Genomic DNA, 57,671 nt, shown 5'->3' with positions numbered 1-57,671 from the left:
GGGGTGTTGATGAGAATAGAAATGCGCCACTTCAAAGTCGGCTTCTACCACATCATAAAGCTCAACCTCGTACAGTGTTAATGGCGGTTGCTCGGGCTCGTGCAATACCACCGTCACTACATCGCCATTGCGCGTGATTTGATAGGTATCGTGCCCGATATTGCAGGTGCCCTGGTTGATATTGAGTAACCCGCGTGGGGTTTTATTGCCAAAACCAACGTCCACTAGATAGGTCTCGCCATCGAGCTCAAGCACATTCATACGGTGAGTGCGGGGATTGGTAGGGTTACCATTAAGCATCACCCGCGCCAGCACACTGCGCACCTTAAACCCCAAATGTTTCAGGGCAAGATAGGCAATTTTATTGTGCTCAAAACAATAGCCGCCTTGTTGGTTCACCACCAACCGTTCAAACAAAGCATCCGTCTGTAAAGAAAGCGACTGCCCCGCCAAGGCATTGAGGCTAGAGAATGCATACCGCGCCAAGTGCTTTTCAGTAAGCTCAGTGACCAGTGCCACGCCCTTCGCCTCACTCAACGCGAGGTGATGTAAATACTCTTCAATCATGGGTGCTGATGTCATTGTCGACTCCTTATGTGAATGGCACCAGATTAATCCCTCAAGACACGAGGCTAGATCACACGAACGCTGAATTATTAAAATATCTTACTAACTTCACTTCCTCTTTTAATAAAAAGAAAAAACGGGCCAGTCCACTAAGCAATGTAATCGGATACTGCCCCGTTGGCAAAAACATTAAAAATTTAGTCTTTTGCCACTTCTTTTATTCTATCAATATACTTTTCTACTTTATCTTCATCGAAAGTCGTGGTTCCATCGTTTTTCAAAACAAATGGAGCTCTAAACTTATACACTACTTTCGACCCATTTCTATACGGGAAAACGGTTATTTTTACTGGAAAGCTATCCCCATCATCACCCAACTCAAAAAGCTTACCTTTTTGTATGTCATACTTTTTAACTTTCTCATCGTTATACTGATACTCGCCTAGTATGCGCGTAAAATTCGCATATACAGACTCATCGTTATACTTAACGTTAAAGTCACCCGAGAATTCTTTAAACCCATCAAATTCAGGATGAATCCTAGAGTTTATTCTTTCAATGTCATCTTTCGCTTCTTGCGTTGTAACCAGTGGGCTTATTGGTAATAAAATTGCGGAGTTCCCTGGCTTTACCTCAATAAAACGTGGAGTTAAAACGGAAACGGTTTTTAGGCCCCCCTGCTCTTCTATTTGGAGTTCATAACTAGCAAAGGTAGACGTGGTGTTAGAGCTGTCTGTGTCAGAAAAATACTCACCGTTTACATATGAGACGAAAAGTCTATTATCATTTGATTTTACCTCTAATCCTTTTAAATCATAAAGACCACTAACCCCAGTATAGTATCGACTTATTCCTTTAAATTTAGAACTCTCTCGTATTTCTCTCTTAAGCTCTTCCCTTATCATATCATCAGTTAAAGGGTCACCTGTGGGTAGTTCCTTCATAAACACGAACTCTTTAACATCAGATTCTAAACTGACTTTTTCCGGTTGTGTATCAACGGCCGAACAAGCAGAGAGAAGTGTTATAGAAAAAAACAAAAAAAACTTATAAAACTTTTGCACTTTTAGCATCCTTTTGCATTAAGTTGAATGAAAACGCTATCAATCCCCTACTCTCCATCATGAGGAAAAACAGCTCAGGGTGAGAGGTTGTATTCTATCAATATGACACACAATTGAGAATAGGGTTCTCCTAGTAGATCAGCGTATAAGTACCCAACCAGTTTCAGTATCCCTTCGGCTAAATTTTTCTCTACGAAACGAGAGCTCATTAGGCAGTAAACACTTCTATTAGACCAATAAGCTGAACTTGATCAGCTCAGAAAAACCATGTCGAGCCGAAACTCACGCCGTAATGAGAGCAGGTAGAGCGACTTTCTTCACCGGCGGACAGTAATTTTGAGCTTATATAATAGCTTTTTAAAGTGTAAAGATATCATGACAAACCTTTTCACTTATAATCAACTTGAATAAGCAGTCGGTCACAAGCATATAGCACTGACGTGACTCGATATACTGTGATAATGCTCAAAAAAGATATCTTCATTGAAGGTTCAACATCGTTCATAGAATGCCGTGATGATAGCGGTCTCTAGCCTATCTTGATTTAAACCAGCTGAGTTAATGCCTAGACGCTATCGATGCTTTTATCGGTAATAAGGTGCCCTGCCGCATCCCAGACCAAAAACTGCTGATTACGAATCAAATAGCGGTGTGAAGCGGTGATCAACGACACCACAAGGTTATTGACGAAAACCGCATCGGAGTGTTGATGAGAATAGAAATGCGCCACTTCAAAGTCGGCTTCTACCACATCATAAAGCTCAACCTCGTACAGTGTTAATGGCGGTTGCTCGGGCTCGTGTAATACCACCATCACTACATCGCCATTGCGCGTGATTTGATAGGTATCGTGCCCGATGGTGCAGGTGCGCTGATTGATATTGAGTAACCCGCGCGGGATTTTATTGCCAAAACCAACGTCCACTAGATAGGTCTCACCATCGAGTTCAAGCACATTCATACGGTGAGTGCGGGGATTGGTGGGTTTACCATTAAGCATCACCCGCGCCAGCACACTGCGCACTTCAAACCCCAAATATTTCAGGGCAAGGTAGGCAATTTTATTGTGCTCAAAGCAATAGCCGCCTTGTTGGTTCACCACCAACCGTTCAAACAATGCATCCGTCTGTAAAGAAAGCGGCTGCCCCGCCAAGGCATTGAGGCTAGAGAATGCATACCGCGCCAAGTGCTTTTCAATGAGTTCAGTGACCAGTGCCACGCCCTTCGCCTCACTCAACGCGAGGCGGTGTAAATACTGTTCAATCATGGGTGCTGATGTCATCGTCGACTCCTTATGTGAATGGCACCAGATTAATCCCTCCAGTTGGGTTGAGGTAAAGCGTTAATCGGATGATAAGAGCGACTTTTCCATACGTAGCAATACCCATGACTCATCGCGAAATGAACGCATACCGCTTTCTCGAGCAGTGACCACAAACCCCAATGACTCATAGCACCGTTTAGCCGCGGTGTTGTGCTCAAACACTGCGAGCGATAACGCGTCAGCACGATATTCTGACGTGGCCAATTGGATAAGCTGGCAGAGCATTTGATTGGCGATGCCTTGACCGCGAAACGGCTTAGCGATAAAAACACGACAAATGCGAAAGTGATCCTCACTGGTTTTGACCAACTCTGCGTATCCCGCGCTCTCCCCCGAGACAGAAAACATAAAAGGCCACACGTCGGGTTGTGCACAATGCTGGCTGATCTGGTGCGCGTTTAACGGAAAATCGAAGGTTGGGCCACCCCATTGGTAGTTTAATTCGTCTGAGTCGATCCAGTTTATCAATCGCTCATAGTCAGATTGAGTGAAGGCTCTGAGTGTCATTTATTGAGGTTCCGATACTCATGATTACGTCAGTAATAGCGCGACAATTTTCTTTATCAAAGGGCTGAGTCCCGCGCACCTAGCAATAACACGTTACTCTAGCGCCTTGTGTGTCACGACTCACGCAGGATCGCGGCTAAAGGCGGAACGTAGCAACCCTAATCCTGCCAGCGCGAAGATCCCAGATACGACGCGCTCAACCCAATGCGCCACCTTTTGGTAGACGTTCATCACGCCGTTGATTGAAAACAACAGGGAGTACATCCCATTCACCAAAAAGCCAATCAGCATACAAGTCAGCACCGCAGCGACAAGAAATAGCCCATCGCTGCTTGAACCCATCCCAACCGACAAAGCCGCCATCCAAGCCACCACGGTTTTAGGATTAGAGGAATTTAAAACCACGCCACGAACAAACCATTTTCGGTATCCCACTTCTTGGCTATCGTTTGTGGAGACCGTCGCGGCGGCATTAAAGGATGATTTAAAAGAAAGGTAAGCCAGCCATAGAAGATAAACGCCACCCACGATTTTTAGCAGCATGAGTAAATATACCGACCCTTGTAGCACCACACCCAAGCCACTGGCGGCGACAATGCCCCAAAACAGCAGCCCAATGGATAACCCTGCGCCGTAAACAAGGCTGACTTTTCGGCCCTTACTCATGGCGATGGTTGCGTTGGAGATGTTCGCCGGCCCCGGGGAGACCGCGACAACAAAAAATGCGAACCCTATTGAAACGAGTGATAAAACATCAGTCATCCTTGCTCCTTACTATCGATGTTGTGTTTACAGTGGTTTTTCTTGTTTTAGATTTTAGAGAAGCTGCCGTACTCATCTTCCTGAGTCTTCGACGGCTAGCTGCTAATACACCACGAGTGGCAGGTGCTACTTATTACCGATCCCAAGATTGCGTTTTTCCATATATGCCGACAAGGCGATATCGTTTAGATGCGTGCTGTCACTGAGTGCGGCGAACACGCCCGTTTGATCGTCCGATTTTCGATGTTGACCTAACTTTTCCTTTGCATGAATGTCGTCAACAACAATTTTAAAGCCCACGACTGACTGGCGCAGTTTCGCTTGATAATCGCTTGGCATCGTTTCCGGTGCATCAAGCAGACTAGGTTCATACTTCGCCACAAGCTGCTTCATTGCCCATTCGTTTTCTTTGTCACTCAAAAGCTTCAAGACACCGTAACAATGCACAGCCGCATAATTCCATGTCGGCACCGCGGGCTTTGTCTTATACCAGGATGGTGATATATACGAATGCGGTCAATTGAAAATAACCACAACACGCTGATTTTCAGTTACTTTCCAATGCGCATTCGCCTTGCCAAAGTGCCCATAAAGACAACCTAACGCCCTTTCCTCTGCTTCATAGACTAAGGGCAAGTGTGTTGCATTCAAATCGTTAGAAACGAGAACGCCAAAGCCATAATCGGAAATGAACGCCTTAATGGCGTCCTCGCCAGTCATTTCTATATTCTTGGGTATGTGCATGCATCCTCTCTGGTTGAGCATAATWAAAGCCTAACGTAAGTTGTGAGACGTCCAACTCACCAAATATTGAACACCCTCARTAAAAATCAAAAATCGCTAATCTGATAACTTTAATATATTTCTATCAATAATCATGTTGTATTTTTCATTTGGAACCACAAACCTCACACCATCAATTTCTATAACTGAAGTCGTCCCTAAACCACTAAATATTACCTTACTTGGGTATAACCCACTCTCTCTTTTGTCAACATTAGACTCGACAAAATGAGCATAACCATCAACAAACTTAACTATAGCATGATCATTTCTTATTCCAATAAGCCGCATAGTTTGCTCTAGAATACCACCTTTAAACTCACCAACAATTAACGGAGAAAAGTATAAAGTTAAAAGCAATAACACTTTTATCACTTTTATATTTCCAGAGATCCTTGAGCGATTTTCTAGCGAGTCTAGATTTTCATACATCAAACTTATGTGCGCGATAAAAAAAACAGAAAAAACAAACCATAAAATAGATCTAAATCAATGAATGCAGTCCTAGTCATTATTAACAAGCCTAGAGTTCCAAGCACCGCCATGCTTATACGGTCACCTTTCAACTCCCTAAATTTATTAATAGTTACTTCATCTGGATTATTAGCGAATCTCCTTCTGGCCTTTTCTAATGCGATAAATATTTTTGATAAGAAGCGCCATAGTGGAGTAAGTGCTATACTCGTACAGTAAAGCATAAACACTACCATTGAGTAAGTAAAACCAAAGCTCAATGCTACAGCAACAAAAATCAATCCATCACCTACGGTAAGTCCTGTAGGATAATACCCGATTCTCCCGCAATAGAATAGAACAACTAACACTCCAGCACTAACAAAGAACTGAAAAATAAGCCTTATAATCTTTGATGTTAGATCAATTTTATTATTTTCACACTCGTAATTCACAACCTATCCTGCATTACTAAAACTCCATATTATTTCCTATAAATATTAACACAGTTAGGTGCGACCTTTAATATTGGAGGAAACCATGTCGACTAAATTTTTTTGTAGTGTTGATCGACATTGTTGCACCGTCAAACGGACTATTAAGACTACGCTGTCTGACTGGACGATGGCGTAAGGACCAATACACCAACCGGATAAATCGTTCCCACGCTCTTGCGTGGGAATGTATATGGATTTGAATCATAGGCAGAGTTCGCCACAAGATCACCGAACTGCACTGCCCCCTTTTCTAACACTAGCGGACAGCGTCACTTTTGGGGAACAAGCCAGTTCAATGCCCTAGGCAGCATAATGTTACACTGTTCATGGTGCGGTTTGTGTTTGAATAATAGCAAGAGCTAGATATGCATTCCCACGCAGGAGCGTGGGAACGAGAAAAATCACTGAGAAGAGGTGATGTCAGCTGTGGCCCGCTTGAATGCTCGACCGAGGAAATGTCTTGGCTTTAGGCAGCCTCGCGTTATGTTTAACAAGTTATGCCAGGCTGCAGACGAGAGTGTTGCACTTCGCGGTTGAATCCGCGCCTCCTCAGGTCGTCGATACGTGTCCAGTAAAACGGATCAAGTCCAGAGCGAACTTAATTGCATTGTTAAGCGACTTTTCCACTTGGCTTGAGCCTGAAACCGTCATCATCAAAGTCAGCAACTCGGATTTCAATAGATTCAATCAAATCACTCAGTTTAGTCGTAAGCTCTATGATTGTTTCTTTATTTATATCGAGTGGATTACCCGCTTTGTCATACCCACCTCGATGAGCGCAATGATGTCGATTACTTACCGCACGATAAAACCAAGATATGTCCCCAAAACCAAACCCAAAAACACTAGCATACATTTTTGTCGTAGATTTAAGGTTATGAAAGATTACCGAATTAAGATGCTTAGCTATAGTCTCTTTAAGTGTTTCTTGGCGAACAAAAATTTCCGAAAGATCAAACCTCATTTTAGCAACCTCAGGGTCACTTTCAACGAGACGCCTTAGTAACGTATCAGACTTAGTCACATAGTGATTAAATGTAGAGAACAGATACCCCTCAGCTGAAGCTATTAAATGACTATAAAGCATTACATGATGTGCATATTGTGCCTCTGGATCCACTTCAGAGTTTACCAACAACATTACATATTTTAACTGTTTTCGAAATAACTTGATTCGCTTGCTTTCTTCTGGGATGAGCAGTTGCAACTCATGTTCTTCATGCTGTGGCTCTGTTATTTCAACCCGTACTTCACCATGATTCACAACACACTCGGTGTCATACGCATTATTCTTTATGAGCACCACGGAAAACGCATGAACATCCGCGTCATGAAAGGCTTCCCAGCACGGTCGCCAGGTACTCCTGGTCCATCGCACACATCATTCGCTTGCGTTGAATCCCGGCTTTGAAACTCTTCTCTTGCTTTAATAAATTCAAAACCATTTGCCTTATTCGTGCAAAAACTTCAGCTCGGTCATCTACCCTAATTCGGCAGGCGTCTTCTTTTAATCCAACATCGAGTTGCCAGTGCATTGATTCAATTAACCAGTGCGAGCGAGTGGCATCATGAAGCTCTTTCGCTGTCAGTGCTTTTGAACTTATATAATAGCGCACAGAAATATCTGATTCGTCGGCGTGTTTGCCTTCTTGTCGAACACTCACCATGATGCCCATCGTTTTTAGTTCAGGCCAATCATAAGCCAAATCACCTAATACACTTAAATCGGTATTGATGAGTGCGCATCGTGTTTCTAAACGTCCATGCGATTTCTCTTGTGATGAGTAGCTATCACCATCAAAGTTTTGAAGCATTGAAGGCCGGTAATAATTATCAAACGCTTTGTCTAACTTACCTTGGTTTCCTTTAACAGCGAGCAAGTAATCGGCATTTTTATTAATGATTTTTTGTGCGATTTTTCGCTGACAACCCATGGCATCAATGGTAATCAAACAACCTGAAATATCGAGCAATTCTAGTAGCTTAGGGATGGCAGTGATCTCGTTCGTCTTACTGTCTACTTTTGACTGTCCAAGGCATACACCATTTGCGGTTGCGAATGCATTAACCATATGAATAGCAGCTTGGTCTGTTGATCTGTTATACGATCCTTTCAGTGTTTTTCCATCAATGGCAATGACTTCACCATCTGTTAGTTAATGACATGATTTCATCCATTCAATAAAAGCGTTTTGTAANGCTTTTGTACTCATGGTTCCCATCACTCTTGCGATCGTATCTGCCGAGGGTGATGTTTTACCTGAGAAGCCAAAGCGTAATAAAAAATCACGTTGCTTACGTCCATAATCACTAATGCCTTTCCAGGTATCATGACCAGACAACACCGCACAAATCGTTATCAAAATAATATCTGATAACGTATGTTCAACTTTACCTTCTTGGCGAATGTCTTTAATGGAAACGAAATGCATAAATGGACTTTTATCTTCTGTCATTTAAAACCTCCTAAACGTTAGGAGACCATTAAATCGCACTGAAAATGATCAACAAATTGAACCCTTATTTTCACTTATTTTAATTAATAAACATGGCATGACACACGGTTTTTAACCTTAAGTAACAACTTAGTCATTAATTCGCTACCCCAGGCATGCCGCGGATCTTCATGCGTTTTCCCTGTTATGAGCACGTGATATGGTCTACCACAACTATCACATTCAACTTCAGATTCAGTTTCTTGAAACTGCTCTCGTTCCTTTTCTGTATCTGCGATATGTACTGGGTAGAAAGCCCCCTCTCGAACAACACTGCCACATTCGCAGTCGAAAGTAATATTAGTGTACATGTTTCCTCTTTATTTATTTTTGCTGCTTAACGAATAACATGGATTCCCCCTCTTGAAGATCTGCCACACTTAGGTGCGGTCTTTAATACCGGAGGTAACTATGTCTACTCAATTCTTTTGTGGCGTTGATCTCGTCAACTACCACTTTTCTCTTCACGCAGTGGATGACCACGGAAAAGTCATTCTTCATAACTCGTTCCCACGCTCCTGCGTGGGAACGAAACATAATGTCTAATGGTCCTCTCACAGGATTGGCAGGCAGCAGCGGTGAGACCGCAGTAAGAGACCTTCTATATGTGTTTGCCGTAAGCAATGACTTAATGGCGGAAATGACAGAGCGAAGTAGACGACTTTGTTGTTCGAGAGCATTGGCTGCTGGCGCAGCCAAAAAATGCTATTGCCTATTGACCGGAGAAGGGCTCGTATGTGTTAACTGACAGTACTCTCAGTTTCACGATTACTTATAGGTGTCAGCAAATGCTCTTCAACAAGTCGAGTAACGACACGACATGCAAGTGAAAGTTGATCTAATGGGATCGATTTAGTCTCATGGATAGTTAAATGAGCCACACCTTTATTTCCATTTAGAACAGATAATTTTAGGGCTTCGATTTCTTTGGTAGAGAGATAATCAGATGCTTTCGTATGCAAAGGCAAACGTGTCAGATGAAAACTACTCATTACGATATCCCCATCTTTGGGGTCATAAGCATAAAAGTTACCATTTTTATCAACGCTAATACCTAGCAATTGAACCATAACTCGTATCATCGCAATCCCACTGTCTAGTATTGGATCCGTCAATTCACGAGAATGCTCACCGGCATACAGTTCCTTGCCACTCAATTTTAAGCTCGCATTCGAAAAGCTCTTAACACCATCTCCGCAGTACTCATCAAACATGAGTTGACTTACTTTCTCGCAAAGCTTGATCTCACGCAAGCGAGGCTTGATACGTTCGTCGATGACTTGAACTTGCTGTGCCGGAGAGAGAACTGCAACTACACCACTCATAAACTTTACCTCCGAACTAAAATTGTTATTGTCAGTTAACGCCCGCATAAGAGGCCGCAAAACGTAGCGGCGACTAGTTTAAACTTTGCGAAGCACCAAAACTAAATCGCCGCGTAGTTTTGGTGTCCAAGCCCCCACTTTTCAGGGGGCGACTTGATGTGTTTGTTAAATGGCATTTACTCCGCTCTAAGCCATGCAACTAGCTCTTGAATACCATCGAAGTCTGGGCAAACTTGCTGCAAGCTAATTTCATCAGCTTCGTTTTTAAAAGCTGCCCAAGATTGCTCATCTTTGCTATCAATTCCAAGGTGAGGTTCAATTGCGCCTTTTTCCAAAGCCAAATGTTTTCAAGTTTCATCTTATTATGCAAAGAGTCAATTAAAGGTTGGGTATCCTGCTCGTTTGCTAAGATTTCGAAAGCTTCTGAAGCTTTTACAATTCCATTTTTTGGCAGATTATTTCCATTTAGCGTGACTTTTCCTTCATGCGATAATCGGATGAAGATATCTTTAATCCCCGAAACGTCGTCATCTTCCCTATCAATGAATCCATGGGATATTGCACCATTTAAGCCGTAGTCGAGGTCTGCTATTGCCTTTGCAGGTAAGTCCATTTCATCAAGGATTTGAAGCGACTTTTTCGTATCATTAACGCCGCTCTGGGCAACCAGAGCGTGTTTCTCTTGGCCCATAGTTTTATCTGATACTTTTTTAAATATATACGGTAATAATCGTAACTCGGTCTTTCCTTCAGTTAGTACCACGTTTTCTGCAAACAGCACCTGTGTAGAATGTGACAGGGCGAATAATTGTTCCATCKGGTGCCTTGAATTTGGAACCACACTCTGAATAGCATCAGATAAACGCTCTCTAGTATAAGTGCCAGTGTCAGGATGCTTTCTGATTAGAAGGGTGTTTTTTGCATGCTCAGCAGTAACCATTTGAGCTGAATGTGTAGATATTAAAACTTGGTAGCCATTCTCAGAAAGCTTTAAAAGCGCTTCTCGAACTTGCTCAATTGCAAATGGGTGAAGATAAAGTTCAGGCTCATCAATTAATAGAAGAGTATTTGTTATCTGGTCATTAGTTGAACGCTTTATTTCTGCTAGATATTGGACTAGAGCCATCTGAATTGAGCGCTGAGCGCCATGCCCATAAGATGAGAAGTCTCGACCGCATTGCTCATCTTCATACACTTTGATGGTTCCACCTTTGATAAGGTCTTCAAATGAAGGGGTTTCAAAGTGAAGCTTAATACTCATACCAGGGAAAAGGTTATCCACTTTCTCATTCACCCTAGCGTCAATTGAATCAAGCTCATCAAAACGCATATCACCGTCAGATGATATACGGCTTTTCACCTCAGATAGATGCTGATTTAGCTCTTGTTCATGAGCTACCTTTACAGGTTCAATAAATTGAGAAAGTAGCTTACCGATAGTTGTAGATGTTTTAGCCTTTGACGCATCTTCTGCGGCATTTTCCATAGCTCCGATTCTAATTGGTTCAGGTAACAAGACGCTAACAGCATTATCAATGCCTGTTGGGTTTATAATCCAATCTTGTTGAGCGTCATCCCACACGGAAAGCTTAATTTCAGATGCTTTTGCATTTGGCAAAAACTGCGTTCGTTTAATTTTTATCGTTTCATTATTCACATAAGGAGAAATCGACCTTTGCTGCCTATCAGGCATTTGCTCGATGATTTCTTGGGAGACTCCTTTGATCACTGCACTAACTTCAACAGACTCAGATTTATCATAGAAGTCTCCATCTGAAAGGCTACTTTTCCGTAAAAGCCACTGGATTGCCGAAAGGCAGTTTGATTTTCCAGCATTGTTATAGCCAACAAACGGAGTGTAACTACTAAGTTTAAGCTCCGTTTCTTTGCATGATTTATAGTTTTTTATCTCGACTTCAGAAATTATGTGGCTCACAATAGCTCCTTGTTTCACACGATGATGATTGATGCCATTTAACGCCTTGCTCACCGGAAAATTGGGAGCGCAGCGAGTAATTTTTCCGTGTGCAGCAACTTGTTAGCTTTTTATTGAAATCTGTCTTGGCAAAACCAATCACTTTCATGCAAACAAGTATAAAAAGCCGACTGCCAAGAATTTATACTCACCTGCTTTCTACTACTTGCCATATCTCCTAAATACGCCTTTAGTTCAGTACTGCCGGAGTCTTCGAAGATTTTTCTAGCTAWAAACTCTATATTTGCAAGCTCTTCAGCTGCATGCGAAGAATAAAGGGCGGCTAAATCAAACGTCACAAAATGGTGCTTTAGCCTTTCAATTAATACATCATCACATTCAGAAGGAGGTTCTACATAAAATTCCACAACAACAGGGATTGATTCTGTTAATTTTGCTTTAACCCATGAAAACCCTTCCACATCATCGTAGTAAGGGTGTAGTGTTTCTTGTTCTGAATTTAACGGTATATCTTCACTTTTAATTTTATTGCAATCTTGACAAGCAGGAACAAGGTTTAATGGGGATACAGCTAAAGACGGATAATGAGCTTTGGGCAAATGATGATCTAAAGTAGAAACAACTCGTTGAGAACATAGGGGACATCTTCCATGCTCTGGCAATGACATTAATTTATCATAGTAAACTCTACCAGGAGCTAATTTTTTAGCCATTCGCCCTGTATAGACCTTTTTCATCTCATCAACTGAAACCACATCCGCTACAATTTCTTTGGCTTCAATGGTATGTAATTCTGCCAAAGCAGCTTTCTCGTCAAATTCAGCTGATGCTTCACCAATTTCTAATGAGCAAGAATGTAATCGGCGCTTGAGATCAGCATTACGAACACGATCTATACATGCCTCAWAGACAACTACTGCGTCATCATCTGGTCGGGTTAATTTTCTCATGCCTTGGCTCTCTTCACACCATATAAAGCACGCAATATACCTTTTGCTTCTAAACCCAACTGGCTGTTAAAGCTATTTATTGCAGCCTCATAGCTGTCAAGTTTATCAACAGCATCGTTTAGTAAATTGTGGAACCCAGAATCCGTATGCTCTAATCCAAAAACCTCTCTAGTCAATATTCCTACATTTTCTCCAAATGATTCAGTCTCAAGCCTTTCAACTTTTGACAAATGACCGCTTCTCCAAAGCTTCCACGTACAACTTCTAGGCACCTCCTGAAGAACCACTGGTGAATGCGTTGCTATTATTGAAACTGCATTCCTATTTATTAAAAGGTCTGAAAGAGAACGAATAAAAGCAGATAAAAGGGGTGGGTGGAGATGAGCCTCCGGCTCATCTAGGAAAACTAAACTCCTTTCTTCGATTGTTTCTACAAGCCTTGTTATTGTAAGAAGTACAATTTTGTGACCAGAGCTCAAGTTTTTGAATATCCTTCCTGCAATACCCTTGAAATCATCTTCATCCTCATTATTCAGAATAGATGCTACGTTAATATCGCCAAATACTGGATCAGTCTCTAGCTTTTCTATTGCTCTTTTCCAACGCTCTATCTTGTTTCCTGCCTTGCAGGCCAAAATACTTTTCACAAATTCATTTTTAAGAATTACAGGACTTTTTGGGGGAAGGTTTTTCTCATTTCCTTTTTTTACCCTTTTTAGGCCAACATAAGAAAATTGAATTCCTGATGATTTATCCTTTTTCTCAGCTAATGGCTCAGTTTCATCAAATGCACTAAACGTAACTGATACAACATTAGAAAATAGTTCTCCTTCAAACTCATCCGAAGATGAAAACTCACCCACTTTAGAGGCCGGTGATTCATCATCAATAAGAGAGCTGATCATATTATTAATTAAATACGTTTTTCCGACACCATTTCGACCAATAAGGACATGTATATTTGTTGGAGGATTGCTCTCCGGAGTCACTTCAAAAGCCAAGTTGAGTCTTGTACCTTCAGTGCCTCTCATTTTCGGAGATTTATATGAGAAAGAGTATTCAGATAATCGAACAACCCCTTTGGCAAGCCTTCTATATTGTCCTTTGATTGAAGTATGACTTACTGATCTTAGTAATGATGTACCTGTAACCCGCTCTTTAATTGCTTTCTCATAGAGGCTTTCGTCTAAAGCAATGTCATTAAGGGCGGAAAGTATTTGAGACCTTATTTCTTCGCCTAGCTTATTTAATTCGTCGTAAAAACTATCATCTTGACCGACCGAGAAAAAATCATTGCTTAATTCATTGAAGCTATCAGGTATTTTTGGCCTTCTCTGTTCTTTCTCCATATTAAATTGGCCGATTTTAGTCGAACCAATTCTATTTCTATTTAGATCGCCATCAACATAAATCAAAGTATACATCGTTGAAAATTCAAACCAATCATCCCAATCATCCGTCACTAAATAAGCACGATTGGGCTTGTCAATTGGACAGCTTTTTCCAGCAGCTAGAACTTTAAACTTCATGACTATTCCATTCGATTAATACATCTTTGCTCACACAAGAGGCTAACATTGTATTAGCGCGCACGCTCACTTCCCCAAAACCGTTATACGCGCCTTTTCTTTATTAACTTACTGTTATTAATAGTATCTATCGCTTTTACGATCTGTATCTTCCCCGTGAAAGTGTGCATGCCGCCTATCACGGCTGGTGCATTCACACTATCCCCGAACCTAGTAATGTAACTCATTGATGAATATATTCTTTTATTTTACTGAACTGAGAAAGCGTGAATGCATGATGAGAAAGCGTGCATCCTATTTGGCTTTCTATCCGGTAAGCTGGTTAACTATCCAGCCTTTCCCACGCTACCGCCCGCCGGTTTTGGGCATCCGATAGGCCATTTCCCTTTTTGTAGTAAGGATTAGCCTAACAGAGGCGTGATAACGTTTTCATTCCCTAATGTCCAAAATGTTAGCTAGCGCTAATTCTGTGAGATTGCTTCGAGGATTTGGCTGAGATCTTGCGGGTGCGTTGGTTGGGTCTAAAAAGCCAGCCGAGGGTGTCATTTTTTGTGGATGCTTCCAAAAAACATGCAACTGGTCTTTTTTTACGCAAAATTAATGATTATTTCACTAAATTTGTACAACAAAGTGTGATTAAGGTTGGTATAATTTTCACCACATTAACCCCCCTGCACGCTCTGTCGGACATTTGTGCTGTGAATATAGACGTCAATAACCTCCTGCTCCAAAACGATATTTTACTCCTTTTTGTGGTTCTCGCCCTCGGCCTCGCAGTCGGAAAGATCAAAATTGGTAGTGTGCAACTCGGCGGATCCATCGGCGTGTTGTTCACCGCGATCATTTTTGGCAACGCGGGGTTCACCTTCTCGCCTGATACCCTCAGCATCGGCTTTATGCTGTTTATCTACTGCGTAGGAATTGAGGCGGGGCCCAACTTTTTTGGCGTCTTTTTCCGCGACGGAAAATCATACCTATTGCTTGCCTTAGCGGTGTTACTCAGCGCCATTGGCTTAACCCTGTTCTTCCAAAACCATTTGGGGTTGGATATCAGCATTGCCACCGGCATGATGGCCGGCGCGCTTACCGCCACGCCGGTATTGGTGGGCGCGAAAGATGCGCTTAACTCCGGCTTAACCGGCGCGGAAGGCGAACAGCTGGGGATGATGATTGATAACCTCAGTGTCGGCTATGCCATGGCTTACCTCACCGGCCTAGTGAGCTTGATTGTACTGGCGAAATTGATGCCGAAGTTGCAGCGCCATAACCTTGAGCACTCCGCCCAACAGATTGCGATTGAGCGCGGCTTGGGCAGCGAATCACAGCGTAAGGTCTATTTACCCATTATTCGTGCGTATCGGGTCGGGCCTGAATTGATCGATTGGATTGATGGCCGCAACCTGCGTGAGTTGGGTATTTATCGCCAAACCGGCTGTTATATCGAGCGTATTCGCCGTAAYGGTATTTTGGCTAACCCTGATGGGGACGCCATTTTGCAGCAAGGCGACGAGATTGCCTTAGTGGGCTATCCCGACAGCCATGCGCGGCTGGACCCCAGCTTTCGTAACGGTAAAGAAGTGTTTGACCGCGATCTGCTCGACTTGCGCATTGTCGAGGAAGAAATCGTGGTGAAAAATGACAGCGTGGCGCAGAAAAAGCTGTCGGATTTAAACTTGTCGGAATATGGCTGCTTTTTAAACCGAGTGGTGCGCGCTCAGGTTGAGATGCCGATGGATCAAGGAATTATCCTCAACAAAGGCGATGTGCTGCAAATCAGTGGAGAGAAAAGCCGCGTAAAAGGCTTGGCCGACCGCATCGGCTTTATTTCGATTCATAGCCAGATGTCGGATTTGCTCGCCTTTTGCTGCTTCTTCATCTTGGGACTGGGCTTGGGGATGATCACCCTTACCTTCGGTCAAGTGACCTTTGGCCTGGGTAATGCCGCTGGCTTGCTGTTGGCGGGGATCAGCCTCGGCTTTTTACGTGCCAACCATCCCACATTTGGCTATGTGCCCCAAGGGGCGCTGAATATGGTCAAAGATCTCGGCCTGATGACCTTTATGGCTGGCATTGGACTGAGTGCCGGTAGCCGGCTGTTTGATTACATCGCGGACATGGGCTTTTCGGTGATCTTGGCCAGCATTGTGATCAGTGTTATTCCAGTGATTGTCGCCTATTTGATTGGCGCGTATGTGCTGAAGATGAACCGCGCGCTCTTGTTTGGCGCGATCATCGGGGCAAGAACCTGTGCGCCGGCGATGGATATGATCAATGAGCATGCCCGCAGTACTATTCCTGCTTTGGGCTACGCGGGCACTTATGCGATTGCCAACGTTATTTTGACCTTAGCCGGCACCTTGATGATTATTTTGGTGTAACGTCACGCGAGAGACGGTCGCTGAGTCAGCCAAAATTCAGTTTATTAAACCTATAATAAAGGCGTCCACCTCGGGCGCTTTTTTGTTTTACAGGGGCTTTTATGCAGGTTCTTATTATTGAAGATGACTCGATTTTAAGTCATCACCTGAACACCGAACTCAGTGAACTCGGCCACCATGTTCGCTGTGCCAACACTGCCAGCGAAGGGCTTTATTACGCTGACCAATACCCCAATGATATTGCCATTGTTGACCTTGGTTTGCCCGATCAAGATGGCATTAGCCTAATTCGTGATATTCGCGCCAAAGGGCTGCGCCTGCCGATTTTGGTGCTCACGGCGCGCGCCAATTGGCAAGATAAAGTCACGGGATTAGATGCCGGCGCGGATGATTATTTGGTAAAGCCGTTTCAAAAACCGGAACTGGTGGCGCGATTAAACGCATTGGTGCGTCGCAGTGCTGGTTTTGTGAAGCCCACTATCACCGCTGGCGATATCGAGTTAGATTTGTTGGCGAAATCGGTCACCGTCAACGGGCAAGCACTGGAGCTCACCGCCTTTGAGTACGATTTGTTTGAGTACCTAATTCGTCACAGTCGCGAAGTGATCTCCAAGCAACGCTTGCTCGATGTGCTGTATCATGACCAAGATGGCGACCCTAACACCATTGAGGTGATGATCAGTCGTCTACGTAAAAAGCTGATCCAAACCGGACACGACAACCCCATCTCGACCGTGCGTGGCCAAGGCTACCTGTTCGAGATCCAAGCTGAGTAAACCATGAAACTAGGCCAACTTACCCTTTGCCAATGTCGCCCCCGACTGCGCACCCGCGTACTCGCCACCTCCATTGGCATTATTCTCCTTTTCTCGATTGCGCTCGCGGCCTTGATTAATAAGCTGTATCAGCAAAATTCAATGGCGGCTTACTCGCGCGATCTGGCCTCACAAATTCCGATGGTGATGGCGCAGCTCAGTAAAGACGGGCTGATCCGCGCTGACCAGCTGACGGCTTGGATTCAATCGCTTGACCCGTCCAGCAGCGATTATATGTCGGTGCTATGTACGCCCGATAACCACACGCTGTGGACCTCACGCGATGTGCAAGCGTTTAATATCGACGATATCTGCACACATATTCCCAACGAAGCGAAAAAGCCGCAGTACCTTTCCATTGCTGGCTTTAACGTGGTAGCGCAACGGCTTTCATCAGAAAAACAACCCGGTGATAGCGAAAATCGGCTGTTTGTGCTGCGCAACGTCGACAAACAAAAACAACAGTTAGCCGATTTAGAAGCAGAGACCTGGTTTTACATCAGCCTGCTGTTTGTCTCGGCGTCGGCACTCGTGGTTGCCGCGTGTCATTGGAGCTTTTCCCCACTGCGCCGCTTGGCCAGAGAGCTGATCGCGATTACTGAATCACGCCAACAAACACTGGATAACGATTACCCTGATGAGCTGCAAGATGTCACCCAAGCGCTTAACCGGATGATCACCCAGCGGGAAAAGCAAAAATCCCGTTATCGCCACGCCATGGATGATTTGGCGCACAGCTTAAAAACGCGTTTATCCGCCACCAATGCTCTGCTCGATGATAATCATCTGTCGCGCGAGCAGCTGAATAAGCGGATTTTAGAGCAAGTCAGCCAGATGGATGACATGGTGCAATATCAGCTCAAACGCGCATTGGTGGGGCAGTGTGGGCTGAAACGCGAAGATAGCCCACTCAGCGCACCGATTGATAGCCTGACCGGCATGTTAGATAAGGCCTATCGCGATAAACCCGTGAAAGTAGTGCGAGCGTTTGATGAAAGTGCGTCTTTACCGGTGCACCGCAGTGATTTGATGGAGTTACTCGGTAACTTGCTGGAAAACGCCTATCGGTTTTGCCTTGAAACGGTGCAAATCCGGCTCGACGATCACGGCGAGGTATGGCAATTGGCGATTGAAGACGATGGCCCCGGGGTACCAGAGCAATATCGGGAAAGCATATTCCAGCGTGGGGTGCGTGCCGATCAGCTCAATCCTGGCACTGGCATTGGATTAGCGGTGTGCGATGAAATCATTGCCAGTTACGATGGCAACATCCACGCCAGCGACTCCCCGCTGCAAGGGGCGGCCTTTGTGCTGACCATTCCTAAGCGCTAAGCCAGACGCCAACAAACCGGCCGGTGCTTTCGCGCTGCCACCAGCAGCAACCAAAAAACGCAGCCCAAAGAGTGGCTGCGTTTTTATTGATACGTCACGGACGTGAATGCGTTTGCTGAGCGCCCGGTTTATTCATCTTCCGGATCGGCAAGCAAGTCGTCTTTGGCTGCCATCATGTACTGATACATCGACCAATAGGTCAGGCCTGCCGCAGCGTACAGCGCAATGTAACCTAACCATTCAATCCAAGGCGCGCCATGCCAAAGCAGCATGGTCAGTGCGAACATTTGTGAGCCGGTTTTAAATTTCCCCACCCAAGAGACCGCGACGCTGGCACGTTTGCCGATTTCTGCCATCCACTCGCGCAGGGCTGAAATAATCACCTCACGCGCAATCATGGTTGCCGCGGGAATGGTGATCCAAATAGAGGCGTAGTGCTCAACAATCAGTACCATGGCAATCGCCACCATCACCTTGTCGGCGACGGGATCTAAAAAGGCACCAAAACGGGTCGATTGCTTTAAGCGACGCGCTAAATAGCCATCTAACCAATCGGTGGCACCAGCAATCACAAAAATCAGTGCCGCCGCAAACGGCGCCCAGGCATAAGGCAGATAGTAGGCAACAACAAAGACCGGAATAAGCGCAATGCGCAAAAAGGTCAAAATGGTAGGTATATTTAGACGCATGCTCAGCTTTTTATTTTAGGATTAACTGGGTTATGGTGCCCCATTGCCACTAACCTTGCAATGAGGAATGAATTTTCTCTGCCAATGTGGCACTGATCCCGGGCACCTTGGCGATTTCTTCAACACTGGCGTTTTTCAGCTCTTGAATACCGCCCAAGTATTTCAGCAAGGCCTGGCGACGTTTAGGTCCTACGCCATCAATTTGGGTAAGCACACTTTGCTTGCGCGCTTTGCCCCGTGCCGCGCGGTGTCCGGCAATGGCATGATCGTGGCTTTCATCACGAATATGTTGGATAAGGTGCAATGCCGGCGAGTCTGCAGGCAACGAAAACTCCTCGCCCGAGACCTTAATCAAGGTTTCGAGCCCCGGCTTACGGCTGGTGCCTTTAGCTACCCCTAAAATGAGCGGGTTAACCGGCCAATCAGCGATCAACGGCTCGAGCACCTCCCAAGCACGGCTGAGCTGGCCCTTACCCCCATCGATTACAATGATATCGGGGATTTTTTCTGGCTCTACTTGCTTGCTATAACGGCGCGTCAGTACCTGCGCCATTGCGGCATAATCATCACCACCGGTGATCCCTTCGATGTTGTAACGACGATACTCTTTTTTCAGCGGCCCGTCTTGGTTAAACACCACGCAAGAGGCGACCGTTTTTTCGCCCATGGTGTGGCTGATATCAAAGCACTCCATCCGCTTAACCGGCTCTAAGCCTAAGGTTTCTTGCAGCGCTTGGTAGCGATTCTGGATGGTCATCCGATGGTTGATTTTGCTGGTCAAAGCGGTGCGCGCATTGGTGTTGGCCAGCTTCAAAAAGCGGGCTCTGGCCCCACGCGGACGGCTTTGCAGACGCACATTGCGACCGGCAATTTCACTCAAGGTATTCGATAACCAACCCAGATCATCACCGATATCGTCAGAAATCAGAATATGGCTGGGAATGGTGCGCCCTTCTGCTTGCGCCAGGTAAAACTGGCTGACAAAGCTTGAAACCACTTCACCAGGGTCGGTTTCTGCCGGCATCTTAGGAAAGTGGCTACGACTGCCCAGCACTTTGCCTTGGCGCAGGAAGAGCACATGAATGCACGCCACCCCGTTTTCTAGTGCAAAGCCGATAACGTCGATGTCGTCATCGCTGTCTTGCGAAACAAACTGCTGCTCTTGTACGCGGCGCAACGCTTGGATTTGGTCGCGATACTCCGCCGCTTTTTCAAATTGCAGCTGTTGGCTAGCGGTTTCCATTTTGGCGACCAAGCTGTCGATCACTTCGCGGTCTTTGCCTTGCAAAAACATACGGGCGAAATTGACTTGCTCGGCGTAGTCGTCATCACTAATCAGTCCTGGTACACAAGGGCCAGAGCAACGACCAATTTGATACATTAAGCAAGGCCGACTGCGGTTGGCATACACCGAGTCTTCACACTGGCGAACCGGGAATATTTTCTGCAACAGATGCAGGCTTTTGCGTACCGCATTGGCATCAGGAAAGGGACCAAAATATTCGCCCTTTTTCTTTTTCGCGCCGCGGTGTATCGCCAGCCGTGGATGCTCGTGAGCACTGAGGTAGATGTAAGGGTAAGACTTGTCGTCTCGCAGCAATACATTGTATTTGGGGCGGTGCTGCTTGATGAGGTTGTGCTCAAGGATCAATGCTTCGGTTTCGGTGTGGGTCACCGTCACCTCTACATCGGCGATGTTACGCACCAAGGCTTTGGTTTTCTCACTGGAAACCTGCACCCGAAAGTAGCTCGCTAGGCGTTTGCTAAGGTCTTTGGCCTTGCCCACATAGATAATTTCACCCGCGGCGTTCATCATGCGATAAACGCCGGGCTGGTGAGGAACGGTTTTTAGAAAGCTTTTCGCATCGAAGGTGTTCGGCACTGCGCGGTCTCGTCCTGGATTACTTCGCGTTACAGGGTTTCGGTGTCGAGCATGCCGTGCCTGATAGCAAGGTGGGTCAATTCCACATCGCCATTGATCCCCAACTTGCTGAATAAGCGATAACGGTAACTGTTCACCGTTTTCGGGCTCAGGCTAAGTTGCTCGGAAATGTCGGTAACCTTTTGCCCTTTGGTGATCATCAGCATGATCTGCAATTCACGCTCTGACAGTTCTTTGAAAGGATTATCTGAAGAGGCAGAGAACTGACTGAGTKCCATTTGCTGGGCAATATCCGGTGAAATATAACGCTGGCCGCTGTTGACCATGCGGATCGCGTTCACCACTTCATCGGCACCGGCTCCTTTGGTCAAATAACCCGCCGCGCCGGCTTGCATCACCTTGGTTGGAAACGGGTTTTCTGTATGGATCGTGAGCACGATAATCTTGGCGTCCGGCGAGTAACGAAGCAACTTGCGTGTCGCTTCCAACCCACCGATGCCTGGCATATTCATGTCCATTAGGACAATATCGGCGTGATTTTGCCGGCACCACTTGAGTGCAGCTTCACCGCTGTCGGCTTCCCCTACCACTTTTATGCCACGAACGTCTTCTAAAAGACGTCGAATCCCTGTGCGAACCAGCTCGTGATCATCTACAAGGAACACATTGATCAATCTTGTATCTCCACTTGGTTTGGTTCGCCAACATGCTGCAACAAGGCAACGGTTGGACTTCTCTTACGCATATTACTTGAGTTTTACCACGGATGAAAAGCCAACAACAGAGCGGATGTGGGCAAATGCAAATATTCATACATCAAGCCACCAAAAAACAGTCAACCTGACTGAATTATCACCAATTTGATGACATTCGAGGCAAGTTGACTGCAATAAACAGCGTAAAACCCGCTTTACGTGTCAGCAATTTTTAACACTTCGCGGGGCAAACACCCAAGTTAAGACAAGCTCAAGCATAGGTACTTCATTTCTAGGTACTCATCCAGTCCCCATTTAGAGCCTTCACGACCCAGGCCTGATTGTTTCACCCCGCCGAAAGGCGCAACTGCGGTCGAAATCAAGCCGGTGTTGATTCCTACCATGCCATATTCCAGCGCTTCTGCCACCCGGTGCACACGGCTAATGTCTTTGGCATAAAAGTAAGACGCTAAACCAAATTCGGTGTCATTGGCCATGGCGATGGCGTCCGCTTCTTCTTCAAAAGAAAACAGCGGTGCCACGGGGCCAAAGGTCTCTTCTTTGGCTATCCGCATCGCTGGGGTCGCATATTTAATCACCGCCGGTTGGGTGTAGTTTTCACCCAGCTCAGGGCACGCGCCACCCAGCTCAATCGCCGCACCTTTTTGCTTGGCATCATCCAGATGGGCATTCACTTTGTCCATTGCCCCTTTGTTGATGAGTGGGCCAATGTCTACACCGTCGTCGGTGCCTTTCCCCACCTGCAATTGACTTACCGCTTGGGTAAATTTCTCGGCAAAGGATTCATACACACCCGCTTGTACGTAGATGCGGTTCACACAGACACAGGTTTGCCCTGCGTTACGAAACTTGGCTGCCACCGCACCTTCAACCGCGGCGTCAATATCAGCATCATCAAACACAATAAAGGGCGCGTTGCCGCCTAACTCCAATGAGAGCTTCTTGATACTTGGGGCACATTTTTCCATCAACTGTGCGCCGATTTCAGTGGAGCCGGTAAACGAGAGCTTACGGACGCGTCTGTCAGCACATAAGGTATCGCCAATTGGACCCGACGCCCCGGTCACCACACTGATCACTCCAGCAGGTAGACCGGCTCGTAACGCGAGCTCACCGAGAGCCAATGCCGATAACGGCGTATCACTGGCAGGCTTCACTACCATGGTACACCCCGCCGCCAGTGCCGCGGCCGCTTTGCGGGTGATCATTGCTGCCGGAAAGTTCCACGGGGTAATCGCCGCGGTCACGCCAATCGGCTGCTTGATCACTGAAATACGCTTATCCGTTTGCTCCGCGGGAATGGTTGCGCCATACACGCGCTTCGCTTCTTCTGAAAACCACTGTAAAAATGACGCGGCATATTGGATCTCGCCCGCGGCTTCTTTCAGTGGCTTGCCTTGCTCAGCCGTCATGATCGCGGCTAAATCATCTTTATGCTCGAGCATTAACTCGTACCAGCGGTAAAGCACGTCAGCCCGCGCTTTGGCGGTTAAATCTCGCCATTCGGGTAGCGCAGCATCCGCGGCATCAATGGCGCGGCTGGTTTCCTCCGCCCCCATATTAGGTACCGTCGCCAAGTGCTCTCCGTTCGCAGGATTGGTCACTGCGCGGGTTTGTTGGCTATCGGCATCAACCCACTTGCCATTGATCAGTGCCTGCGTTTTTAAAAGCTCAGGATCCTGCAAATGCATAGTGGCTCCTTGTTTGTTGAGGAAAAGATAATCACTGAGGAAAAAGATAGTCATAGCGTGATAAGGGCACCTTGCCAGCTAAGACGCAGTACGACAAGATAAGGCGCAATACTGTTAATAATAAGCCAGTAAAGCCATCTTGCCTAAATGAGTAGATATTTGATGGCAAGAACGTCGCGAAAGGTTTTACGACAAAAGGCGGATTTTTAAGGTGCAAACACAGCTGGCCTCTCAAACCGATAAAGGATGCTCTATGCGTATTTTTAGCCAGTTCGACAGCGGGAATATTGCGTTGTTAACGATGACGACATCAACAACATTCAACTTGCCATTCACCACGACAATCAGTCTGAGTTTTATCAATGGTTCCACTTTCGCTTAGAGGCGCAAGTGAATCAGGCTCACACACTGCATATTCAGCAACTGGCAGGCTCAGCCTACCCTGAAGGCTGGAAAGATTATCAGGCGGTCGCCTCTTACGATCGCGATACCTGGTTCCGCGTCCCCACCGAATTTGACGGCGATACACTGACCATTAACGTAACGCCGCAACATGGCTCGATGTATTTCGCCTACTTCGCGCCGTATAGCTATGAGCGCCACCTGGATTTAATTCACCAAGCGCAGACCTATCCACAATGTCAGCTAGAAACCCTCGGCCAGACCTTGGATGGGCGCGATATTAGCCTACTGAAAATTCGTGCCGATTTAGGTGAATCCGTCCAACCGAAAACACCGATTTGGCTGATTGCTCGCCAACACCCAGGCGAAACCATGGCGGAATGRTTTATCGAGGGGCTGCTCGACCGATTGCTTGACGACACCGACACCACTGCCCGTGCGCTGTTGGAAAAGGCCGACGTTTACGTGGTGCCCAATATGAACCCCGACGGCAGCGTGCGCGGCCACTTGCGCACCAATGCGGTGGCCGCCAACTTGAACCGAGAATGGCAAGCCCCTACGCTTGAGCGCAGCCCCGAGGTGTATCATGTTCGTGCGCGTATGGAGCAAACAGGGGTGAAAATGTGCCTCGATATCCACGGTGATGAGGCCATCCCATATAACTTTGTTGCCGGTTGCGAGGGGATCCCTTCTTACGATGCGCGTATGGCGGATTTAGAGGACAGGTTTAAGCGTGCCCTACTCACCGTGACGCCAGAGTTCCAAGACGAGCACGGCTATGACAAAGACGCACCTGGCAAGGCCAATCTGACCGTGGGCTCAAACTGGATTGGTGAGCGTTTTAAATGCTTGTCGTACACAGTTGAAATGCCATTTAAAGATCATAACGACCAACCGGACCCGGATTTTGGTTGGTCACCTGCGCGCAGCCAAGCCTTCGGTCGCGATATGCTCAGTGCCATCCTCAATGTGGTGGATGCACTCTAGCGCGCACTGAATCAATAACACCTTATGAAAGCCGGTGCCGTGTCATCGGCTTTTTCTATTTGAGTGATTGATAAATTCAACTTGGGCGAGCGACGTCACCCGCTTATATTAGACACAAATAATTCAACGAGGAAACCCAATGACAACCTTGACCTCACGCTGCCCTCACTGCCAAGCCATGAACCGCATTCCAAACGAGCGGGTGAATGACGCGCCCAAATGCGGCAAGTGTCAGTCTGATGTGCTGGACGGTAAACCGATTGAGGGCACCAGCGAAAACTTTAACGCGTTGCTAAATAGCGATGTGCCTGTCGTGGTCGATTTCTGGGCCCCGTGGTGTGGCCCATGCCAAAGCTTCGCGCCTGCTTTTGCGGCAGTGGCCGAGCAAGAAGAAGGCCGCGCACGTTTTGTTAAAATCGATACCGAAGCGCAGCAAGCATTGGCGGCGCAATATCGTATTCGTAGCATTCCGACGCTAATGGTATTTAAAAACGGCGAGCGCGTTGACGTACTCAACGGTGCCCTGCCACAAAATGCCTTTAGCGACTGGTTGAGCCAGCACCTTAGCTAATCGCTATTCGCTATTCGCTATTCGCTAACCACTATTTCACATTAATAGCGCGGCGCTACACTTTTAGCGCCGCGCCTTGTTTTACCGCGCGGATCGCCACATTGGTATTGATGTCTTTGACCATCGCCAAGGTTTGTAGCTGGCGCATAAAGGCTTCATAGTGCGGTAAATCTCGCGTCACCACTTCCAATAAATAGTCATAAGTACCTGAGATCACGTGGCCGTTGATGACTTCATCCATTTCCACCAATGCGTGCTCGAAGGTAACAATCGCCTCTTCTCGGTGATTGCTCAAACTCACGTTGACAAAAAAGGTCATGTTAAGCCCAATTCGCAGGCGATCGAGCGTAACCTGATAGGACGCTATCACCCCATCGGCTTCCAGCTTTTTGATTCGTCTTGCACAAGGCGAAAACGACAACCCAACGGCATCAGCGATTTCCGCCGTGGTGCGGCGCGCATCGTCTTGTAACAGCGCCAGAATGGCTTTGTCTTTACTGTCCAAACCCTCTCCTTGGTAATTTTCATCAATTATTCACTAATATCCGATGATAACCACTAATAGGGGATGAAACTACCCGTTAATTTGCCACCAATCCCTCCCTTGACGCTGCCACACTAACTGCATCCATTATCAAGGAAGTGATCAACCATGCCTGCCACCTCTCAACGTTTATTAGGCCTCGCCGCCATGCTTGTCACCGTGACCATTTGGGCGAGCCTGTTTATATCCTTGCGTCAGGCCAGCCAGTCGGTATTAACCAGTGGCGATATTGCTCTACTGCGCTTTTTGCCTGCGGCGCTGCTATTTGGTTGGCTGAGCCGTCATCGTGTGCGCCATATTTTTGCCATGCGCAAACGTTATCTGTTTGCGATTGCCTTCGGGGCAGGTTTACCGTTTTATCTGCTCGCCGCCACAGGGATGCAGTTTGCCCCTGTCGCCGATGGCGCCTCGTTAATTCCTGGGATCTTGCCACTGTTTGTCTCCGCCATTGCTTGGAGCGTTTATGGCGAGTCGCTCTCGGTGGGACGACGATTAGGGATTGGGTTGATCGTGATAGGCATTGGCGCATTTTTGTGGCATTCGCTGTTCTTCTCACCGTGGAGCGTCACCCAAGGCCATTTGATTTTGCTCGCAGCCAGCATCAGTTGGGCGTGGTTTACCATTGGCGTACGTGTCACGGGCTTAAATGCCGCAGAAGCCGGAGCGGTATTAGCGATGTCAGCCGTCTTGCTGCTGCCCGTGGGCGCGATGAGCGGGCTGATCTCGTTTAATCTGCTCCAAGCGCCTTTCGGTGAGCTGGGCTACCATGTACTGGCGCAAGGCTTGGGCGTGGGGATTATTGCCAATTACAGCTATGCATTTGCGATTCGCCGTTTGGGCGCAGAAATGAGTGCCGCAATAGGCGCATTCACGCCCGTGGTGGCCGCACTGATCGCGATTCCCGTGTTCTCGGAAACCGTCAGTGCGCTTACCGTGGTAGCGATGGCGTTGATTGTATTGGGTGCGGTGCTCGCCAGTGAGGGGATAAAGTGGCGTCGCGCACARACAAAAAGCGGCCCGCAGGCCGCTTAATCGATGACTCGGCGTAAACGCTATCCGATTATAGATAGTCGCCACGACGCAAGGCATCGATACGTTTTTCTAGCGGTGGGTGAGTCATAAATAGCTCACTCAGCGTTTTCTTACCGTTGATGCCAAATGCCATCATTGAGCCTTCTAGTTTCGGCTCGTGGCTGACTTTCAAACGCTCCAGCGCAGCAATCATTTTCTGTTTGCCCACCAGCTGCGCCGAGCCTGCATCCGCGCGGAACTCGCGATGACGGCTAAACCACATGGTGAGAATGCTAGCCAGAATACCAAACACGATTTCTAACACTGACGAGACGAGGAAATACATCATCCAGTTGCCGCCGCCTTCGCCTTCTTCGTCACTGTTCATGCCACTCACCGCACCGGCGATAACGCGGGCAATAAAGATCACGAAGGTGTTCACCACCCCTTGCATCAAGGTCATGGTGACCATGTCGCCATTGGCAATGTGGCTGATTTCGTGCGCCAGCACGGCTTCGGCCTCATCACGGGTCATGTTTTGCAGCAGGCCACTTGATACCGCCACCACAGAATCGTTGCGTTTCGCTCCCGTCGCAAAGGCGTTGATGTCAGGCGAGTTATATACCGCCACGGTTGGCATACCAATGCCAGCGCGCTGCGCCTGTTGACTGACAGTATTCATTAGCCAGTGCTCGGTTTCATTGCGTGGATGCTCAATCACTTGCGCCCCCACCGAGCGCAATGCCATTGATTTTGACATCAGCAACGATATAAACGAGCCGCCAAAACCAAATACCGCTGCCAGTACCAGCAACCCAGATAAGCTCCCCGGTTGCATGCCTGTCACGGCATAAATGATATTCAGCACAATGCTAAATACGACCAGTACCGCAAGGTTGGTAGCGAGAAATAATCCTAAGCGTTTCATGGTGTGTCTCCGTCGCTTAAACCCAGTGTTTAGCGCTTATTTGTTGTAATGATAAAAATAGTATGGGCATTAATGATAAAAACAATCCTTTGATGCAATTTGTTACGAATAAATCCCAGTCGTCGCTTGTGGCGCCCGTACCATCCAGCTCTCTGCACCGACCAGTTAGTGTGGCACGTTATTTCGATCTGATCTAAACAAATTGTGATATCGCGCAACTCTTAATTTTTAACAATCCATTCAAATATTTAACAAGCATCGAGGCAGAAAAGCCCAATAAAAAAGACAAAAACAACCCAATATAGACTTTGGTCGAGTTGTCATCGCGGTTTACTCAGGCTAATTTATGCGCAGCTGTTTAAAACTATGACGCTGATGCACTGCGTAAGACAACAAAGTAATGGGCAGTCGGCGGTCATATCAACCATTAAGTTTATAACCACCCAGTGTGGACAACCTAACCTTAACAACGCAACGCGTTATCAATGGAGTGAGACCATGGCAGAGCAAGAAAACTACCGAGTCGCTATCGACATCTTAACCTGTCATCTCGGCATGAGCTTCGATGAAGCCTGCTCAGAGCTTGGGTTAGCGTCGGATGACGCGACAGCGGCGCGCCAAATGGCCGAGGTTCAGCAAAGCCTAATGGGTATTCGAGACGACCAGAAGTAATTGTCTACCCGCATTGACTACCTGAATAGACAAAAAGCCAGCACAGCGCTGGCTTTTTTGATCGCGACATTCTCGCAATATGTTTACAACGGCTTAATATCTAAGTGGCTCGCGCATTGTGCTGGCGAGGCATCGGCAGCAAACGGCAAGTGCCCCAGACAAGGCGCATCTAAATGCGCATCAAGATAACGCACCATTTCATCACTGTGCTGCACTTTGGGAGCAACGGCGTTTGCCACCCATCCAGCTAACGTAAGCCCGCGTGCACGTATGGCCTCTGCGGTGAGTAAAGCATGGTTTAAACAGCCAAGTTTAATTCCCACCACCATGATCACTGGCAGTTGATGGGCAACCACCCAATCGGCAAGCGTTTCAGTCTCACTGAGTGGCACTTGCCAACCGCCGGCGCCCTCTACCAATACCGGACTGGCCTGCTGTTTTAAATGCGCGAGCCCATCGCTCAGCACCTGGGTGTCGATGGGCTTGTTGGCTAACACCGCCGCCCAGTGGGGCGAGCACGGCGTTTCTAACAACACTGGGTTGATAGCGGCATACGGCAATGCGATCGCACTGGCGTGCTGCAAAGTGACAGCGTCACTATTTAGTTGATGTTCAGGCGCTAAATCGGCACCAGCAGCGACAGGTTTATAGCCCACCGCTTGATAACCTTGTTTGATAAAAGCGTGCAACAGCGCCGCCGTGGTATAGGTTTTCCCCACTTCGGTGTCGGTGCCGGTAATAAAATAACTGTCATGCATGGTGGTTAATCACTATGTAGCCAATTTGATAGGTCGCCGGTAAGTTGTTGGCGGCAAGTGCAAAACGCTGATACGCCTTTTCTACCGCGCTAAACTGCGCTCTTGTCGCCAGCCCTTGCTGCCCCGCCCCTTGGGGGCGATAAGTGGCGCCAATGCCTTTTAAGCTTTTCATCACCGCATGGGCATTGGCAAAGGTGAGCTGTTCGCTTTCTTGCAACACGGTTGCGTGCCTAAGCCCGGCGCGTTGGGTCGCCTGCTGTAATCCAGACAACGTGATAAAGCGGTTCACCCGTGATGTGCCGCATGCTTGTTGCCACGCGCTGTCGAGTTCACACAGTGATCCGGTGAGCAGTGTCGAGACAAGAATTTTCCCGCCGGGTTTGACGACCCRACTCAGCTCCGCCAATGGCACATGCAAATCGTCACACCATTGCAGCGCTAACGAGCTAAATGCCAGATCGACACTGTTGTCGGCCAGTGGCAAATGCTCCGCATCAGCTTGTACGCCTAGCATGGCATTGCCGCAGCGCGCTTTTGCCGTCGCAAGCATAGGGGCGCTGAGATCCAGTCCAATCACTGTCCTAGCGTGAGTCATCCACTGCTGGGTGAAATAGCCGGTGCCACAGCCGACATCTAAGACGGTGGCATGTCGGACAGCTTTCCGCTCTGACTCAGCCAATGCCATTAACCGATGGCCGACACGGCGCTGCAGCGTTGCACTGTCATCATAATGGGACGCGGCGCGACCAAACGCGCGGGCAATCGCTTGTTTATCGGCGACGGTCATGGCGTCACCTCGGACGCTTTGTCGCTTGCTAATACCGGCTTCAGCGCCTCGATCAGTGCGGTGATATCTGTTTTTTGATGCTGTGCCGACAAGCTGATCCGCAGACGTGCAGTGTTGGCAGGTACAGTCGGTGGCCGAATCGCCCCGACCCGAATATGCGCCTTCATCAAGGCGTGATTCACCTGCTGTAACGCTGCCAAATCACCGATAATCAGCGGCTTGATAGGGCTAGGCGTCGCGAGCAGTTGCGGGAAGGGCTGCGTATTTAAAGCGTGCGGTTCGAAAGCAGACGTCGTCTCTAACCAGTCGTGGAGGCCTTGCGTTAACTGTTCGGCATGAGCGCTGAGTGTTTCTCGCCGCCAATGCTCTGTTCGTGCCAGCCTAATCGCATCCTCAATGAGTGCCGCTTGCGCAGGTGGCATAACGGTCGAATACACATAATGGCGCGCGAACTGACGCAAATAGTCAATGATGGTGGGAGAAGCCAGCACTGCCGCCCCTGCAACGCCCAAGGCTTTTCCAAACGTGACGACTAATATATCCGGCCGTGCGCCACGACTGATACTGCCCTCGCCTTCTAGACCCAACACACCAATCCCATGCGCATCATCCAGTGCCCAGAGCGCCCCCGATTGGTTGGCAATCGCGGCAAGGCTTTCGGTTGGCGACACATCACCATCCATGCTGAATACCCCTTCCGAGACAATCAGCGATGCGGACGGCTGGGTTTRTTTCGCGAGCAGTTGGCGAAGGTGTGCCATGTCGTTATGACGAAAACGGCGCTGTGTGGCAGGGCTCAATACGCCAGCCTCAATCAAGGAGGCATGGTTGAGTTTGTCTTGAAACAAGACATCGTCTTTACCTAACAGCGTAAGCAGCAACGCTTGGTTGGCGGCAAAACCACTGTTAAACAATATCGCTTGCGGGTAACCGAGCCAGTCACACAGCTGATCACAAAGGGATTGATGCGCCGCGGTAAAACCAGATACCACAGGCGAGGCCGTTGCACCCACACCCCAGCGTTCAAGGTGCTGCTGCGCTTTTTTGACCAGCCGCGGGTCTTGCGCAAGGCCCAAGTAATCATTCCCCGCAAAGTTGCGCCATGACTCGGCGACGGCATTGTCACCACTTTGCCGCCATAAGCCTTGTTGCTGGCGAGCGACCAGTTCGCCTTGGTAACGACGGGTCAGCGCTGATGTTGTATCAGTCATGGGGACTTAGACACTGGCATCGTAGAACAAATCGCCCTCTTGCGGGCGCGCTGCGACTCGCTCGGCCACTTGCTCAAGTAAGTCGTGCTCAGTGACTTGATCGGGCTTTTGGCTGACCGCTTCGCGATTAATACCCAGCTTTTTAAATAGCTGCATATCCGCATCTTCGTCAGGGTTTGGTGTGGTCAACAGCTTGCAGCCGTAGAATATCGAGTTGGCGCCAGCCATAAAGCACAAGGTTTGCATTTGCTCGTTCATGTCTTCGCGCCCGGCAGACAGTCGCACTGCCGATTTGGGCATCATGATCCGCGCCACCGCAATAATGCGGACAAAATCGAATGGGTCGACGTCATCGACGTTCTCAAGCGGTGTGCCTTTCACTTTGACAAGCATGTTGATTGGCACGCTTTCTGGGTGAGCCGGCATGTTGGCGAGTTCAACCAGCAAACCAGCGCGATCGCGAGCACTTTCGCCCAGCCCAATAATGCCGCCGGAACACACCTTCATTCCCGCGTCTCGCACGTTGGATAAGGTATCGAGGCGTTCTTGATACGTCCGCGTGGTAATAATGTTGCCGTAAAACTCAGGTGAGGTATCGAGATTGTGGTTGTAGTAATCCAAACCCGCCTCGGACAAGGTCTTGGCTTGCTCCGCATCCAACATGCCCAGTGTCATGCAGGTTTCCAACCCTAATCCTTTGACGCCTTGGATCATATCAAGCAAATACGGCATATCGCGTTGCTTGGGATTTTTCCAGGCGGCGCCCATGCAAAAGCGCGTCGCGCCTGAAGCTTTGGCTTTTTCTGCCGCTTCGAGCACGCGTTCCACTTCCATTAACCGCTCTTTCTCAACATCGGTGCGATACCGCGCACTTTGCGGACAATACTTGCAATCTTCTGGACACGCGCCGGTTTTGATCGATAACAGTGTGCTGACTTGCACTTGGTTGGCAGGATGGTATTCACGATGCACTTGCTGCGCTTCAAACAGCAAATCCATAAAGGGTTTATCGAACAATGCTTGCACTTCCTGTGCGGTCCAGTTGTGTCTTATTTCCACGCGGTTTTCCCCGTTGTTGTCGTTTTAATGCTTGGCTAGTCTACCCACAGACGTTAACCTGTCAACACGTCAAGATAATACTAGTTTACATCTGATTTATTTATGAGCATAAACACCCATTTTGACCGCGAGCATATCTGGCATCCCTACACCTCAACGCTCGACCCTTTGCCTTGCTTGCCCGTCTCACACGCAAGCGGCGCCGAGCTCCATCTTGAAGATGGCACTGTTCTGATTGATGGTATGTCATCGTGGTGGGCAGCCATTCACGGCTACAACCACCCTGCTTTGAACACCGCAGCGCATCAGCAAATCGATAAAATGTCGCATGTGATGTTTGGCGGTCTCACCCACCAGCCCGCCGTATCGCTTTGTGAGCGCTTGGTCGCGCATTCTCCCGCCCCGCTCACGCAAGTGTTTTTGGCCGATTCAGGATCTGTGTCAGTAGAAGTCGCGCTTAAAATGGCGATGCAATATTGGCAGGGACGCGGCGAGTCACGCGCGCAGTTTTTGACCTTGCGTCATGGCTATCATGGCGACACGTTCGCCGCCATGTCGGTGACGGATCCTGATAATTCGATGCACAAACTCTACAAAGGGTTTCTGCCCCAGCATCATTTTGTGCCTTCCCCACAAAGCCGCTTTGACGGTGAGTGGGATCCTAGCGATATACGCCCTATGCGCGAAGCACTCGCCTCACATCATGGACAACTCGCTGCCGTGATCTTAGAGCCCATCGTGCAAGGCGCAGGCGGTATGCGCTTTTATCATCCCGAATACCTGCGTCAAGTGCGCGCTCTGTGCGATGAATTTGATGTGCTGCTGATTGTGGATGAAATCGCGACTGGCTTTGGCCGAACAGGAAAACTATTTGCGTGTGATCACGCGGGGATCAGCCCAGATATACTCTGCGTCGGTAAAGCACTGACCGGCGGCTACATGACCTTGGCCGCCACGCTAACCACCCGCCATGTGGCCGATACGGTCTGTAGCGGTGATGCAGGCTGTTTTATGCACGGCCCCACCTTTATGGGCAATCCACTCGCCTGCGCCGTGGCCTGCGCCAGCATTGATACCTTGCTGGAAAGTAACTGGCCGCAGACCGTCGCGCACATCGAGCAGCAGCTAAAAACCGGCTTAGCGCCTGCTCGCGCCCTCGAGTGTGTGGCGGACGTGCGTGTGCTTGGCGCAATTGGCGTGATAGAGCTGACCGATCCGGTGAGCCTGGCCGATATTCAACCCTTAATGACCGCCCAAGGCATTTGGGTTCGCCCGTTCGGCAAACTGGTGTATGTGATGCCACCTTATTGCATCCGCGACGACCAACTCCACCAACTCACTCAAGGCATGATCACCGCAATTAAGCAGTTTTTTGGTGAGTAGAGAGTCGATGACGCACACACCGCCCCGTTGAGTAAGGGGCGGTGCTTCTCTTTGGGAAAGCGAGCAGTGCGGCTTTGTGCGTTACTCGTAGAGGTATCTTTCTTCGGTTTTGTCGGATGAGTAAGCGACCAATTCCCACTCAAAGCCGGCTTTATCATAGAAATACATCCGCTTGCGGTGGGTTTCGTGCGCCATTGACCCATTGGGCTGATACCCTTTTTCAAGTAGGCGTTCGCGGATAGCATCGATATCATCAATGATCAGGCCAATATGGTTCACGCCTTGAGATTTATAGGTACTGCGTGGCTGTATGCTGGGCTCTGAACTTGGGTTGGGCTCTTGCAGCGCAAAATAGCAGTGCTCATTGCCCACATGCACCCAACGATATCCTTTTGGCGACTGGGCATCTTGGCGAACTTTAAAATCGGGGACAGCCACCGCCAAAAACGCTAACGCCGCATCCATGTCCACCACAGTAATATTGACGTGTTCGATTGTTGTCATCATTCATTCCCTTTATCCGTGCTATCGAAAACTGAGCTTGGAAAGCTAAACATCGAAGGCAAGGATAAAACCTCAAGATAACTTGAGGTCAACGAACAAAACAAAATCAGTGATCTGGGGAAAACATTTAAATCATGCTGCGGTATAGGTGTAGATCCAGTCGTCGTAAAACACTCCGCCGATAGAGAAGGCATCGGGTTCAATCCGGCTGAGTTGAAACCCTACCTTTTCTAGCACGCGCGCAGAGGAAAGATTACCGGCGGTTACCGTCGCGTTGATGATTCGCGCATCACCATGATGGATGGCAAAATCGGTGACGGCCTGCAAAGACTCAGTCCCATAGCCACGCCCGTGATAAGGCGGCAACAGTATATAGCCGACTTCCGCGGCACCCTGCTCAAGTAAAAAACCGGTGACGCCGATTGGCGTTTTCGTCGCCGTCTCTACAATCACCAAACACAACCAGTGCTTAGCGTCAGGAGACCAGGGCGTAAGCCGTTGCTCAAATCGGGTTTCAATCTCATCCAGTGGCATCGGGTCAAAACATTGCGCAATCACGGCATTGTCTGTGTGTAGGCGGTGGAACAGCGGCCAGTCCGCTTTGACCATTGGCCGCATGCTCAGGCGTGGGGTTGTCAGCGGAAACAGGCCCGTTTCCAATGTTGTATTTGTCATGATGCCTCACTCGGGGTACTGGCCACGTTGACTTTCGGTGCCGCAAAACCGCGGAAGATATTGTGCACGGAGAGCAGCGCGCACACACCCACTACCACACCAAGGTGCCATGCTTCGCTAACGCCCAAGCTCAATAGCGCCATACTCATCAACGCAGAAATAATCATCTGTCCACCACCGGAGAGCGCAGCGACGGTGCCGGCTTGGTTAGAGTAAGGTTGCATCACCTGCGATTGGGCGCACGGCAGCGCAATCCCGTTGCCAAACACCATAAAGAACTGCCCAATCATCAGCAGTAACGGGTCCATCGGGGTGAGCCATAACCAAACCGCAGAAATGAGCTGCATCACCGGTGCCATCAACAGCATACGCTTGGTGCCCAAACGCGGACGAATGCGCGAAACTAGCGCACTCCCCAACAATAAGCCACAGGTCGGAATAAGCGCCCACAGCGCATATTGATCCGAGGTCATACCGATGCGCTCTTGCATTAAAAATGGCATCAGCGACACCGTGGTGATCACCAAGGTAAAATTCACCCAGCTAATACTGGCGAAATAGAGAAAATACGGTGTTTTTAGTAGTGCGCCATAACGGCCGAGGATCACCTTCACATTGGGCAACGGTGAACGAGTATGCATGCTTTCTTTAAACAGGAAAAACAGTACGCACCACACCAAGCTGGTGTACACCATCAGCAAAATAAAGATCGCCAGCCAGCCTAAGTTATGGTTAACAAAACCACCAATCACAGGAGCCACAATAGGCGTAAATGAGGCGACCATGATCAGATATGACATGGCTTGAGGAAGCTGATCCCCCGAATACGAGTCACGGGTAAAGGCACGTGAGAGCACAGCACAGCAGCCGGTCCCCATTCCTTGGATGCAGCGGCCAATGACCAGGCCAGTGAAGCTGGCGCTAAAACTCACCATCACGGTTAAGCCAATCAGTGAAAGCAACACACCGGCTAACAACACGCGGCGACGGCCAAGCGCATCTGAGATAGGCCCATAGATAAACTGTGATGGTCCAAAGCCAAGTAGATAGGCAGAGATTAGCAGTTGGACATTGTCCATACTGAGGTTGAAATCTCGGGCGATCCAGGGCAAAGACGGAAATACTAAACCCATGCTGAATTGCCCAATGCTGACGGTCAGGCATGCCAGCAATACGGGCGACCAATTAAATGGGCGACTAGCCGATTGCATCCAGTTTCCTATGCGTTTTATTGATGTGGGGAGGTAGACGTCGCGATCCTAGCACATTGTGGATCACCGACAGATCACTATGGTAACAGTAATAACTGTATGAGTGGTAAACAAATAGTGACGTTTGGCCATCGGCCAGCGTTGCACTGGCCGATTTCACTGGGTGACAATAAATTAAAACGCAGGCTCTATGGTGCCATTAAAGGTATCTTGCAAAAACTGACGTGTTTTGTCGGACTGGAATAACGCGAGTAATCGCTGATACGTCGGGTTATCTTGATCGTCTTTGCGTGCGGCCACCACCATAACGGCGAGAGGCGCATCTTTAGATTCCAAGAAAATGCCCTGCTCGCTCGGATCGAGTCCTGATGACATCACATAATTCATGGTGATCGCCGCGGCATCGACATCTTGCAAACTGCGAGGCAGTTGTGCCGCTTCTACTTCCACAAATTCGAGCTGTTTAGGGTTGGATTGAACATCTTGCAGCGTGGCTTTAAAGCCAACATTGTCAGCCAACGTAATCAATCCTGCGTCTTCCAGCAATAACAGCGCGCGACCCGCATTTGTGGGATCATTGGGGATCGCAATTTGTGCGCCATTCGCTAACGCCTCGACCTTGTCGACTTTGTCAGAATAAATCCCCATCCGCATTAAGATTGAGCGACCAATCGCTACCAACTCGCTATTGTGGTTTTGATTGAAATTGTCGAGAAACGGCTGATGCTGATAACTGTTTAAATCCAAACTACCATCCGCTAACCCTGCATTAGGCGAGATGTAATCAGAGAACTCTACGACTTCAACATCAATCCCTTCTTCTTTCGCTTGCTCAGCCACCGATTCAACCACTTGCGCGTGGGGACCGACCGTTGCGCCAATTTTAATGGTTTCAGTTTGGTCGGAACACCCTGAGAGGAATACCGCCGCGAGAAGTATCGCGAGACTTGCGCTGAGTTGTTTTATCTTCATTCCCTTTACCTTGCTAACTGGCCATTTAGACATCCAGAATGCCATATAGATGATTAATGTCAATACGATTAGCTTGATACAAGGGCCGGCTTGATCGCATCCATTGTCCTACGCGTAATGGAGGACATGTTAAATCGATAGAAGGAGGCATGAGTATGACTAAGCTGTTTCCTTTGCCCCTGTTTTTGTTACCGGGAGGCAGAGCCAAACTGCGCATTTTTGAACCTCGTTATTTACGCCTCGTCCGTGAGTGCTCAGCGAATCAAGAAGGATTTGTGCTGGCAATGATGCAGGGAAAGCGTCTTTACAAGTACGGCACCTTAGTCGACATCGTCGATTTCGAAACACTGCCCGACGGCTTGCTAGGGATCACGATCGCCGGTCGCCAGCGGGTAGAAATTATGTCGACGGACCAAGAAGCGGACAAACTTTGGGTAGGCGATGTGCGCGCACTCAATGATTGGCCTCATGATGAGCATTTGGGTGAGGCGCAAGCCGACGACAAAGCGCGTATCGCCTCAGGGCTCAAACACGTCTTTGCCGCTCACCCTGAACACGCAGAACAATATGAAGCGCCTCATTTCGAAGATTTAACTTGGAGCTGTCAGCGCTGGCTCGAAATTTTGCCGCTTTCTAATGCTCAAAAACAATGGTTTATTGCTCAAGAATCAGCAGAAGAAGCGAAACAATTTATCAGTCAGCTTCTCGAAGAGGAAGTCGAGTGATCCAATCACTGCTACCCACGTACTGGTAGCCAAATGGACGGCTACGACAGATAGGACTCAACTATGACTGCGCCACAAACCATGTATACTGAGACCACCATTTCCAGACGGGACACGCGTGCCAACATGACTGACGTGACGAAGGAAGAGTTGTCTGCATTATTATTGAAAGTCTCGGAAGACCGTGACCGTGTTGCCTTCGAGCGCCTGTTCCGGTTTTTTGGCCCTAAGATTCGCTCTTACGGCGCCAAGCATCTCCGTGCTGATGGGCAAGCGATGGAGCTTGTGCAGGAAACCATGTTGGTTGTGTGGCGAAAAGCGCATTTGTACAACGCCGATAAAGGCGCAGCGACGACGTGGGTCTTTACCATCATGCGTAACATTAGCTTCGATATGTTGCGTAAGGTGCAATCGAACCGGGAAGACAACTTCAGTGATGATATTTGGCCCGTGCTCGAATCTGGCCAGCAGGACAATGAGTCGGATGCTGGTGCGCAATATATGATGGATCAAGAGTTGCTGTCGTTCATTGATGAGTTACCCGACGTGCAACAACAAGTGGTGAGAGGCGTGTATCTGAAACAGCTTACTCACCAAGAGTTGTCAGAACAGTTAAACGTGCCGTTGGGCACCGTAAAATCCCGATTGCGTTTAGGTCTGGAAAAGCTCCGCAATCACCTGGAGGTTAAACAATGATTAAATATCACCCATCGACCGACTTACTTGACGCGTTTGCCGCTGGCAAACTGCCCACCTCGATGGCGATTGCGTTGTCAGCACATGTTGAGCTCTGCCAGGAATGCCAGGCATATGTCGCCGCTGCAGAAGCCTCGCTTGCAGATTCAGCGTTCGACGAGGAAGAAATAACCGTTGCTGATTGGGATTATGCGGCTGAAGACGAAATGCTTGCTGCCATTTTCGAAGATGCAGCGGCCAATGATGGTGCCGTCGATGCGCAAACACCAGTCCGTGCAACACAAATAAGTGTGAGTAACAAGACCTACACGTTGCCACGCGCGCTACAGCGCTTTAGCGACTCTAACTGGTCATCATTTGGCAAAGTACAGCGCGCCCGGTTGAACCTTGATGAAGGGGCAACACGTGCCAGTTTCCTCCATATTGATGAAGGCGGCTCGGTGCCTGCGCACACGCACAAAGGCTATGAGTTAACCCTTTTGCTTGATGGTACGTTCGAGGATGAAAGTGGCGAATACGTACCGGGTGATTTTATTTTGCTCGATAGTCGCCATCATCATACGCCATTCACCAAACAAGGGTGTTTGTGCTACACGGTGGCCGATGCACCGCTTTATTTCACCAAAGGTGTGAGCAAATTACTCAATACCGTGGGACATGCGATTTACTAAAAAATTCTGTGTTAGTTGTTATCCTTCTGGCGGCTGCGAAGCCGCCTTTTTTTATGCTAAAGAGGCAACGGAATGCGTGCATTTGCTCGGCGATGCTCTCCATTATCGCCATTAATCTCGTGGCGGTAACAGAATAATTACACCTGGTAAACCTTTACTTAATGACAACTCTCCGGCTCAGTCCTACATAACTAGTGCAAAGTAGTAATTTTCCCTTTACATCGGGTGAATCAAACTGGTTTAATTCGTCACTTCTAACGATTCATTAACAGCCATTGATAATAAACACAGTGAAGTGAGAGTMACATGAGTCAAACACAACTCGCCAGTGTCAGCCGAGGCAACTCGTTGGTACTTCAAATCCTTGTCGGTATTCTTGCCGGTGGTGTCCTTGCATACCTGTCTCCTGAGTGGGCCGCGAATGCAGGACTGTTCGGACAACTCTTTGTCAGCGCGTTGAAAGCCGTAGCCCCCATTTTGGTCTTCGTTTTAGTGGCGGCTTCCATTGCTAACCAAAAGCAAGGGCAGCGCGCCAATATGCGCCCTATTATTGGTCTGTACCTTGTCGGTACGCTTGCTGCCTCGCTGACGGCAGTCACCATGAGCTTCTTATTCCCCACGACCCTGGAATTTGCGACCACAGATGCCAGCATCACACCACCTGAAGGGATTGGCCAGGTATTGAATACGCTGCTTTTCAATATCGTGGATAATCCCGTTAGCGCATTGATGAACGGCAACTATATCGGGATCCTAGCCTGGGCGATCGGTTTAGGGATTGCCCTACACCATGCATCAAACGAAACCAAACGCGTGTTTTCCGACGTGTCAGAAGGCGTGTCGATGATCGTGCGCTTTGTGATCCGTTTTGCACCTTTGGGTATCTTCGGCTTGGTCGCGAGCACACTGGCTAAAAGTGGTTTTGATGCTCTCGCGGGCTATGTACACCTTCTCGGTGTGCTATTGGGTAGTATGTTCACCATCGCACTCGTGGTTAACCCAGCGATTGTGTACTTCAAAACAGGTCAAAACCCATACCCACTGGTTTTAAAATGCCTACGCGAAAGCGGCATAACCGCCTTCTTTACCCGTAGTTCAGCGGCTAACATCCCGGTGAACATGCAACTGTGCCGCCGTCTTGATTTGGATGAAGACACCTACTCAGTGTCTATTCCACTGGGTGCAACTATCAACATGGGCGGTGCGGCGATCACCATTACGGTATTAACGTTAGCGGCGGTTCATACGTTGGGCATCGAGGTGGACATCGCCACTGCGGTGCTACTAAGTATTGTCGCGGCGGTATCGGCCTGTGGTGCATCCGGTGTGGCCGGCGGCTCACTGCTGCTGATCCCACTGGCCTGTAACTTGTTTGGGATCCCACAAGAGATTGCCATGCAGGTGGTGGGAATTGGCTTTACCATTGGCGTCTTGCAAGATTCCGCAGAAACAGGGCTCAACAGCTCAACGGATGTGGTATTTACCGCGGCAGCTTGCATGGCCGAAGAAAGAAAAAATAGTTAACATGGCTATTTAAAGAAACACTTTCAAAAAAGCAGGTGCACGTCACCTGCTTTTTTTATCGCTGGCCTAGGCGCTTAGGCCGTTATTGACTGTCGTCTTTCCAGTGTGCCACACCGCGCGACACTACCCCTCCAGAACCTTCATCAGCAAGTTGCCATCGTACATGGCTTGTTTGACCATCGCGGCCCCCGGCATGGTGGCCTGGGTATAAAAATAGCTTTCTTCCAACACGAGGTGCTTACTGTACAGTGGGATGGTTTGCGTCTTTAAGCACTCCATAATCGCCGGATAAAGCACGCTCTTGGCACGATTAAACTCGCCGCCGAAGAGTATTTTTTCTGGGTTGAATAAATTCACCACAATCGCGATAGCCGTACCCAGATGATGCCCCAACTCCGTGATCACCTGATGCGCGAGTCCATCGCCTGCCACTGCCGCATCACAGATTGCTTCTATGGTTAACGGTTTCCCCTGTAACTGGCTCGCGTGCCCCTCATCGAGCAGCGTCTGTACCTGTTCATACACGGCAGAAAGACTGGCGACCGTTTCCAGGCAACCATAGTTACCGCAAAAACAGCGTTTACCAAAAGGCTTAACCTGAATATGACCAAGCTCGCCCACATTGCCAACACGCCCCTGGAGTACCTTTCCCTCCAGCATGATCCCCGCGCCGACGCCATTGTGAACCGCGACTAGTACCGCGCTATCGGATTCTTTTGCGTTGCCAAATAACTTCTCTGCCAACGCCCACGAGCGTGTATCATTGCCCACAAATACGGGCAGCCCGGTCTCACGATGCAACACGGGCCCCAGCGGCATATGGTCAACCTCAAAATGCGGCATTTGGATCACTGTACCTTGGGCGCTGTTCACCAAGCCCGGGAGCGAGACCGCAATGCTGGTAACACGATCAACCGTTTGTTGGTGGCGTGAGAAAAAGGCTTTTACGTATTCAACCACCGTGGAAAGCAAGGCATCCTGCGCCATGACATCAATTTCATGGCGTTCTTGAATAAGGATTTCACTACTCAGTGAGTGCAATGCCATAGTGAGATATCCACGGCCAAGGCGCATCGATAAGAACTGCCAGCCTTCATTGTCCAGCACCAGACCAACAGCGGGCCGGCCACGCATGCTGGTGCCCTGTATTTGTGTTTCTTTGACCAAGTGCGCATCCATCAACTCCCGGACAATTTTGGTAATACTGGCAGGCGCCAATTGACTGCGCTTCGAAAGCTCAATCCGAGAAATCGGCGCAAAGCGGTCGATCAAATTATAAATCGTGCCCGCATTTTTACGCTTAATGTGGTCGATATGTCCCGGCTGCCCAATAATCATGCCTTGTCCTATAACTGCTTGGCCATGGTGATACCCCTGATATCACCTATCTCCGTGAATTTTTTTACTTCGCGAACTAATTGTGAAGCAGCAAGCTGCTACCCCGTGATGTGGGTCACTTTAGATCAATGAAATCGCGTACAAACTCACAAAACCCGCTTAAACAGTAACGCTGTTCAAAGGCTAATCACGCGTGAAAAAACAAGATCTCAGTCGTATTCATTGGCATAATGTGGCGCTTTATATCTATCGCTATAAACCATCATGTACCGAGTCAACGAAATATTTGAAACCATTCAGGGCGAAGGCACGTTTACAGGGGTTCCCTCTGTTTTTGTTCGCTTACAAGGGTGTCCTGTCGGTTGCGCCTGGTGCGATACCAAGCAAACTTGGGAAACCGATGAGAAAGATCAGAAAGACAAAATTTTTATTATTGATAAATCTGAGGATTCTCCCGCTTGGTGCTGGCTTGATGGCAATGCGATTACCGCCGACATTTTAAGCCGCTACCACGCGCGCCATATTGTGATTACCGGTGGCGAACCTTGTCTTTATGACTTAAGGCCGTTAACCCATGCGCTAGAAGCGGCAGGGTGCCAATGCCAAATAGAAACGAGCGGCACCTACCCTATCCACGCATCCGCCAATACGTGGGTCACTGTGTCTCCGAAAATCAATATGCGAGGGAAGTTGCCAGTGCTTAAGGAAGCGATGGCGCGGGCGAATGAGGTAAAGCACCCGGTCGGCACAGAAAAAGACATCGATCAGCTTGATGCGCTACTCGCCACCTGCCCACCGGCTGATACAGCAACGATTGCATTACAGCCCGTGAGCCAAAAAGCGCGCGCGACCCAGCTGTGCATTGATACTTGCATTCAACGAGGCTGGCGCCTATCGATACAGACACATAAGTATCTGTCGATTGCCTGAGCATGGAGAGCAACGGCTTGGGTCGCCGTTACTCAAAACCGCGTGACTCGCGCAGCGCCACGACACTCAGTCACCGTAATAGGTACAGCCGGCGGTGCAGGTCTCTTTCACCATCACTTTACTGAGTAAGGGTAAATTTGGCTTAACTTGTTGCCAAATCCACTGTGCGAGTACTTCGCTGGTCGGATTCTCTAGCCCTTCAATCTCATTGAGATAATAATGATCAAGGCGGTTATAGATAGGCTTAAACGCCGCTTTGATTTCCGCAAAATCAATTACCCAACCTGTGTGAGGATCCACCTCACCTTCTACGTACAAACGCACGATAAAAGAGTGTCCATGTAAGCGACCACACTTATGTCCCTCAGGGACATTAGGAAGGTGGTGTGCCGCTTCAAAGGTGAACTCTTTAAACAACTCGGTGGTCATTTTATCTCTTCCAACAACAATAAGAGGCCGCATGCTACTCAAATTAGCCGGATGACTCAATCGCATTCCTCACTGGCTAAGCGCACGTAACATTCCAACCTAGCATTCAGCCAACAATGCGGACTCGTGTCTCACTAACGGGACGATTTACGTCGATGAAATCACACATTTTATATGGGGACTCCCTTACTTGCGCACTCTAGGTTTAACATAGTGGCTACAGGCTATAACTGATAACTCTATAACTTAATAACAAATGGTTGACTCATGCGCATGACCCTTGCGAGCAAAATTCTTCTTGCTCTTTTTCTTGTTTTCGCTCTGGTGCTCGTCACGTCCTTGGCCTACCAATCTCATCAGCAAAAGGCACTGATGACATCGATTGTTAGTCAGCAAACGCTCGATAAAGCCTCTAACTACTTTGATAGCCTTAACATGTTGATGTTGACGGGCACCATTAGCCAACGAAATACCTTACGAGAAAAAATGCTTTCTCATGAAGGTATTGAAGAGGCGCGTGTGATCCGCTCCGACGCTATTACTCGCTTTTTTGGCCCCGGTAACCCCGAACAATCGCCGCAAGATGCGATTGATCAGCGTGCCCTAGACGGTGAAACCATCGTTGAAACCGTCGACAGCAATGGCGAAAAAGGACTCGTGGTTGCCCTACCAATGAAAGCAAGCAGCGACTACCGCGGTACTAACTGTCTGCAGTGCCACGTGGCGGAAGAAGGGACGGTGCTGGGGGTGATTCGCCTTGAGTACGATCTCGAGCCGCTTTACGGCACCATAGATAAAGAAATGCTCATTACTGCCGGGATCATGGGAAGCATTGCTGTGATCGGTTTTCTGATCTCATTAACGGTGATCCGTCGGTGGGTCGTGTCTCCGCTCAAGCGGGTCTCTGCGTTCATGAAACGTACCAGCCATGATAAAAATCTGGCCGAGCGTCTCAACGATACCCGAGGCGATGAAATCGGTGAACTATGTGATAGCTGTGACCAGCTACTTGATAACTTCTCTGCCAGCTTGCAACAAGTTCAGCGTACCTCTGAGACGCTGTCAGCCGAGGCGATGAACTTGATTCGCGTCTCTAGCCATACCGACCAATTAGCGGATAGCCAGCGTCATGAAACCAATGATATGTCATCAGCGATCGATAATGTTCAACAACACCAACATGATATCCAAAACCGCACCCAAGAGGCCGCGCAACTGAGTGAATCAGCGGCCACCAGCGCCAACCAAGGCAGTGATCTCGCTAACGTTGCCGCCAATGATATTCGCAAATTAGTCGAAGATATAAGCCAGGTGCGCAGCCAAATTTTGGATGTGAATCAACAAAGCCAGCAAGTGACCACTATTCTAGGGGTGATTCGTGAAATTGCCGAACAAACCAACTTACTCGCGTTAAATGCCGCTATCGAAGCCGCGCGTGCTGGCGAACAAGGCCGTGGTTTTGCGGTAGTTGCTGAAGAAGTGCGTAACCTTGCCAGCCGCAGCCACGACGCAACCGGAGAAATCCAGACCATTATCGAAAACCTGTGTGCAGGTAGCGAAGCCTCAGCACAAGCGGTGGAAGCGACCAGTGACAGTGCTAATCAGCGAGGCGAAACCGTTATGGCTCTCTCTGAGGCGCTGGGCAATATCGCCGAGCAAGTCACCACCGTGAATAACAACGCGGACGATATTAGCCAACAAAGCGAACACCAAGCACAAATGACCGATGCCCTACTCTCTCAAGTTGGCCGAATCCAAAGCCATGCTAACGATACCGCCAGCAATGCCAATGAGGTCAAAGCTATAAGCGCGAATCTTGAGCAACTGGTTGAGCAGTTAGAGGGATTAATTGGCCAATTTAAGCTCTCAGACTCGCTCAAGTCTTGAAGCTATACAGGATACAGGTAAACTTGCTAGCCTAACTTGCAAAATGACTGATGCGGTTGTCACTGAATAACCGCGTTACCCTAAACGGAGATAGAAGCGAATTATGACATACGCGCCTGTAGTAGACGTCCTGCGCGGCAAGGCGGCAGTCGACACTGAAGTGACTGTGCGTGGATGGGTCCGGTCACGCCGAGATTCCAAAGCCGGTATTTCTTTTCTTGCCATTTACGATGGCTCTTGTTTTGACCCTATTCAGGCCGTGGTCCCTAATGAGCTGGATAATTATCAGCAAGACGTTCTTCGCTTGACCGCTGGCTGCTCAGTTGAAGTCACGGGTAACGTGGTAGAGTCGCCAGGAAAAGGCCAAGCCTATGAGCTGCAAGCCACAGCCGTAAAAGTCGTCGGTTGGGTAGATGACCCTGATACCTATCCAATGGCGAAAACACGTCATTCTATCGAATACTTGCGTGAAGTGGCCCATTTGCGCCCACGCTCAAACGTGATTGGTGCGGTGGCGCGGGTTCGCCACACCTTGTCACAAGCGATCCACCGCTTTTTCCATGAGCAAGGCTATTACTGGATGTCTGCGCCATTGATCACCGCCTCAGATTGTGAAGGTGCTGGCGAGATGTTCCGCGTCTCTACCTTAGACTTGGCCAATGTGCCCAAAACCGAGCAAGGCGACGTCGACTTTGACCAAGACTTTTTTGGCAAAGAAGCCTTCTTGACCGTATCGGGTCAGTTAAACGCTGAAACCTATGCCTGTGCGTTGAGCAAAGTCTACACCTTCGGTCCAACCTTCCGCGCGGAGAATTCAAACACCAGCCGTCACTTGGCGGAGTTTTGGATGGTTGAGCCAGAAGTGGCCTTTGCCGACCTGGATGATTCGGCGGCCTTGGCAGAAGCCATGCTTAAGTACGTGTTCAAAGCTGTGCTTGAAGAGCGCCAAGACGACATGAAATTCTTTGAGCAACGCATTAACAAAGACGTGCTCACGCGTCTGGAAAAATTTGTTAATGCAGATTTTGCCCAAGTGGATTACACCGATGCGGTCACCATCTTGCAAAACAGCGGCCAAACATTCGAATTCCCAGTTGAATGGGGAATCGATTTAGCGTCTGAACACGAGCGCTATCTTGCAGAAGAGCACTTTAATGCGCCGGTGGTCGTTAAAAACTACCCGAAAGACATTAAAGCCYTCTACATGCGCATGAACGATGACGGCAAAACCGTTGCCGCGATGGACGTGTTAGCACCGGGTATTGGCGAAATTATCGGTGGTTCTCAACGTGAAGAACGTCTTGATGTACTTGACCAACGCTTAGAAGAAATGGGCCTTGAGAAAGAAGATTTCTGGTGGTACCGCGATCTGCGCCGCTATGGCACAGTCCCTCATTCAGGCTTTGGGTTGGGCTTTGAGCGCCTCGTTTCCTACGTAACCGGAATGAGCAACATTCGCGATGTGATCCCTTTCCCTCGCTCGCCACGCAATGCCAACTTCTAAATCGGTTTGCTATTCAAAAGGCTGCATATTGCAGCCTTTTTCTTATGTTTTTTCCGCGTAAAAACTGCTTTTACAGCATAAACCAATACAAAACACATGACTGGTCCGCTTGTCCTTCGGTTTCTATTCTTCTCGACAAGTGTTATAAAAAAGCCAGTTTGACTTTCATTCATCATAACCATGGACGACACCAATGTTTGAGAAAATCTCTGCCGCTCCCGCTGATCCTATTCTAGGACTGACTGAAGAATATAAAGCTGACCCCCGTGAAGACAAAATCAATCTCGGGGTAGGCGTCTACAAAAACGAGCATGGCGAAACGCCGGTACTCCCTTCTGTCAAAAAAGCCGAAGCGTTACTTCTCGACAGAGAAAGCACCAAGTCTTACTTAAGCATTCCTGGCACGGCCGAATATGGCCTCGCGGTGCAACAACTGCTGTTCGGTGAGCAAGCTGACGTTATCAACGACAAACGCGCGCAAACCGCACACTCACCAGGTGGAACCGGTGCGCTTCGCTTGGCTGGCGAGTTTATTAAACGTCATCTTGGCGATGTCACGGTTTGGATCAGCAATCCAACTTGGGCAAATCATAAGGGCGTATTTACTGCCGCTGGCCTTCCTTTAGCTGAATACAGCTATTACGATGCGGCGAAAAACGATAAAGACTTTGCAGCCATGGTCGCTGACCTTGAGAAAGCAAGCTCAGGTGATGTTGTTCTCCTTCATGGCTGCTGCCATAACCCGACTGGCATCGACCCTACCGAGCAAGAGTGGCAAACCCTCGCTGAACTCTGTCAGCGTAAAGGCCTGCTGCCGATGTTCGACTTTGCTTATCAAGGCTTTGCCACTGGCGTCGAAGAAGATGCTGCCGGCTTACGTATTTTTACTCAGGTATGTCCTGAGCTGCTTATCGCGAGCTCATTTTCGAAAAACTTTGGTTTGTATAATGAGCGAGTGGGCGCCTTTACGCTCGTTGGCCGTAATCAAGAAGAAGCCACCAAAGCGTTTAGTCAGGTGAAAACCATTGCCCGCGTTATTTACTCTAACCCACCCGCTCACGGCGCCGCCGTAGTGACCACCATCTTGAACGACGCGACGCTCAAGGCGCAGTGGTTGCAAGAGCTAGCAGACATGCGCGATCGCATCAAAACCATGCGTACCGAATTTGTCAAAACATTGAAAGCGCAAGGTGTGTCGCGTGACTTTAGCTTTATCGAGCAGCAAAACGGCATGTTCTCGTTCTCTGGGCTCAATAAAGACCAAGTCAATGCACTAAAAGCCGATCATGGCGTGTATATCGTCGGCTCAGGCCGTTTAAATGTGGCAGGCATGACGCACACCAACATGGTGCCACTTTGCACTGCCATCGCAAAGGTTTTAGACTAAGCACCGCTGTCTTAAAACTGAAACAAAAGGGCCGCAAGGCCCTTTTTTTATGGGCTCCGTCCAGAAAGAAACAATTTAGTAACATAATTATTAATAGAAAGCCTGAAACCACTACACTAAAACCAACAAGGCTTTTATCAACTGTGACCAAAAAAGATAAAGACTATGAGCAATAATGAAGTTGTATTTGGTGACGATGAGCGCCTCGTCTCGACCACTGATAAACRCGGGGTGATTACCTACTGTAACCCGGAGTTTATTCGGATCGCTGGCTACGATGAAGAGGAACTGACGGGCGCGCCTCACAATATTATTCGTCACGCCGATATGCCCAAAGCGGCATTTGCGGATATGTGGCGAGCTTTAAAAGCTAACCAACCTTGGCGAGGTATCGTCAAAAACCGCTGTAAAAACGGCGATTATTATTGGGTAGACGCGTATGTCACCCCCATTTACGACCGAGGCCAAGTCACCGGCTATCAGTCCGTCAGGGTGAAGCCTGACCCTGCCGTCAAACATCGCGCCGCGCAAATCTACCAAACCCTGTGTCGGGCAGAGAAAAACGGCAAGTCGATGAAGCAGTTGTCGGTTGCCGATATTCCTGCGGCATTGAAGTACACATTAATGGGGTTGGGATTGGTCGCCGCACCTGTGTCGCTTATTTTCGATAGCGCCATATCGGGCTGGGATGTGGCGGGCGCCATTGCGATGCCTTTGGTGCTTGGTACCCTCTTCCGTGACGAGCTCTTTACCTTGCCAACCCTCGCGCGCGGCGTGCAAGCCAATTACGACAGTATCAGCCGCTATATTTACTCGGGGACTGGGCTCAGTTCGGTGGTTGACTACAAGGTGAAAATGCTCAATGCCCGCATACGCACTATTCTTGGACGTATGCTCGATGCTTCACTGTCACTGAATCAATTTTCGGATGAGTTGAGTGCATTATCAACACGCGTGTCTAATGCTATCAATAAGCAAAGCCACCAGATTTCCTCGATTGCCAGTAACATTGATCATGCCTCTGAATCGGCAAACAGGGTATCTGATAACGCCCAGCAAAGTGTTGAACTATTGCACTCGGTCCAGCAGCAAAGCAAAGAAACCGAATCCTTGTTACAGCAGACAGGCGAGCAATTAAAAAGCCTCTCTCAACAATCTGAAAACTCCCTCACCGCGACGCAACAGCTGTCTGCCACCGCAGATCGAGTGACCGAGTCAATGAGTGAGATCAGTGGGATTGCCGAGCAGACTAACTTGCTAGCGCTGAATGCGGCAATTGAAGCGGCACGCGCTGGAGAGCAAGGCCGAGGCTTCGCCGTTGTTGCCGATGAAGTGCGGGCGCTTTCCAGTCGGACGCAAACAGCCACGGAGCAAATCCAGTCTTCAATCCAAGACATGCACAACACTATTTCGCATTGGCAAAACCAGATTCACGAAAGCCACGAACAAACACAAGCGTGTGTTGATACCRCGGACCACAGTATTACGAGCCTGCACTCGGTCAGAAATGCGATAGAGGATGTGGTCGGCCGCACGAATGAAACACACCACTCTGCCCAAGCGCAATTAGAGAGTTTCACAGCCGTTAGCAAAGAGATCCATGATATCGAATCGGTTTCTCAGCAAAACCTCAACGAGGTCAATGATGTTTCCGAGGCAAGCCGTCAGCTGCGAGATAAAGTGCGTCAGTTCCACGATATTGCGAGGCAGTTTGAGTAAACCAAACCGCTAACGCCTCCACGCTAACCGCCCTAAAAAAGCCCCAGTCTGTTACCAGAGTGGGGCTTTTTGAACATCTGCCGTCTGAGCATGGGCGTTATTGAATCCCGTGCAAAAACTCAGCACGTGTTGCCGCATTCTTCTTAAACAAGCCACCGAGTGCGGTGGTGGTCGTCTCACTGTTGGCATCCATGACACCACGAGATTTCACGCAATAATGCGTCGCTTCAATACGCACCGCTACGTCCTCGGTTTCCAGCAGCGTTTGCAATGCCACCAACACCTGACGTGTTAGTCGCTCTTGCACTTGCGGACGTTGCGAGAAGAAACGCACAATCCGGTTTATCTTGGACAGACCAAGCACTTTTTGGTTAGGAAGGTAGGCGACGGTTGCCCGACCATCAATGGTAACAAGGTGATGCTCGCAGGTGCTGGTCACTGAAATGTCCTTAACGCGCACCATCTCATCGCAACCCATCTTGTTCTCAATCATGGTGACTTTGGGGAATTGCGCGTAATCCAAGCCTGAGAAAATCTCATCGACATACATCTTCGCAATTCGCGCCGGTGTCTCGGCCAAACTATCATCGGTCAGGTCTAAATCGATCGACTGCAGAATTTCACGCATATGAAATTCAATTTTTTCTTTTCGTTCTTCAGAAGACATCGGAGATGTCGCCGTCATTGGGGTTTCAATACCGCGAGCAACCAACGCTTCCTGAACTTTCTTTGCRGCATCGCTCAATGCCATGATGGATTCCTTTTTGGGTCTGCCCTAGCCGTTCTTCTACTTACACACTGTAGCCAGTGTCGGATCAGTGCTGTCACTAAATAGAAGCATAACGTTAATATCCAAAAAATACACCTCGCGAATGCTGTGGTTTTACTGCCTGATGCCTTAGTGGACAGCCTCAATGGCAAAATTGTCAAGGAAAATGAACATCTTCGCTCAGAAATGATGTCGTCATGTGCGACCTACGCTGTCGCCAAGATGTCATCCTTCGTTATCAAGTCTTCTGAGTGAAACTAAACTGTCATTTTTATTTGGTAATCTCATCAGTTGATTTCCTGCGACTAACCAACCGTGGCGTCAGCCATACTCGCTCAGTGAATTGTGCTGGTGCAATAAACACCACCAAGACAAGATTTCAATAATAATAAGACACGCGATGGTATATCTTGCCCCCTCTACCGGGGGCTTTTTTTATCGCCCAACATAAAAGACATTGGCTTGACATAAACTCACATTTTTATTGGCATACTTGTTACTAACTTGGCTACGCTTGAATTGAAACCCACTGTTAGTGACTAAGGAGTCATTATGAAAAAACACGTGTTGATGGCAGTCATGCTCACTGCCGGGGTGACCGCTTGTAGTAACGGCCAGTATGCCGGCGGTGACGATGGCAGCGTGACAAGCTCTGGCGTTGCCCAGCAATGGCAACTGACCATGGTCGATCAACAGGCTATCAGTGCGGAAGGAACCCCAACGCTTACCATTAATAAGGACATGGGTGTTAGCGGCTTTAGTGGCTGTAACCGTTATTTTGGTAACGCTGAACTGAATAGTAATCGCTTCAAAGTGGCGCCAATGGCCAGTACTAAGATGGCGTGTTCGTCCAGTGCGATGGAACTCGAACAAACCATGAGTCAGGTTCTAAGCCAATGGAGTGATGCAACAATACGTAATAATCATCTTATGCTCAGTAACGAGACGCATACGTTATTATTCACCGCGGCTAACACGCAAAACACTGAGGAAGATCCCCTACTCAAAAGCCCTGTGGTTGATTCCCGCTTCAATAAAGGTGAAGAGTACTAACCTCGCGTCAGCGTTTAAACCTTAGAAACATACAAGGGCGGTGCATCTGTACCGCTCTGGTTTTTAAGGGTCAATGCTTTTATTGTCCTGCAACGGCGCGCTGATTTCCATCCAGTGCCACCCAGTATCATTGTCCGCTTTCGCACGGGTCAAGCCAATTTCACCATAAGCATGTAATCGCGAGGCAGTCATTTCTTTTTGATCGCTGACCGTTACCCCGCCAACAAATACCCTGACCCGATCTTCCGGCTCTCCTTCAAACTCTACCTTTAATCGTTTCACCGCTTTTACACACTCATCAGCCAATCGCTCTGCGCCTTCTGTGCGCGGCAAGATGGCAACAAACTGGCTACCGGTAAACCGACATACCAAATCACCGGGCCGTTTAAGCATCTCATCCAGTACCTGTGCAATTTGTCGGATCAACTGATCACCGGCAATGCGTCCATACTGGTTGTTGTAATTAGACAGGTGTTGGATCTCTACCACCATCAGGCTCAAAGGCGCTTCATCACGAAGTGCACGCTGGATCTCACGTTCGAGCTCCTGCTCAAACTGGGTGCGATTATGTAATCCCGTCAACCCATCACACTTGGTCATCGACTCCAGTCGACTATTGGCTTCTTTCAATGCGTGTGTTTTTTGATCAACTTGTACCTGAACACTGTAGGCGCGAGACTGCAGGCGATAAAGCAGATAGCAAATCACCAAAAATATGCCACTGCCAATGAGAAACGTCCACAACGGCACCCAGCTTTGCCTTGCCTGCATGTAGCTGACGGTCGGATAGCCAATCAATTCCCACTCGCGACCCGCGAAGAAAATAGGCTTGGCGGGCTGTTGCGCCAGTGAGTCTTTCATTTGTGCCAATTCCACCCGCTGCGTATGAAGTACTTGGCGATGACTCGGGTCGGTCGCATCAATCAGGGTATAATTAATCCCATCATTAATGACGGTGTCGATCGCCAAATTAACCAAGGTATTCACATCAATCACCGCCACCAGAAACCCGCGTAAATCTCGCGTGTCTTCTCCACCCAGCTGCTCTGGATCTAATAAGATAGGCATGATCAACAAAAAGCCGCGTACATTGCCATAGGCGCGCTCGATAGTGGTAGCAGGGGTGGCGACAGGCACGCCGGTATTAAAGCTGGTTTTCAATGCCTGACGGGTGACTGGCGTGGAACCAAGATCGTAACCAATAACAGACGCTTCACTGTTCTCGCCAGAGGTGAATCTCAGCGGAAAATACATGTCACGCCGCTTAGCAGGGATCAGCTGATTGTTTGGGCTTAGTTCGACAATATTAAACCCTGACGACGGGTCACCCCTTTCTTCCATTCCCTGAACATAATGCCGGCGCTGATGGTGCATCACGATATCCACCCACTCTATCGACTTAAAGCTTGGGTGGCGTTTCAGTACACCGGATGTCAGCGGCTGAAAATTACGCGCGTCCAATCGGTGACCCGCGTCAAAATGATTCTTAACCGCGTAGAGCAGTTCAAGGCCAAGGTTGACCTCGCGCGCCAACGCCATTGCGGCATTATTCACGTCTTTATGCAGCTCTTTACGAATCGCCTCTTGCTCTTTTTGATACAATAAGTGGGCGGTTAAGGCTGCAAATCCCACACCGATCAGTGCGGTTAATACAATTACGCTCCATGCTCTTCGCGGCATCAGTGTCGTCCTTATAAAGAATAATCCACGTGATAAAACAGAAGGTTCACTGACTCTCTCCCTCTATAAGCGTAGTGGGCAGACTAATAAACGATCAAATTTTTAACAAAATGGCAGGACGTGTCGCGGGTCTGTCAAAAGGCGGCAAGAAATGCGACTCACTGTGTGTGCAGTGAGTCGCAGCCTAGACGTTATTTAAGCTTTAATTGGTTGGTAAGTGGGTCGTACTCACAACCAATATCATCAAATTTACTTTGCAACTGATCGTGGTCGAGGTCTAAATGCGCCATCAGTGCTTCCAAACTATCACACTCTAGACGCAGTCTTTCATTCACAATGCCATAGAAAATAGCACCATCTAATCGGCTGATATTGTGGATATCCATACCCTCTCCTTGCACTAAACTCACGCACTTTGAGTATAGATCCTCGACGAAAAACTGCCCAATCAAGCAATGACGAGCCGTGTCAAACTGATATTGGCCAACAGCATAAATCCAAAACCAACACTCACGCGCCAAAACACAGGCGATGTTTGTTTAAGCAGGTGCCAAATCTGTGCGGCCACCCCAAGCAAACCTAGGCCTGCACCAGCCATAATGGCATTGATGTCACTCGTTGCCGATGGGCTAACCGCTGACAACAGCGCGGCCATCACCATCACGCCCATAAAGGCTAATACACTGCTCACAGGGAGCAAGCGATCAAAAGCTTGCAATCGCGAGCGCGCACGCACTAACAAACTATGGCCAAGGCTCGCCCCAAGAATCACTAGTTGCAAGGCTCCCATCATCAGCATCCCGCCACCGTGCGTGGCAAGTATGACAATCCATGCAACAAMRCCCAATAAATTTGCGACATGAAGCAAAGGAATGGGACCGGATTGACGTGTTTTGCCTGTTTTTGATCGAAACGCAAAAATCCCTAACAACAAAAAGGGTAAACTGGCGAACAATGTAAATGGAACTAAGATCAACCACGCAAAAACAGGCACCCAGAAAGCACGATGGAATCGGCCCCGCTGGCCTGGGCATATTTCTCCTTTCAATAGTGCCAGTGAGAGCACCAGCTGTGCCCCTAGAATTGCCGAGGCAACCGCAGGAGCAAGTAACGTATACATAGTGAAAAGCACCTTACGTATCTCAATAAAAAATGGTCAATTATTCGTTTCATTGCATTAAAAAGTTGGCTAGATCACATTGAATGCAAGAAACACAGTCAAAACAAACAACAAACTGGCATGTTTGCACGCTTATACCAACCTTTATGACAGAAAAAAATAACATGACCGCGCAGCAGGATAATACCAAAGCGGCGGACGCAACTGGAACCTTTGCACAGGCGGGAACAACAATGGGTGCAATGATGAGTGAAACCTTAGGCCATATTATCTACAAGCTGCAAATATCGTTCCTTGAGCTGTGGAGTGCTAAAAAGCACGCAAACAGCTTTAATAATACACGCAGCACTTATCTGCGTAGCCGCTTGTGCGTGTTGTGTTACGTATGGGCCGCCCTGACCATTGCGTGGTCACCCGCTGATTTTTTATTTCTCGCTGACAAAATGGCCGCGGCGCAGCTCTCGCTACAACGCCTTTTGTTAGCGGGTATGCTTATTACCATTGGTTACGCGGTCAATCGCGCTAATAATCTCAAATCAGCGAAACTTGGCTTGGTCGCCATGGTACTCGCTACCAACGCCTTTTATTTGTCCGCCAGCCACACTTTAGGCTTTCCCACCGACAACGCGGCATTCTCTTACAGCTACACCTTGCTGCCCATTATTCAGATTGTCATGCTGACCATCTTCCCGCTCACAATGCGGGAAAGCATACTCTTGATGTCGATTACCCTGATTTGCCACTTATGGGTTGATTCATTCAGTGGCACCATGACCAGTCCAGATAATATTGCTTCGTATTGGCTACAAACCGTTATTGCGTTCATGGTGGTATGGTCACAGCTTTCTCAACTCCACATGATTTTGCGCCTTTACCGGCAGGCGACGCTGGACCCATTAACCGGTATCTATAACCGCCGAATGCTATTACAGCTGGCCATGCGCGCTCTGGCCGTTAGTGAAGAGCGGCACTCGCCATTCTCCGTCTTGCTGCTCGATTTGGATAAGTTCAAGCGAATTAATGACAAGTGGGGTCACTACGCAGGCGATGTGGTCTTGCAATCATTTACTCGCACCGTACAAGAGCGCTTGAGAAAGGCAGATATTTTCGGTCGCTTTGGTGGCGAGGAATTTATTGTCTTCCTCCCTAAATGTAATGGCGAAATCACCGCACAAATCGCCGAGCGTTTGCTGGGTGAAATTAGAGAGATGGATGTCTATATTGATGAAAGCCGTACTCCGTTGAAAGTCACCGCGTCGATAGGCCTTTCCACGCTACAACCAGGCGATACGCTTTCATCCTTGATAGAGCGCGCCGACAGTGCTCTCTACCAAGCAAAAGCCGAAGGGCGAAATTGTATACGTACTTACCAGCCAGGCAAACAGACGGGGTTTGACGCCAGAAACTCTGTCAGCCGTGACAATATCGATATGCCCACCGAAACATCGCTTTAGCGAAGCATTCGGTCGCAAAAAGACAATCAGAGACAGGCAGGAGAAAGTACAGTCATCGCGAGACGCTCTCTTGGATGGGCGTTGGGCAACGCCTTTTTCTCCGCGCCGAGTTAACGCTTAGGATGCCACAACAGACGTTTGGCGCTGGCTTTCGCGACGTCGGCGCATGACACGAGAAAGGCCAAATACCAGTCCCAATAAAATCGTGATAAGCACTAGGGCCGCGATCACCACGCCAGGCCATGCAAAGTGTTGCCAAGCTGCGATAAGATAAAACCCACCGAGACTACCACCAATATAATAATGCACCAGATATAAGGCTGTTGCCGTTGCTTTACCCTGCGCGGCTTGACGGCTTACCCATCCATAAGCGAGTGAGTGAGTAAAGAACGCGCCACCGCTTACAATTAATAACCCCACCACCATCCAAAGCACCTGACTGCTCAAGGTCACTAAAACCCCCAGCATGGCCACCCCTGTTCCAAAAGCCATGCCTTTGATCGCGCCAAAGTGCAGCACCCAGCGCCCGCTCAATCGTGATGTCACCGTGCCGGCGAGGTAACAAACAAACACCGAAGACACCAAACTGACTGGCAATTGGTAAGGCGCAGCCACCAAGCGAAACGCCATCACCGAAAACAAATTCACGAATAACGCAAAATTGATACCGCCAATCATCATCGCCAGCCACAATTTGGGAGTGCGAAGATGCGTGAGCACCCCGCGAGAATGGGTCAGTAAGGAGGTATTGCCAGGCGAAAAATAACGCTGACGAGGCAAAAGTTTACTCACGATGGCCACACCTACCAAGGAGAGCACGGCCATCGCCATCACCGCGCCATGCCAGCCCCACCAATCTGTCATCATCCCACCGAATACACGCCCCGAGATCCCCCCCAGTGAGTTAGCACTGATATAGCTACCCACAGCAATTGCCAGCGCCTCCGGTGAGAATTCTTCTGCCATATACGCGACCGCAACCGCGGCAAACCCACCCAGCGCAATGCCGACTAAAGCCCGTAAACCGACGATGATCCAAAAAGAAGAGGTGCTGGCGATCATAAGGCCTATCACGGGAAGCATCCAAAGGCTCACCAGCATCACGGGGCGCCGGCCAATTCGCTCCGACAGCACGGCCCAAGGCACCAGAGAAAAAGAAAGACCTAAAGTGGTGGCCGCAAGTAGCCAGTTCGCCCGTGTTTCACTGATCCCATCGGCCGCGGCAAAGACAGGTAGCATAGGTTGAAACAAGTAAAGGTTACAAAAAATCAAAAACGAGCCGAACGCGAGCGCAAACGCCGTCAGTCGGTAACGTGGTGAGCCAAGCTCTATCATGAAAACCTCACCAGTGGGCTAAGATGTGATCATGCTAACAACCGCTTTATAATTAATAAAATATATTAAATATATCCTCC

At 48.6% G+C, this 57,671-nt stretch carries 51 protein-coding genes and 4 pseudogenes (1 of these 55 running past the window's edge); 20 read left to right on the top strand and 35 right to left on the bottom strand.

Annotation, left to right across the window (positions count from 1 at the left end):
* From BZG73_RS10710 to BZG73_RS10665, 10 genes and pseudogenes are all read right to left on the bottom strand, one after another.
* Nucleotides 1-582 carry the 5' portion of an arylamine N-acetyltransferase family protein gene (locus BZG73_RS10710; protein ID WP_077668282.1) on the bottom strand. 234 nt of this gene lie to the left of the window's left edge, so the window shows 582 of its 816 coding nt (coding positions 1-582); its start codon is at nucleotides 580-582; the stop codon falls past the left edge of the window.
* A 182-nt stretch (nucleotides 583-764) separates the two neighbouring features.
* A complete protein-coding gene (locus tag BZG73_RS10705; protein WP_077668281.1) occupies nucleotides 765-1,631 on the bottom strand; it encodes a hypothetical protein in 867 nt (288 codons plus the stop codon).
* Between the two features lie 565 nt (nucleotides 1,632-2,196).
* Nucleotides 2,197-2,913: an arylamine N-acetyltransferase family protein gene (locus BZG73_RS10700; RefSeq protein ID WP_077668280.1), complete on the bottom strand. Its 717-nt coding sequence runs from the start codon at nucleotides 2,911-2,913 to the stop codon at nucleotides 2,197-2,199.
* A gap of 60 nt (nucleotides 2,914-2,973) precedes the next feature.
* Nucleotides 2,974-3,462, bottom strand: a complete 489-nt coding sequence (locus tag BZG73_RS10695) for a GNAT family N-acetyltransferase (protein ID WP_077668279.1) — start codon at nucleotides 3,460-3,462, stop codon at nucleotides 2,974-2,976.
* A 120-nt stretch (nucleotides 3,463-3,582) separates the two neighbouring features.
* A complete protein-coding gene (locus BZG73_RS10690) occupies nucleotides 3,583-4,224 on the bottom strand; it encodes a LysE family translocator (RefSeq protein WP_077668278.1) in 642 nt (213 codons plus the stop codon).
* Nucleotides 4,225-4,350: 126 nt separating this feature from the next.
* Nucleotides 4,351-4,968 (bottom strand): annotated as a pseudogene (locus tag BZG73_RS16170) (FMN-binding negative transcriptional regulator).
* Nucleotides 4,969-5,064: 96 nt separating this feature from the next.
* Nucleotides 5,065-5,382 carry a hypothetical protein gene (locus BZG73_RS10680; protein ID WP_077668277.1) on the bottom strand — a complete coding sequence of 106 codons (318 nt, stop codon included), beginning with the start codon at nucleotides 5,380-5,382 and terminating at the stop codon, nucleotides 5,065-5,067.
* Nucleotides 5,383-5,444: 62 nt separating this feature from the next.
* Nucleotides 5,445-5,915 (bottom strand): hypothetical protein, encoded by a 471-nt coding sequence (locus BZG73_RS10675; protein WP_077668276.1) that lies wholly within the window; start codon nucleotides 5,913-5,915, stop codon nucleotides 5,445-5,447.
* A 652-nt stretch (nucleotides 5,916-6,567) separates the two neighbouring features.
* Complete coding sequence (locus tag BZG73_RS10670; protein WP_131826193.1) at nucleotides 6,568-7,221, bottom strand: hypothetical protein; 654 nt, start codon at nucleotides 7,219-7,221, stop codon at nucleotides 6,568-6,570.
* Between the two features lie 64 nt (nucleotides 7,222-7,285).
* Nucleotides 7,286-8,413 (bottom strand): annotated as a pseudogene (locus BZG73_RS10665) (ISAs1 family transposase).
* Nucleotides 8,414-8,863: 450 nt separating this feature from the next.
* Between BZG73_RS10665 and BZG73_RS16165 the strand changes: the two are divergent.
* Nucleotides 8,864-8,971 (top strand): annotated as a pseudogene (locus tag BZG73_RS16165) (IS110 family transposase); the annotation flags it as partial.
* Between the two features lie 221 nt (nucleotides 8,972-9,192).
* On the opposite strand, the gene BZG73_RS10655 reads toward BZG73_RS16165, so the two are convergent.
* From BZG73_RS10655 to BZG73_RS10640, 4 genes are all read right to left on the bottom strand, one after another.
* Nucleotides 9,193-9,777 (bottom strand): hypothetical protein, encoded by a 585-nt coding sequence (locus BZG73_RS10655; RefSeq protein WP_077459622.1) that lies wholly within the window; start codon nucleotides 9,775-9,777, stop codon nucleotides 9,193-9,195.
* Between the two features lie 199 nt (nucleotides 9,778-9,976).
* Complete coding sequence (locus tag BZG73_RS10650) at nucleotides 9,977-11,713, bottom strand: ATP-dependent nuclease (RefSeq protein ID WP_158075298.1); 1,737 nt, start codon at nucleotides 11,711-11,713, stop codon at nucleotides 9,977-9,979.
* Between the two features lie 110 nt (nucleotides 11,714-11,823).
* A complete protein-coding gene (locus BZG73_RS10645) occupies nucleotides 11,824-12,663 on the bottom strand; it encodes an HNH endonuclease (RefSeq protein ID WP_077668272.1) in 840 nt (279 codons plus the stop codon).
* Entirely contained in the window at nucleotides 12,660-14,192 is a 1,533-nt protein-coding gene (locus BZG73_RS10640; RefSeq protein WP_077668271.1) for an AAA family ATPase, read from the bottom strand. The genes BZG73_RS10645 and BZG73_RS10640 overlap by 4 nt, the downstream gene beginning before the upstream one ends.
* 698 nt (nucleotides 14,193-14,890) lie before the next feature.
* On the opposite strand from BZG73_RS10640, the gene BZG73_RS10635 reads away from it, so the two are divergent.
* The 3 genes from BZG73_RS10635 to BZG73_RS10625 all read left to right on the top strand — a co-directional run bounded on the left by BZG73_RS10635 (nucleotide 14,891) and on the right by BZG73_RS10625 (nucleotide 18,717).
* Nucleotides 14,891-16,570, top strand: a complete 1,680-nt coding sequence (locus BZG73_RS10635; RefSeq protein WP_046073105.1) for an aspartate:alanine antiporter — start codon at nucleotides 14,891-14,893, stop codon at nucleotides 16,568-16,570.
* Nucleotides 16,571-16,671: 101 nt separating this feature from the next.
* Complete coding sequence (locus BZG73_RS10630; RefSeq protein WP_077668270.1) at nucleotides 16,672-17,346, top strand: response regulator; 675 nt, start codon at nucleotides 16,672-16,674, stop codon at nucleotides 17,344-17,346.
* A 3-nt stretch (nucleotides 17,347-17,349) separates the two neighbouring features.
* The gene (locus tag BZG73_RS10625) at nucleotides 17,350-18,717 is read left to right on the top strand and encodes an ATP-binding protein (RefSeq protein ID WP_077668269.1); all 1,368 of its coding nucleotides are present in this window, start codon (nucleotides 17,350-17,352) and stop codon (nucleotides 18,715-18,717) included.
* 128 nt (nucleotides 18,718-18,845) lie between these two features.
* Here BZG73_RS10625 and pgsA read toward each other — a convergent pair whose 3' ends face one another.
* From pgsA to BZG73_RS10605, 4 genes are all read right to left on the bottom strand, one after another.
* Entirely contained in the window at nucleotides 18,846-19,406 is a 561-nt protein-coding gene (pgsA, locus tag BZG73_RS10620) for a CDP-diacylglycerol--glycerol-3-phosphate 3-phosphatidyltransferase (protein ID WP_077668268.1), read from the bottom strand.
* A gap of 49 nt (nucleotides 19,407-19,455) precedes the next feature.
* Entirely contained in the window at nucleotides 19,456-21,288 is a 1,833-nt protein-coding gene (gene uvrC / locus BZG73_RS10615; RefSeq protein WP_077668267.1) for an excinuclease ABC subunit UvrC, read from the bottom strand.
* A 29-nt stretch (nucleotides 21,289-21,317) separates the two neighbouring features.
* Entirely contained in the window at nucleotides 21,318-21,962 is a 645-nt protein-coding gene (gene uvrY / locus BZG73_RS10610; protein WP_077668266.1) for a UvrY/SirA/GacA family response regulator transcription factor, read from the bottom strand.
* 281 nt (nucleotides 21,963-22,243) lie between these two features.
* Nucleotides 22,244-23,695, bottom strand: a complete 1,452-nt coding sequence (locus BZG73_RS10605) for an NAD-dependent succinate-semialdehyde dehydrogenase (RefSeq protein WP_077668265.1) — start codon at nucleotides 23,693-23,695, stop codon at nucleotides 22,244-22,246.
* Between the two features lie 253 nt (nucleotides 23,696-23,948).
* Here BZG73_RS10605 and BZG73_RS10600 point away from each other — a divergent pair.
* Both BZG73_RS10600 and trxC read left to right on the top strand, forming a co-directional pair.
* Nucleotides 23,949-25,084 (top strand): annotated as a pseudogene (locus tag BZG73_RS10600) (M14 family metallopeptidase).
* A gap of 139 nt (nucleotides 25,085-25,223) precedes the next feature.
* Entirely contained in the window at nucleotides 25,224-25,655 is a 432-nt protein-coding gene (gene trxC, locus BZG73_RS10595) for a thioredoxin TrxC (protein WP_046073098.1), read from the top strand.
* A gap of 55 nt (nucleotides 25,656-25,710) precedes the next feature.
* Here trxC and BZG73_RS10590 read toward each other — a convergent pair whose 3' ends face one another.
* Nucleotides 25,711-26,160 (bottom strand): Lrp/AsnC family transcriptional regulator, encoded by a 450-nt coding sequence (locus tag BZG73_RS10590; protein WP_077668264.1) that lies wholly within the window; start codon nucleotides 26,158-26,160, stop codon nucleotides 25,711-25,713.
* Between the two features lie 147 nt (nucleotides 26,161-26,307).
* Here BZG73_RS10590 and BZG73_RS10585 point away from each other — a divergent pair, with 147 nt between their 5' ends.
* Nucleotides 26,308-27,231, top strand: coding sequence for a DMT family transporter (locus tag BZG73_RS10585; RefSeq protein WP_077668263.1), 924 nt, complete (start codon nucleotides 26,308-26,310; stop codon nucleotides 27,229-27,231).
* A gap of 28 nt (nucleotides 27,232-27,259) precedes the next feature.
* Here the strand turns inward: BZG73_RS10585 and htpX are convergent, their stop codons facing one another.
* Complete coding sequence (htpX, locus tag BZG73_RS10580) at nucleotides 27,260-28,138, bottom strand: protease HtpX (RefSeq protein WP_046073095.1); 879 nt, start codon at nucleotides 28,136-28,138, stop codon at nucleotides 27,260-27,262.
* Between the two features lie 498 nt (nucleotides 28,139-28,636).
* Between htpX and BZG73_RS16070 the strand changes: the two genes are divergently transcribed.
* Entirely contained in the window at nucleotides 28,637-28,810 is a 174-nt protein-coding gene (locus tag BZG73_RS16070; RefSeq protein WP_167369754.1) for a hypothetical protein, read from the top strand.
* 83 nt (nucleotides 28,811-28,893) lie between these two features.
* On the opposite strand, the gene bioD is transcribed toward BZG73_RS16070, so the two are convergent.
* From bioD to bioB, 4 genes are read right to left on the bottom strand one after another with little or no spacing between them, the layout of a single operon-like run.
* Entirely contained in the window at nucleotides 28,894-29,568 is a 675-nt protein-coding gene (gene bioD, locus BZG73_RS10575) for a dethiobiotin synthase (protein WP_077668262.1), read from the bottom strand.
* Complete coding sequence (gene bioC / locus BZG73_RS10570) at nucleotides 29,561-30,355, bottom strand: malonyl-ACP O-methyltransferase BioC (RefSeq protein WP_077668261.1); 795 nt, start codon at nucleotides 30,353-30,355, stop codon at nucleotides 29,561-29,563. The genes bioD and bioC overlap by 8 nt, the downstream gene beginning before the upstream one ends.
* Entirely contained in the window at nucleotides 30,352-31,566 is a 1,215-nt protein-coding gene (locus BZG73_RS10565) for an aminotransferase class I/II-fold pyridoxal phosphate-dependent enzyme (RefSeq protein ID WP_077668260.1), read from the bottom strand. The genes bioC and BZG73_RS10565 overlap by 4 nt, the downstream gene beginning before the upstream one ends.
* Nucleotides 31,567-31,572: 6 nt before the next feature.
* The gene (gene bioB / locus BZG73_RS10560) at nucleotides 31,573-32,625 is read right to left on the bottom strand and encodes a biotin synthase BioB (RefSeq protein WP_077639099.1); all 1,053 of its coding nucleotides are present in this window, start codon (nucleotides 32,623-32,625) and stop codon (nucleotides 31,573-31,575) included.
* Nucleotides 32,626-32,733: 108 nt separating this feature from the next.
* On the opposite strand from bioB, the gene bioA reads away from it, so the two are divergent.
* Nucleotides 32,734-34,008, top strand: coding sequence for an adenosylmethionine--8-amino-7-oxononanoate transaminase (bioA, locus tag BZG73_RS10555; RefSeq protein ID WP_201247901.1), 1,275 nt, complete (start codon nucleotides 32,734-32,736; stop codon nucleotides 34,006-34,008).
* An 81-nt stretch (nucleotides 34,009-34,089) separates the two neighbouring features.
* Here bioA and BZG73_RS10550 read toward each other — a convergent pair whose 3' ends face one another.
* The 4 genes from BZG73_RS10550 to BZG73_RS10535 all read right to left on the bottom strand — a co-directional run bounded on the left by BZG73_RS10550 (nucleotide 34,090) and on the right by BZG73_RS10535 (nucleotide 37,370).
* Nucleotides 34,090-34,515, bottom strand: a complete 426-nt coding sequence (locus BZG73_RS10550) for a VOC family protein (protein ID WP_235606054.1) — start codon at nucleotides 34,513-34,515, stop codon at nucleotides 34,090-34,092.
* Nucleotides 34,516-34,644: 129 nt separating this feature from the next.
* Nucleotides 34,645-35,187: a GNAT family N-acetyltransferase gene (locus tag BZG73_RS10545; protein WP_077668257.1), complete on the bottom strand. Its 543-nt coding sequence runs from the start codon at nucleotides 35,185-35,187 to the stop codon at nucleotides 34,645-34,647.
* Nucleotides 35,184-36,398: a multidrug effflux MFS transporter gene (locus tag BZG73_RS10540; RefSeq protein WP_077668256.1), complete on the bottom strand. Its 1,215-nt coding sequence runs from the start codon at nucleotides 36,396-36,398 to the stop codon at nucleotides 35,184-35,186. Before BZG73_RS10540 ends, BZG73_RS10545 begins: the two co-directional genes overlap by 4 nt.
* Nucleotides 36,399-36,572: 174 nt before the next feature.
* The gene (locus tag BZG73_RS10535; RefSeq protein ID WP_077668255.1) at nucleotides 36,573-37,370 is read right to left on the bottom strand and encodes a MetQ/NlpA family ABC transporter substrate-binding protein; all 798 of its coding nucleotides are present in this window, start codon (nucleotides 37,368-37,370) and stop codon (nucleotides 36,573-36,575) included.
* A gap of 155 nt (nucleotides 37,371-37,525) precedes the next feature.
* Between BZG73_RS10535 and BZG73_RS10530 the strand changes: the two genes are divergently transcribed.
* From BZG73_RS10530 to sstT, 4 genes are all read left to right on the top strand, one after another.
* Nucleotides 37,526-38,095 carry an LON peptidase substrate-binding domain-containing protein gene (locus BZG73_RS10530; RefSeq protein WP_046073085.1) on the top strand — a complete coding sequence of 190 codons (570 nt, stop codon included), beginning with the start codon at nucleotides 37,526-37,528 and terminating at the stop codon, nucleotides 38,093-38,095.
* Nucleotides 38,096-38,221: 126 nt separating this feature from the next.
* Entirely contained in the window at nucleotides 38,222-38,791 is a 570-nt protein-coding gene (locus BZG73_RS10525; RefSeq protein ID WP_101494496.1) for a sigma-70 family RNA polymerase sigma factor, read from the top strand.
* Entirely contained in the window at nucleotides 38,788-39,462 is a 675-nt protein-coding gene (locus BZG73_RS10520; protein WP_077607130.1) for a ChrR family anti-sigma-E factor, read from the top strand. Before BZG73_RS10525 ends, BZG73_RS10520 begins: the two co-directional genes overlap by 4 nt.
* A 306-nt stretch (nucleotides 39,463-39,768) precedes the next feature.
* Complete coding sequence (gene sstT, locus BZG73_RS10515; RefSeq protein WP_046073082.1) at nucleotides 39,769-40,986, top strand: serine/threonine transporter SstT; 1,218 nt, start codon at nucleotides 39,769-39,771, stop codon at nucleotides 40,984-40,986.
* Between the two features lie 123 nt (nucleotides 40,987-41,109).
* On the opposite strand, the gene mlc is transcribed toward sstT, so the two are convergent.
* Entirely contained in the window at nucleotides 41,110-42,324 is a 1,215-nt protein-coding gene (gene mlc, locus BZG73_RS10510; protein WP_077579053.1) for a sugar metabolism global transcriptional regulator Mlc, read from the bottom strand.
* 264 nt (nucleotides 42,325-42,588) lie between these two features.
* Between mlc and queE the strand changes: the two genes are divergently transcribed.
* Nucleotides 42,589-43,254, top strand: coding sequence for a 7-carboxy-7-deazaguanine synthase QueE (queE, locus tag BZG73_RS10505; protein ID WP_077607131.1), 666 nt, complete (start codon nucleotides 42,589-42,591; stop codon nucleotides 43,252-43,254).
* Between the two features lie 66 nt (nucleotides 43,255-43,320).
* Here the strand turns inward: queE and queD are convergent, their stop codons facing one another.
* Complete coding sequence (queD, locus tag BZG73_RS10500; RefSeq protein ID WP_046073079.1) at nucleotides 43,321-43,683, bottom strand: 6-carboxytetrahydropterin synthase QueD; 363 nt, start codon at nucleotides 43,681-43,683, stop codon at nucleotides 43,321-43,323.
* A gap of 267 nt (nucleotides 43,684-43,950) precedes the next feature.
* Here queD and BZG73_RS10495 point away from each other — a divergent pair, with 267 nt between their 5' ends.
* The 4 genes from BZG73_RS10495 to BZG73_RS10475 all read left to right on the top strand — a co-directional run bounded on the left by BZG73_RS10495 (nucleotide 43,951) and on the right by BZG73_RS10475 (nucleotide 50,180).
* Nucleotides 43,951-45,570, top strand: a complete 1,620-nt coding sequence (locus tag BZG73_RS10495; RefSeq protein WP_046073078.1) for a methyl-accepting chemotaxis protein — start codon at nucleotides 43,951-43,953, stop codon at nucleotides 45,568-45,570.
* 103 nt (nucleotides 45,571-45,673) lie between these two features.
* Nucleotides 45,674-47,074 (top strand): asparagine--tRNA ligase, encoded by a 1,401-nt coding sequence (gene asnS, locus BZG73_RS10490; protein ID WP_077668254.1) that lies wholly within the window; start codon nucleotides 45,674-45,676, stop codon nucleotides 47,072-47,074.
* 193 nt (nucleotides 47,075-47,267) lie between these two features.
* A complete protein-coding gene (locus BZG73_RS10480) occupies nucleotides 47,268-48,461 on the top strand; it encodes an amino acid aminotransferase (RefSeq protein WP_077579051.1) in 1,194 nt (397 codons plus the stop codon).
* A gap of 165 nt (nucleotides 48,462-48,626) precedes the next feature.
* Nucleotides 48,627-50,180: a methyl-accepting chemotaxis protein gene (locus BZG73_RS10475; protein ID WP_077668253.1), complete on the top strand. Its 1,554-nt coding sequence runs from the start codon at nucleotides 48,627-48,629 to the stop codon at nucleotides 50,178-50,180.
* Nucleotides 50,181-50,277: 97 nt separating this feature from the next.
* Here BZG73_RS10475 and folE read toward each other — a convergent pair whose 3' ends face one another.
* A complete protein-coding gene (gene folE, locus BZG73_RS10470; protein ID WP_077639216.1) occupies nucleotides 50,278-50,934 on the bottom strand; it encodes a GTP cyclohydrolase I FolE in 657 nt (218 codons plus the stop codon).
* A 567-nt stretch (nucleotides 50,935-51,501) separates the two neighbouring features.
* Between folE and BZG73_RS10465 the strand changes: the two genes are divergently transcribed.
* Entirely contained in the window at nucleotides 51,502-52,002 is a 501-nt protein-coding gene (locus tag BZG73_RS10465) for an META domain-containing protein (RefSeq protein WP_077639217.1), read from the top strand.
* A 63-nt stretch (nucleotides 52,003-52,065) separates the two neighbouring features.
* On the opposite strand, the gene BZG73_RS10460 is transcribed toward BZG73_RS10465, so the two are convergent.
* From BZG73_RS10460 to BZG73_RS10450, 3 genes are all read right to left on the bottom strand, one after another.
* Nucleotides 52,066-53,682 carry a CHASE domain-containing protein gene (locus BZG73_RS10460; protein WP_077639218.1) on the bottom strand — a complete coding sequence of 539 codons (1,617 nt, stop codon included), beginning with the start codon at nucleotides 53,680-53,682 and terminating at the stop codon, nucleotides 52,066-52,068.
* A gap of 191 nt (nucleotides 53,683-53,873) precedes the next feature.
* Complete coding sequence (locus BZG73_RS10455; protein WP_046073071.1) at nucleotides 53,874-54,068, bottom strand: DUF4250 domain-containing protein; 195 nt, start codon at nucleotides 54,066-54,068, stop codon at nucleotides 53,874-53,876.
* Between the two features lie 62 nt (nucleotides 54,069-54,130).
* Nucleotides 54,131-54,802: a hypothetical protein gene (locus tag BZG73_RS10450; protein WP_077668252.1), complete on the bottom strand. Its 672-nt coding sequence runs from the start codon at nucleotides 54,800-54,802 to the stop codon at nucleotides 54,131-54,133.
* A gap of 146 nt (nucleotides 54,803-54,948) precedes the next feature.
* On the opposite strand from BZG73_RS10450, the gene BZG73_RS10445 reads away from it, so the two are divergent.
* Entirely contained in the window at nucleotides 54,949-56,256 is a 1,308-nt protein-coding gene (locus tag BZG73_RS10445; RefSeq protein ID WP_158075297.1) for a GGDEF domain-containing protein, read from the top strand.
* Nucleotides 56,257-56,373: 117 nt separating this feature from the next.
* Here BZG73_RS10445 and BZG73_RS10440 read toward each other — a convergent pair whose 3' ends face one another.
* Nucleotides 56,374-57,591, bottom strand: a complete 1,218-nt coding sequence (locus BZG73_RS10440) for an MFS transporter (RefSeq protein WP_077579046.1) — start codon at nucleotides 57,589-57,591, stop codon at nucleotides 56,374-56,376.
* Between the last annotated feature and the right edge of the window lie 80 nt (nucleotides 57,592-57,671).

This window comes from Salinivibrio siamensis (assembly GCF_001996005.1).
In the GTDB taxonomy this organism is placed as follows: domain Bacteria; phylum Pseudomonadota; class Gammaproteobacteria; order Enterobacterales; family Vibrionaceae; genus Salinivibrio; species Salinivibrio siamensis.
The sequence above is the reverse complement of the archived record's forward strand: the minus strand, read 5'-3'. Positions and strand labels throughout refer to the sequence as shown.

Bases quoted from the DNA above. Each gene is read 5' to 3' on its own strand.
- BZG73_RS10495 (WP_046073078.1), top strand. From the start codon at position 43,951: ATGCGCATGACCCTTGCGAGCAAAATTCTTCTTGCTCTTTTTCTTGTT.
- BZG73_RS10550 (WP_235606054.1), bottom strand. From the start codon at position 34,515: ATGATGACAACAATCGAACACGTCAATATTACTGTGGTGGACATGGAT.
- bioD (WP_077668262.1), bottom strand. From the start codon at position 29,568: ATGCATGACAGTTATTTTATTACCGGCACCGACACCGAAGTGGGGAAA.
- BZG73_RS10700 (WP_077668280.1), bottom strand. From the start codon at position 2,913: ATGACATCAGCACCCATGATTGAACAGTATTTACACCGCCTCGCGTTG.
- BZG73_RS10460 (WP_077639218.1), bottom strand. From the start codon at position 53,682: ATGCCGCGAAGAGCATGGAGCGTAATTGTATTAACCGCACTGATCGGT.
- queD (WP_046073079.1), bottom strand. From the start codon at position 43,683: ATGACCACCGAGTTGTTTAAAGAGTTCACCTTTGAAGCGGCACACCAC.
- BZG73_RS10630 (WP_077668270.1), top strand. From the start codon at position 16,672: ATGCAGGTTCTTATTATTGAAGATGACTCGATTTTAAGTCATCACCTG.
- BZG73_RS10695 (WP_077668279.1), bottom strand. From the start codon at position 3,462: ATGACACTCAGAGCCTTCACTCAATCTGACTATGAGCGATTGATAAAC.
- BZG73_RS10605 (WP_077668265.1), bottom strand. From the start codon at position 23,695: ATGCATTTGCAGGATCCTGAGCTTTTAAAAACGCAGGCACTGATCAAT.
- BZG73_RS10440 (WP_077579046.1), bottom strand. From the start codon at position 57,591: ATGATAGAGCTTGGCTCACCACGTTACCGACTGACGGCGTTTGCGCTC.
- BZG73_RS10540 (WP_077668256.1), bottom strand. From the start codon at position 36,398: ATGCAATCGGCTAGTCGCCCATTTAATTGGTCGCCCGTATTGCTGGCA.
- sstT (WP_046073082.1), top strand. From the start codon at position 39,769: ATGAGTCAAACACAACTCGCCAGTGTCAGCCGAGGCAACTCGTTGGTA.
- BZG73_RS10655 (WP_077459622.1), bottom strand. From the start codon at position 9,777: ATGAGTGGTGTAGTTGCAGTTCTCTCTCCGGCACAGCAAGTTCAAGTC.
- BZG73_RS10530 (WP_046073085.1), top strand. From the start codon at position 37,526: ATGACTAAGCTGTTTCCTTTGCCCCTGTTTTTGTTACCGGGAGGCAGA.
- BZG73_RS10625 (WP_077668269.1), top strand. From the start codon at position 17,350: ATGAAACTAGGCCAACTTACCCTTTGCCAATGTCGCCCCCGACTGCGC.
- BZG73_RS16070 (WP_167369754.1), top strand. From the start codon at position 28,637: ATGGCAGAGCAAGAAAACTACCGAGTCGCTATCGACATCTTAACCTGT.
- BZG73_RS10520 (WP_077607130.1), top strand. From the start codon at position 38,788: ATGATTAAATATCACCCATCGACCGACTTACTTGACGCGTTTGCCGCT.
- BZG73_RS10445 (WP_158075297.1), top strand. From the start codon at position 54,949: ATGACAGAAAAAAATAACATGACCGCGCAGCAGGATAATACCAAAGCG.
- BZG73_RS10640 (WP_077668271.1), bottom strand. From the start codon at position 14,192: ATGAAGTTTAAAGTTCTAGCTGCTGGAAAAAGCTGTCCAATTGACAAG.
- BZG73_RS10465 (WP_077639217.1), top strand. From the start codon at position 51,502: ATGAAAAAACACGTGTTGATGGCAGTCATGCTCACTGCCGGGGTGACC.
- BZG73_RS10545 (WP_077668257.1), bottom strand. From the start codon at position 35,187: ATGACAAATACAACATTGGAAACGGGCCTGTTTCCGCTGACAACCCCA.
- BZG73_RS10525 (WP_101494496.1), top strand. From the start codon at position 38,222: ATGACTGACGTGACGAAGGAAGAGTTGTCTGCATTATTATTGAAAGTC.
- mlc (WP_077579053.1), bottom strand. From the start codon at position 42,324: ATGATTATTGGGCAGCCGGGACATATCGACCACATTAAGCGTAAAAAT.
- trxC (WP_046073098.1), top strand. From the start codon at position 25,224: ATGACAACCTTGACCTCACGCTGCCCTCACTGCCAAGCCATGAACCGC.
- pgsA (WP_077668268.1), bottom strand. From the start codon at position 19,406: ATGCGTCTAAATATACCTACCATTTTGACCTTTTTGCGCATTGCGCTT.
- htpX (WP_046073095.1), bottom strand. From the start codon at position 28,138: ATGAAACGCTTAGGATTATTTCTCGCTACCAACCTTGCGGTACTGGTC.
- BZG73_RS10690 (WP_077668278.1), bottom strand. From the start codon at position 4,224: ATGACTGATGTTTTATCACTCGTTTCAATAGGGTTCGCATTTTTTGTT.
- BZG73_RS10535 (WP_077668255.1), bottom strand. From the start codon at position 37,370: ATGAAGATAAAACAACTCAGCGCAAGTCTCGCGATACTTCTCGCGGCG.
- BZG73_RS10455 (WP_046073071.1), bottom strand. From the start codon at position 54,068: ATGGATATCCACAATATCAGCCGATTAGATGGTGCTATTTTCTATGGC.
- queE (WP_077607131.1), top strand. From the start codon at position 42,589: ATGTACCGAGTCAACGAAATATTTGAAACCATTCAGGGCGAAGGCACG.
- BZG73_RS10480 (WP_077579051.1), top strand. From the start codon at position 47,268: ATGTTTGAGAAAATCTCTGCCGCTCCCGCTGATCCTATTCTAGGACTG.